The following is a 56,153-nucleotide window of genomic DNA, read 5'->3' on the forward strand; positions in this document are numbered from 1 at the left end:
CACCGGCACCCACGGCTCCGGTGACGCGATCGGCTCCCTCGCGAGCGCCGTGCGCGCCCTCACGATCGTCACGCCCGCAGGCGAGACGCGCGAGCTGCATCGCAGCGACGCCGAGTTCGACGGTGCGGTCGTGAGCCTCGGCGCCCTCGGCGCGATCGTCGACCTCACCCTCGACGTCGAGCCGACCTACGACGTCGCGCAGCACGTCTTCGAGCACCCGTCGTGGGACGCGATCCTCACGGACCTCGAGGCGGTCACCGGCATCGGCACGAGCGTCAGTATCTTCTCGACCTGGCAGCACACCGACGTCGCCGACCAGATCTGGGTCAAGCAGCGCCTCCCCGAGGCGCGTGAGGCCGCCCGCGAGTCCCTGTTCGAGAGCCTGGGCGCCGAAGCCGCAGCGAGCAAGCGGCATCCGATCCTCGGCGTCGACCCCGTCGCCTGCACCGAGCAGCTCGGGGTGCCCGGGCCCTGGTTCGAGCGGCTCGCGCACTTCAAGCTCGAGTTCACCCCCTCGGCCGGTGCCGAGATCCAGAGCGAGTACCTCGTGCCCCGAGCCGACGCCGTCACGGCGATCCAGGCCGTGCGTTCGCTCGCCGGGCAGATCGCTCCGCTCCTGCTGGTGAACGAGATCCGCACGGTGAAGGCCGACGACCTCTGGCTGAGTCCGTCGTACGGCACGGATGCCGTCGGCATCCACTTCACGTGGAGGCCGGACGAGGCCGCCGTGCGCGCGTTCCTGCCGACGCTCGAAGCGGCGCTGCCGCCGACGGCCCGTCCCCACTGGGGCAAGGTGTTCACGCTCGACGCCACCGAGGTGCGCGAGCGGTATCCGCGCTTCGACGACTTCGACGCCCTGGCCGCGCGTTTCGACCCCGAGCGGCGGCTCGTGAACGGGTTCCTGGAGCGGCTCGGCCTCTGACCGACGAGCGGAGCATCCCGGCTCTTGCTTTCCTAAAACTGTTACCGGTAACATCCGAGGCAGACGCCCGCCGCATCCTTTCGGATGCCACGCGGTCGACGACGATCGTCGTCCTGCATCTCGAGGAGGAGAGCGCATGAACAGCTTCGACGGACCCACCCGCACAGACGTCGACCCCGAACGTCAGACGCGCGCCCTGTAGCGCGCCGCCGCGCCTCGCACCTCCGAGGAGCTTCACCCCACGACCCACGAGGAAGCCGGCGTCCGGCTCTGCGGCGATCCGCCGTCGACCCGAACGACGTCGCTGACAGCCCCGCACGAACGCGCCGGCGATCGAACGGATCCGTCCGTCCGACCGTGATCTCGGCGCGCCATCGAGCGACCCCAGAGAAGGAGAACAGCAGTGAAGAGACCACACAGAACCGTCGCCGCACGCGGCCGATCAGGAGCGCGGTTCGCTGCGTTGCTCGGCGTCGCCGCACTCGCGGCGTCATCGTTGACCCTCGGTGCGACGAGCACGGCGTTCGCCGCGCCGACGCAGCTCATCGGGAACGGCACGTTCGAGACGGGCATCAGCGGCTGGTCCGCACCTCTCGGCGGAACCCTCGCCGAGAGCACGGACGCACGTACCGGGGCGAAGTCGCTCCAGATCAGCGCTCGCACCTCGTTCCAGTCCGGCCCGACGGCCACCGTCACCGGCCTGCTCGACACCGGGACCTCGTACGATCTGAGCCTGTCGCTCAAGTTCGCAGAGGGGCGCGAGACGCAGAACTTCAACGTCGTGCTGTGCACATCGACCCGCAGTCGCTGCGATGTCGTCGCCTCGACGACGTCCACGGCCGGCCAGTGGGCGACGGTGCAGAAGACCTTCACGCCGCTCAGCGCCGAGTACGACCTGCTCTTCGTCGAGACGCCCTGGAACACCGATGTGCAGAGCTTCGTCATCGACGACGTGGCGCTCGTCGCGCAGGACGGTTCGGGTGCTGCTGTCGAGCCGCCCGCCGTCCCCGGGAACCTCCTGCCCGACGGTCGCTTCGTGACGGACAGCGCCGGATGGACCACCACCCGCGGTGGAACGCTCGTGCTCAGCGACGATGCGGCATCCGGCGCGCACGCGCTCGCCGTGACGGGGCGTGAGAACACGCAGTCGGGACCGTTCGCCAGCGTCAGCGGCAAGCTGGAACTCGGCGCCTCGTATCGCGTGACCGGCAAGCTCAAGTACGACGAGGGCGCCGACACGCAGCAGTTCAACTTCACCTTCTGCCCCTCGAACTTCAACGGGTGCGCGGACTACGGTCACACGTTCACGAAGGGCGAGTGGGGCACGTTCTCGCAGGAGTTCACGGCCGAGGCGCGCCACGCGTCCGCCGACTGGTTCTTCGTCGAGACGCCCTGGGGCTCGTCCGCGCTGCAGGACTTCGCCGTCGACGAGGTGTCGCTCGTCAAGATCGCGGATGCTCCGGCTCAGCCCGAGTTCACCAGCCTCGAAAAGGTGCAGACGAAGCCCGTCGGCGACCACAACCCCCTCGTCGGCCACAAGTTCGGCGCCGACCCGCACCACCTCGTCTACAACGGCCGCCTGTACATCTACTCGACGGACGACACCCAGCAGTACGAGCTCAACTCCAAGGACGAGAACGGCCTGCCGACGCAGTCGAACGGGTACGGGGGCATCACCCGGCTGAACGTGATGTCGACGAGCGACATGGTGAACTGGGTCGATCACGGCACCGTTCCGGTCGCCCGTGAGGGCGGTGCCGCTCCCTGGGCCCGCAACTCGTGGGCACCCGCCGCGATCGAGAAGGACGGCAAGGTCTACCTCTACTTCTGCGACAGCGGAACGGGGACGGCCGTCGTCGTCGGGGGTTCGCCCCTCGGTCCGTGGGAGGATCCGCTGGGGAAGAAGATCATCCCCGACACCGTCGACCGCGACTACATCGCAGAGGGCGGGTTCCCGGCGGGCATGTGGCTCTTCGACCCCGAGGTCTTCATCGACGACGACGGCCAGGGCTACCTCTACTTCGGCGGCAACTCCCAGATCGGCACCGCACCGAACGTGCAGGGTCCGCAGAACCCGAAGTCGACGCGTGTGGTCAAGCTGAAGGACGACATGGTGACCCTCGACGGCGATCCGGTCGAGATCGACGCCCCGGGCATGTTCGAGGCCTCCAGCCTCTTCAAGCGCGGTGACACGTACTACTACTCGTACTCGTCGAACTTCCAGGTCAACGAGGTGCCGGGGCAGTACCCGTCGCGCGGCGCGATCGCGTACATGATGACCGACGATCCGATGGATCTTTCGGCGTCGACCTATGCGGGGGTGGCCTTCCAGAACCAGAGCACGTTCTTCGGAGCGGGCAACGGCGGCAACAACCACTCCGACATGTTCACCTACAAGGGGGAGACGTACTTCACGTATCACGCGCAGACGCGCGGAGCGGCATGGGCCGCCGCCCTCGGCACCCCGGGGTCGACCCAGGGCTACCGTTCGGTGCACATCGACAAGCTCGAGTTCAACGACGACGGAACCATCAGGCCGGTCACGGGAACCCGGGCCGGTGTGAGCCAGGTGGAGAGCTTCGATCCGTATCGCGCTTTCGAGGCCGAGACGCTCGCGTGGCAGCTGGGTCTCACGACGGTCTCGACGGACGAGGCCTCGGTCGAGTTCCCCGAGCACAACGGCGGTGGCAACATGGTGCTCTCCGGCGTGGATGACGGCGACTTCGCCGGAATCTCGGGCGTGGACTTCGGCGCGGGGGCGACCTCCGTCTCGGCGTCCGTCAAGCCGCTCGTCGAGGGCGCCTCGGTGCAGGTGCGCCTCGATGACGTCGATGGCCCGGTCGTCGCGGAGATCCCCGTCGAAGGCACCCTCGGCGAGTGGACGACGGTGAGCGCCGACGTGACCGGCGCTGCGGGGGAGCACGACGTGTTCTTCGTCTTCGCCGGACCGGAGGGAGTGGATGCCGACACCGATCTGTTCGAGGTCGACAACTGGTCCTTCGACGGTGAGGGAACCGAACCGGGCGAGCAGCTGGTCGCGTCGCTCTCGACGACCGAGGTCGTCGCGGGCGGCTCCGTCACCGTCTCGGCCACCGGAGTCCCGGCCGACGAGGTCGAGATCGGGATCGAGAGCGAGTACCGCGCCCTCGCGACCGCGTCGGTCACCGACGGACGTCTGTCGTCGACCGTCGTGATCCCCGCCGACATCGAACCCGGCGCACACACCATCGTGCTGCGCGACGGCGATGCGGAGCTCGCACGACTCGCGCTCACCGTGGTCGCTGCGGAGGAACCGGGCGGCGGTGGGAACGGCGGTGGAAGCGGCACCGGTGGTGGATCCGACGCCGGTTCAGGGGCAGGGGCCGGCAACGGGCCCCTCGCCGCCACCGGCGGCGACGCGGCGGGGTCGCTGACAGCGGCGGTCGTCGGCGGTCTGCTGCTCGCGGCGGGTTCGGCGCTGTGGCTGGCCCGACGCCGTCGGGCGGGCGTCGCTCCGCACGAGTGACGATGACAGCGGCGGTCGCAGAATCGTGACCGCCGGGATCCGCCCGCTCGGACTCCCTCGGGACTCCGAGCGGGCGTGTCCGTCGATCATTGCGGCTCTGCGGTGTTCTCGGTAACATCGCTCGAGGCGAGGCCGACGGAGGTGCGGATGGTGAACGTCGGCTCGGACAAGCCCGGCATCCGGCAGGTCGCCGAGATCGCCGGCGTGTCGCACATGACCGTGTCGCGGGTGCTCAATGATCACCCGAACATCAAGCCCGACACCCGCCGTCGTGTGCTCGAAGCGATCGAAGAGCTCGACTACCGCCCCAACCTCGTCGCCCGAGCGCTCGCCACGCAGCGTTCGCGACGCATCGGGGTGCTCGTCGAGAGCTCGGTCGCCTTCGGTCCTTCCAGCATCCTGCGCGCCGTCGAGCTCGCCGCTCGCACGGCCGACTACTCGGTCACCCAGATCGCCCTGCACGACGGCGACGGCACCTCTCCCCAGGAGGCCGTCGAGAATCTGATCACCCAGGGCGTCGATGCCCTCTGCGTGATCGCGCCGCGCTCGTCGTCGGTGGCGGCGCTGCGCCGGGTGTCGATCGGGGTGCCGATGCTCGTCGTCAAAGCCGATGCCGATCCGACCTTCCTGACGGTCTCGATCGACCAGCACGCGGGCACGAGCCTCGTCGTCGATCACCTCGTCGCTCTCGGGCATCGCGACATCCTGCACATCTCGGGCCCGCTCGACTGGCTCGACGCCCGCGCCCGCGAGCGCGCGTTCCATACCCGGGCGAAGTCCTGGGGGATCCGAGAGCGGCCCATCGTCGTCGGCGATTGGACGGCCGACTTCGCCTACGACTTCGCGATGGGCTTGAACAGGCTCCCCGACTACACCGCGGTCTTCGCCGCGAACGACGACATGGCGATCGGGCTCATCCACGGCCTGCACGACAAGGGGTTCGAGGTGCCGACCGACCTCAGCGTCGTGGGGTTCGACGACGTTCCGCTCGCGCGGCACTTCCTTCCTCCGCTCACCACCGTCCGCCAGGACTTCCATGCGCTCGGCGGTGCCGTCGTCGAGATGCTGCGCGCCGCGATCGAAGAGCGCGAGATCCCGCCGCTCACCCGCATCCAGACGGAGCTGGTGCCCCGGGCATCCACCGGTCCTCCGCGGGAGGTGCGCTGATGACCGCGCCCGATCAGCGCCCGCTGGTCGAGCTGTCGGGGATCACCGTCGACTTCCCCGGGGTGCGGGCGCTCGACGACGTCGACTTCCGTCTCTTCGCCGGCGAGGTGCACGCCCTGATGGGCGAGAACGGAGCCGGCAAGTCCACCCTGATCGCCGTGCTCACCGGTACGTGCGCACCGGCCGCGGGGACGCTGACGGTGGCGGGAGTGCCGCGCAGGTTCTCGGGTGTCGCCGACAGCCGAGCTGCCGGGATCGCGACGGTGTTCCAGGAGACGCAGTTGAGTCCGAACCTCAGCGTCGGCGAGAACGTGATGCTGGGTCGCGAGCGTCGCGGCCTGCTCGGCATCGACTGGCGCCGCACGCGCATCGACGCCGCCGCCGCGCTCGCGCGACTCGGGCTCGACGACCTCGACCCACGGACGCCCTTGGCGATGCTCTCGCCGGCGCAGAAGCAGTTGGTCGCGCTCGCACGCTCGGTCGTCGACGACCCCGCGGTGCTCGTGCTGGACGAGCCCACGTCGAGTCTCGATCAGGCGGAAGTGGCCACGCTCATGCGGGTCATCCGCGGGCTGCGCGAGCGCGGAGTCGCGATCCTGTTCGTCTCGCACTTCCTCGAGCAGGCCTTCGCCATCAGCGACCGGATGACGGTGCTCCGAGGCGGGCGCCTCGTCGCCGAGAACGCGACGCGGGATCTCGAGCGCGCCGACCTCATCTCGCAGATGCTCGGGAAGGACATCGAGAGCCTGCGGGCGCTGGGGTCCGAGCGCAAGGCGCATCACTACGCCACGGATGGCGATCCGGCGATCCAGGCATCCGATCTCGGGCGTCGTGGCGAGATGGGGTGCACCGACATCGAGGTGCAGCGCGGCGAGATCGTCGGGTTCGCCGGATTGCGGGGATCGGGGCGCACCGAACTCGCCAGTCTCATGGGCGGCATGGTGAGGCCCGACAGCGGCGAGCTGTGGGTCGACGGCCATCGGGTGGACCTGCGCAGCCCGTCCGTCGCGTTGCAGCACCGGATCGCGATGTCGACCGAGAACCGACGCTCCCAGGGGATCATCGGAGAGCTGACCGCGCGAGAGAACATCGTCCTGTCGCTGCAGGCCCTGCGCGGTTGGTCGCGACCGCTGTCGGCGGCGGAATCTGCTGAGCTCGTCGACACGTATGTGGAGGCCCTGCACCTCGATCCCGCCGATATGGATCGTCCCGTCGGACTGCTCTCCGGCGGCACGCAGCAGAAGGTCCTGCTGGCGCGCGCCCTCGCCACTCGGCCGCACGTGCTCATCCTCGACGAGCCCACGCGGGGGATCGACATCGCGGCCAAGCTCGAGATCCAGCGGCGGGTGAGCCAGCTGGCGGCCGGCGGCGTGGCGGTGGTGTTCATCTCATCGGAGCTCGAAGAGGTGGTGCGGCTCAGCGACCGGATCATCGTGCTGAAGGATCGCGAGAAGATCGGCGAGCTGAGCAACGGCCCCGGAGTCACCGTCGACACCGTCGTCGAGATGATCGCTGCCGACTTCGAATCGGACGAAAGTGTGTCCGGTAACACCAGTGGAGGAAACACGAACCGCTGATTTTCCGAACATACGTTGTGTTCCATGAATTGTTCCCGGTAACATCGCCACCAGGACGCCGGACACGACGTCCTGCAATCACCAGGGACCACGACGGTCTCGACGGTTCGCCGGGTCGGTCCCGGCTTCTCGAAGAGGAGAAAACATGTTCGCGAAGAAGCGCATCCGCACCGCGCTGGGTCTGGCCGCAGCAGGAATGCTCGCCATCGGCCTCACGGCGTGCGCCGGAGGATCGGACGGCGGAGACGCCGGCGGCGACTCCGGAGAGCTCACGACCGTCGGCTTCGTCGCCGTCGGCCCCGAGGGTGCCTGGCGAGAGGCCAACGAGGCCAACATCCAGGACACCTTCACCAAGGAAGCCGGCTACGACCTCAAGTACGCGCCCGCGACCAACCTCGACCAGAAATCGCAGATCGACGCCTTCACGTCGTTCGTCGACGCCGGGGTCGACGTCATCCTCCTCTCGGCCACCGAGGCCTCCGGTTGGGAGGACTCGCTCAAGCGCGCGCAGGAGGCGGAGATCCCCGTCATCCTGCTCGATCGCGGTATCGAGCCCGACGACGACAGCCTCTACGTCACCCGCATCGCGCCCGACAACGTCGAGGTCGCGAAGGAGGTCGGCGCGTGGGCCGCGGCGACATTCCCCGATGGCGGCAACTACGTCGTGCTCGAGGGGCCTGCGGGCGTCGGCGTCGTGAACGAGCGGAACGAGGGCTTCGACGAAGGCCTCGGTGACGCCTCGCTGACGAAGCTCGATGCACAGACCGCGAACTGGTCGGCGGAAGAGGGCAAGAGCGTCTTCGAGACGATGCTCAAGGCCAACAACAACGACATCCAGCTCGTGTTCGCGCAGAACGACGAAATGGGCCTGGGCGCTGCGCAGGCGGCGGAGGAAGCCGGACTCGTCGTGGGCGAGGACGTCAAGATCGCGACGATCGACGGAACGAAGAACGCCATGCAGGCGCTCGCGGACGGCGAGCTGAGCTACGTCCACGAATACAACCCGCTGTTCGGCGAGACCGCGCTCGACGTGGTCGAGAAGACGCTCGCCGGAGAGGATGTCGATTCCTACATCGTCGTGCCGAGCGAGGAGTTCGACTCCGCGGACGCGGCGAAGGCCGTGCTCGCCGACCGCAAGTACTGATCGGACGCCGGCACAGCACCGGCCCCGGCCCGGGTGGCGCCGCTCACGCGACGCCACCCGGGCGAACCACACGGAGAGACAGCGATGAACGAACCACAGCCCATCGTCGAGATGCGCGGCATCTCGATCGAGTTCCCGGGCGTCAAGGCGCTCGACGGGGTGGACTTCCGCCTCTTCCCCGGAGAGGTGCACGCCCTCATGGGCGAGAACGGCGCCGGCAAGTCCACGCTGATCAAGGCGCTGACCGGCGTCTACCGGATCGACTCCGGGTCGATCGTGGTGGCGGGCGATGAGCGCAGCTTCTCCGGTACGGGCGACGCCCAGGCGGCGGGGATCTCGACCGTCTACCAGGAGGTCAACCTCGCGCCGAACCTCTCCATCGGCGAGAACGTGATGCTCGGCCACGAGGTGCGCGGCCTCTTCGACATCAACTGGCGAGCGACCCATCGAGCCGCGACGGAGGCGCTCGCCCGACTCGGGCTGGAGCATCTCGACACCCATCGGCCGCTGTCGACCCTGTCGATCGCGATGCAGCAGCTCGTCGCGATCAGTCGGGCGATGGCCATCCGGGCCAAGGTGCTCATCCTCGACGAGCCCACATCGAGCCTCGACGCCGCCGAGGTGGAGAACCTCTTCGCGGTCATCCGCGCACTTCGCGCCGACGGTGTCGCCATCCTCTTCGTCTCGCACTTCCTCGACCAGATCTACGCGATCAGCGACCGCCTCACGGTGCTGCGCAACGGGCGGTACGAAGGCGAGTTCCTGACCGCCGACCTCGATCGGCACGCGCTGATCTCCACCATGATCGGCAAGGACCTCGACGCGTTGAAGTCGCTGGGCGGCAACCGGCGTCGGGATCCCCGCGATCCCGACGAGAAGCCGTACCTCTCGGCATCCGGGATCGGACGACGAGGCGCGGTCGAGGCGACCGACCTCGAGATCCGCCGCGGAGAGGTCGTCGGCTTCGCCGGCCTCCTGGGAGCCGGCCGCACCGAGCTCGCTCGCCTGCTCTACGCGGCCGACCGAGCCGACGAGGGGAACGTCTCCATCGAGGGGCGGCCAGCCGAGCTCAAGTCCCCGGCCGACGCGCTCGCTCGGCGCGTCGCGTTCTCCACCGAGAATCGGCGCGATGAGGGCATCATCGGCGATCTCACCGTGCGCGAGAACATCATCCTCGCCGTCCAGGCGAAGCGGGGATGGGCGCGGCCCATGTCGCGCAAGGAGCAGGACGCGATCGTCGAGAAGTACATCACCGAGCTCAACGTCCGCCCCGCCGACCCCGACCGCATGATCAAGAACCTCTCCGGTGGGAACCAGCAGAAGGTGCTGCTCGGCCGCTGGCTCGCCACCGAGCCCGAACTGCTCATCCTCGACGAACCGACACGCGGCATCGACATCGGGGCCAAGGCCGAGATCCAGGAGACGGTCGCCGCCCTCGCCGAGGACGGTGTCGCCGTCGTCTTCATCTCCTCCGAACTGGAGGAGGTCGTGCGCCTCTCCGAGCGCATCGTCGTCATCAAGGACCACCGCAAGATCGGCGAGATCCAGAACGGCCCCGAGGTCACCGCCCAGGAGATCGTCGACGTGATCGCCGCCCATGGCGTCACCGCCGCCGCCGAGACGCTCGACGACGCGGATGGCGCACAGGCCGAACCCGACATCCTCATCACCGACAAGGAAGACGCGCGATGACCACCGCCTCCGGCACGCCTGTATGGCGCGAGCTGATCCACAAGCCGTTCTTCTGGGGGATCGTCGCGATCCTGGCGCTCCTCGCGCTCAACGTCGTCAAGGATCCGACCTACCTGGCTCTCTCTGTCAACCCCAACAACGGTCATCTGGTCGGCAACGTCATCGACATCCTCCGCCAGGCGGCTCCGGTCATGATGATCGCGATGGGAATGTCCCTCGTCATCGCCACCGGGGGCATCGACCTCTCGGTCGGCTCGCTCATGGCCGTCTCTGGCGCCGTCGCGATGGAGTTCCTGAGCGCTGCCGGCGACTCCGACTCCATCGGGGTCGCGCTCGCCGCGGTCGGACTCGCGCTCCTCGTCACCGCCATCCTCGGTGCCGTCAACGGCATCCTCGTCGCCTACGTCGGGTTGCAACCCTTCATTGCGACACTGGTGCTGATGCTGGCCGGGCGCGGCATTGCAAAGGTGATCACCGGTGGGCAGAACACCTCCGCGTCGAGCACACCCTTCCGCTGGATCTCGAACGGCTACCTCATCGGCATCCCGGTCGTGTTCATCCTCGCGGTCCTGCTGGTGATCGCGGTCGGCCTGATCGTGCGCCGCAGCGCCCTCGGCCTCATGATCGAGGCGATCGGCATCAACCCCCGCGCGAGTCGCATGGCGGGCATCAAGCCGGCCGGACTGCTGCTCACCGCCTACGTCCTCAGCGGCATCCTCGCGGGAATCGCCGGGGTGATGTCCGTCGGCAGCGTCATGACCGTCGACATCTCGCGCACCGGCTACCAGCTCGAGCTCGATGCGATCCTCGCGGTCGTCATCGGCGGGGCCTCGCTCGCCGGCGGCAAGTTCTCGCTGGGCGGCGCCTTCGTGGGCGCACTGCTCATCGCGACGCTCGACAAGACAGTGCTGTTCCTCGGCATCTCGTCCTCGGCGACGCCCGCGTTCAAGGCGATCGTCATCGTCGTGCTCTGCCTGCTGCAGTCCGAGAGGGTTCGGAGCTGGTTCGGCCGACGACGGAGGACACCACTCGCCACCACGGCGCGACAGAACACGAAAGAGGAGGTGGCGGCATGACCGTCCTCACCGCGCCCACCGCCGGCACGTCGACCCCCACCGATATGAAGAGCCGCATCCGCCGCACCATCCTGGCGAACCCCTCGGTGCTGCCCACGGTGGCATCGGTGGTGATCTTCGTCGCGATGGTCATCTACGGCGAGATCGCCTACGGCCGCATCGTGCAGTTCAACACCGTGTCGAACCTCCTGATCAACAACGCGCACCTCGTCGTGCTCGCGGTCGCCCTCACCTTCGTCATCCTCACCGGCGGTATCGATCTGTCGGTCGGCTCGATCATCGCGTTCTCGTCGGTCGCCGGGGTGATGCTCTCCAACGCCGGATGGAACCCGATCGCGGTCGTCGTCACGATGATCGGTGCCGGGGCGGCGTTCGGCGTCGTGTCGGGCGTGCTGATCCGGTACTTCAACGTGCAGCCCTTCATCGCGACACTGGCGATGATGTTCCTCGGGCGGGGGCTCGCCTCCCTCCTGAGCACGACACCCGAGCGGCTCGACGAGGATTCACCCATCCGCTGGCTCGGCGTCCAGCTCAAGGTGATCGACGGTCCCAAGGTCAACGACCTCGTGATCACCCCGGCCGTGATCATCGCCGTGCTCGTGGTCGCCGTGGCGTTCTTCGTGCTGCACCGCACCCGTACGGGCCGCACCGTCTACGCGATCGGTGGCTCCGAGAACTCGGCGCTGCTGATGGGCCTGCCGGTGCGGCGCACCAAGGTCATGGTCTACGTGATCAGCGGCGCCCTCTCGGGCCTCGCGGCGGTGCTCTACACGGCGCGACTCGGCACGGCGCAGAACATCACCGGCATCGGCTGGGAACTCGACGCGATCGCTGCGGCCGTCATCGGCGGCACGGTGCTCACGGGTGCCTACGGGTATGTGCTCGGCTCGGTGGTCGGAGCGCTCGTGCTCGGCCTGATGACGGTGCTCATCACCCGTGATGGGGGAATCCCTCCCGAGATGACGACCATCATCACCGGGGGCATCCTGCTCGTCTTCGTGCTGCTGCAGCGGGCGGTGGTCAGGAAGAAGGAGTAGCTGGGCGGCCTCAGGCCCCGTCGCGCCAGGAGTGCTGCGGGTCGTAGCCCAGCACCCGCCGGGCCTTGTCGATCGACAGCAGCGTCTCGTTCGGTCCGACGTCGCGGGTGACCGGCACGTCGGGGAACACCTCGGCGATCAGTTCGGCGTTCGGCCGCGACATCACCGTGTCGGCGGCGGCGATGATGAACCGGTCGAACCCGGGGCTCGCGACCTCGAGGGCGCGCTGCACGGCCTGGGCGCCGTCGCGGGCATCGATGTAGCCCCACAGGTTCCACTTGCGCAGCGTCGCGTCGGCGTCGAAGGCGGGGAATGCGGCGTAGTCCTCGGGGTCCATGACGTTCGAGAACCGCAGCGCCGTGATCGACACCTCCGGATGCCAGCGCACGAGCTCGGTCGCCAGCTGCTCTTCGAGGGTCTTCACCAGCGAGTACACCGACTCGGGGCGGGCGGGGTAGTCCTCGTCGACCGGGATGTAGGGCGGCGGCACATCGAACGGCAGCCCCAGCACGGTCTCGCTCGACGCGTAGACGATGCGGCGGATGCCGAGGCGCACCGCCGCCCAGAACACGTTGAACGTGGCCGGCATGTTGTTGTGGAAGGTGGCGACGTCGCTGCGGATGCCGGGAGCGGGGATCGCGCCGAGGTGCACGACCGCGTCGATGCCGTCGTGCCGGTCGCCGACTGCGGTGAACGCGTCGACCACCTGCCCGTAGTCGGTCAGATCGACCTGCACGAAGTCCGGACCGCGGGTGCCGGTCACGTCCATCCCGATGACCTCGTACCCGTTCGCGCGGAGTTCCCTCGCGACGACGCGGCCGAGCTTGCCTGATGATCCGGTGAGAGCGATGCGCATGTCACCACAGTGCCACGGCATCCGTTGTCGCGGGGCGCCCTGGACAGTGCGATACCCGGGCGGGCGTCAGCGGGCCACCCCGGAGCGGAGGAGGGTGTCGATCTCGGCGATCGCCGCCGTGAGCGGACCGGGTCGCCGCACCAGGTACAGGGTGTTGATCGGCGGATCATCGGTCTCCCGGAGCACGACGAGGTCGCCCGACGAGATCTCCTCGCGGATCAGATAGGTCGGCAGCACCGTGAAACCCGCTCCGGCGACGGCGGCGGCGGCGAGCGCGCGCAGATCGGGCGCGATCATCGCCGGCGTGCGGTCGAGCCGCGTGCCGAAGACGTGGCGCCAATAGCGGCGTGCGATCGGCACGTCGTGCGCGTACGCGAGGAGCGGGATGCCGTCGAGGGCGCGAACGTCGAGCTCGGGGGAGGGGGTGACGTCGAACCTCGGTGAGGCGACGAGCGCGAACTCCTCGTCGAACAGCGGGGTCGACGGGAGCGAGCGGCCGCGCGGGCGAATGGCGGAGACGACCACGTCCAGACTCCCCGCGGTGAGGGCCGCGAGGAGATCGTCGGCCAGCCCCGGGTGAACCGTCAGCGACAGCCCCTCGGCCACGGCCGGCGCGAGGGCGGGCATGACCATGCGCTCGAGGAACTCCGCGGCGCCCCCGAGTCGTACGGGCGCGGCGTCGGCTCGTCGGGGAGCGCCCAGCGCCTCGGCGAGGGAGTCGAACGGTGCGCCGAGGCGCACGGCGAACTCGTCGGCACGGGCGGTCGGACGGATGCCGCGGGCATGGCGCACGAAGAGCGGCTCGCCGATCGTGCGCTCCAAGGTCTGAAGCTGCGCCGTGACCGACGACTGCGCGACCCCGAGCGAGCGCGCGGCCGCCGACACGGAGCCGGACCGGTATGCGGAGAGGAACGTGCGCCACAGTGCGACGTTGCGCAAGCCATCGGAATTCCGATCGGTCATATCGCCAATCTATCGGAAGGAGATGCGTCGAGGCGCCGTTGAACCCGACAGATCCTTTTCCGCCACACCGTCTGGAGCATCCATGTCCTCTGTCCTCTTCGTCGTCACCGGCGCTCGCGCCTGGACCCTCGCCGACGGCACCGCGCACCCCACGGGGTACTGGGCCGACGAGCTTCTCGTCCCGTATGCCGCGCTCACCGCTGGCGGACACGACGTCCTCTTCGCGACCCCCGGAGGAGTGGCGCCCGTCGCCGACCCGGCCAGCCTGGGCGACGGCGATACCGAGGAGATCGCGCGCATCGCGGCGCTCGCCTCGCCGCTCGTCCTCGCCGACGTCGATGCGGCGTCCTTCGACGCGGTGTACTACCCGGGCGGACACGGCCCCATGGAGGATCTCGCCACCGACGCCGACTCGGCGGCGCTGATCGCCGAGACGACCGCCGCCGGTCGTCCGCTCGCCGCGGTCTGCCACGGACTCGCCGCGCTGCTTCCGGCGCGCGGCGCCGACGGTGCACCGTTCGTTGCCGGACGACGTATCGCGGCGTTCACGGACGCCGAGGAGCGCATCGGCGGCCTCGCCGACCGGGCCCCGTTCCTCTTGGAGACGGTGTTGCGCGAGCGCGGGGCCGAGGTGCTCGTCGCCGAGCCCTGGTCGGATCATTCGGTGGTGGATGGACTCCTCATCACCGGTCAGAACCCCCAGTCCTCGGCATCCGTCGCTGCCGCGCTGATCGCGGCGCTCGGCTGACCCGGTGCCCGGCGATCGGTCGTCCGCGGGCCGGCCGATCGCCCGGGGCGGTTCAGCGCGCCAGCCAGTGGCGCAGGCGCCGGGTCACCCACGGCAGAACGAGGTAGGCCATGATCGGCGTGAGAACCGCGGTGGTCACGAGAACTCGCAGCCAGATCGGCAACGCATCCCATCCCGGCACCGGCGACATCGCGTACGTGAAGGCGAGGTTGACCGGGAAGAACCCGAGCCAGATCGACACCGCCTGCTTCCAGCGCGGCGGCGCTTTCACGACCGCCATCTCGGCCGACCCCTCGGCGGTCTGCACCGTGATCGTGCCCGTCGTCGGCTCGTCGAACCACCCCTCGATTCCGGTGCGTCGCCGCGAGCGCTCGCTGCGCACGAAGCCCTCGCCCATCGACAGCCACCAGCCGCGCTCGCCGGAATCCTCCCACGCGGTGAGCGTCTGCTCGTCGGCGAACCGGTAGAGCATGTGCCACGTGTCGGACTCGTCGCCGGACCGCACCCACCCCGACCCGAGGAATCCCGGGTACTTGTTCGCCAGGTTCACGCCGGTCTGCACCCACGCGGTCGCCTCGGCGATGCGGGTGGGGTCGACTTCGCGACGGATGGACACGGTGATGGGATCACTGGACATGGTGGGGTCCTCGAGAGAGCGGGCGGCCCGGGTCGCGGGCCTGCGTGCGGGTGCGCCGGGGTGGTGGCGCGTCGTCGATTCTATTCGCGACGTGTGACGGGCGGATTACGGCGAGGGCGGAGCGATCGGCGCAGAATGGGGGCATGAGCATGCGCAGCGAAGCCGTTCTGGTCGATGTCGTCCGCACCCCGGTCGGGCGCGGCAAGCCCGGGGGTGCGCTCTCGGGGGTGCACCCGGTCGATCTCGCCGCCGGGGTGCTGCAGGCGCTGCTCGAGCGCAGCGGTCTCGATTCGCGTCAGGTCGACGACGTGCTGCTGGGCTGCGTGAGTCAGGTGGGAGACCAGTCGACGAACATCGCGCGGCAGGCGGTGCTCGCGGCGGGCTTCGACGAGAGCGTTCCGGGGGCGACGATCGATCGGCAGTGCGGGTCGAGCCAGCAGGCGGTGCACATCGCGGCGCAGGGGATCATGGCCGGCGCCTACGACATCGTGATCGCCGGCGGGGTCGAGTCGATGAGCCGGGTGCCCCTCGGGTCGTCGGCGGCCGGCGGCTCCCCGATGTCGCCGCGATTGCGTGCGCGGTATCCCGACGGGCTGGTGAACCAGGGGGTGTCGGCCGAGCTGATCGCGCAGCGCTGGGGGCTCGACCGTGACGCGCTCGACGCCTATGCCGCCGAGTCGCACCGGCGGGCGGCGCATGCGTGGGCGGAGGGCTTCTTCGATCGCACGGTCGTCGGGGTCGACGAGGCACCGGATGCCGTGACCGACGAGACCGTCCGACCGGCCACCACAGCCGAGGGGCTCGCGGGTCTCAAACCCGCCTTCCGCACGGACGCGCTCGCCGCGCGCTTGCCCGACCTCGAGTGGCGGATCACTCCGGGCAACTCCTCGCCGCTGACAGACGGCGCGTCCGCCGCGCTGCTGATGAGCGCCGAGAGGGCCGCATCGCTCGGACTGGCTCCGCGCGTCGGCATCCGCTCGTTCGCCGTCGTCGGCGACGACCCGCTGATGATGCTGACGGGGCCGATCCCGGCGACCCGGCGGATTCTCGACCGCGCCGGACTCACGATCGACGACCTCGATGCCTACGAGGTGAACGAGGCGTTCGCGTCGGTGCCGCTGGCATGGGCGGCCGAACTCGGCGCCGACCCGGCCAAACTCAACCCGCGCGGCGGCGCGATCGCGCTCGGGCATGCGCTCGGGTCGTCGGGCACGCGCCTGCTCGGAACCCTCGTGGATCACCTCGATACGGTCGGTGGCCGGTACGGGCTGCAGACGATGTGCGAGGGCGGCGGCATGGCCAACGCGATGATCGTCGAGCGACTGTAGGGCTAGTCGGCCGTCTTGCGGCGGCGGGGCGCGGCCGATCGCGGCGGGATCCGGCGCATGTGCTCGCGCACCTTCTCGAGCGGTGCGGTGAGCGAGCGGACGTCGTCGGCGTCGAGCGGCGCGAGGAACAGCCGTCGCAGCTCGCCGATGTGCCCGGGGAAGACCGCCGAGAGCACGGCCCGCCCGGCATCGGTGATCGTCAGGGTCACGCCGCGCTCATCGTCGGGCGACGGGGCGCGCGTCACCAGGCCTCTCTTCTCGAGCAGCCCGGCCTGGTGGGTGAGGCCGCTGCGGCTGAGCACGATGCCGTCGGCCAGCGCGGTCATGCGTGCGCTGCCGTTCGGCGAGTCCCCGAGAGTCGCGAGCAACTGGAACTGGACGTAGCTGAGGTCTCCGGTCTCCTTCAGCTGCTGTTCGACAGCATGACGCAGAAGGCTGCTCACCTCGATCAGGGCGAAGTACGCGCCGAGTTCGGCGGGGTCGAGGGGGCGCTCCAGGTGGTGGCCTCGCGTCGCGTGGGGCTCGACGGAGTCGCAGCGGTGCACGCGGCGGCGGCGGCCGGCACCTTGCGTGGCAAGGTCGTCGTCGTCCCGAGTGCCTGAGGGCGGCCATGACTCAGGATGAATCCGCCGGATCGGGGGTGAAGCGGGTCCGAATCGGCCGATCGATGCCGTTGTTCCTGAGTTGGGTACAGCGGACGCGGACGCTAACGCTCTTGCAGACGGAGAAGACCCCCGCCGACCCGATTCGGCGGGGGTCCGGGAGCGCTCGGCGCCCCGTGGCGCGGAAACCTGTGACTTCCCGATCCGGTCTGAGTCTTCCGCGCACCTGCAGTTGTAGTTCGCCGAGGTGACCGGCGGGTGAACGCCGCCTCAACATCCTCAACATCCTCAACGCCCTCAACACCCGGATGCCGCGCCGACCGGTGCGAAATGTCGATTCTGAGGCTCGATACCCGGCATTTCTGACCGATCGGTGCGCTTTTCGGAGAGGGTGGGCGCGAGATAGATGGATGCCCTAGTAAATACATGGGCGCCGAAGTAAACTTGCGATGTGCCAAAGACGGCACGAAGGGACGTCGCACAATGACTCGTACCATCCCGCATCTCGTGGGCGGATCGCACCTCACCCCGGCCGACGGGCGCTTCGCCGATGTCTTCGATCCCAGTACGGGCGCCGTGCAGGCCCGGGTGCCGCTCGCCTCTGCCGACGAGGTGCGCGCGGTGATCGCGAATGCCGAAGAGGCCCAGGCGGAGTGGGCCGCCACGAACCCGCAGAAGCGCGCTCGCGTGCTGCTGCGGTTCCTCGATCTGGTGCAGCGCGAGATGCAGTCTCTCGCCGAGCTGCTCGCGAGCGAGCACGGCAAGTCCGTCGACGACGCCAAGGGCGACATCCAGCGCGGGCTCGAGGTCATCGAGTTCTCGGCCGGAGCCCCGCACCTGCTCAAGGGCGAGTACTCGACGGGGGCCGGCGCGGGCATCGACGTGTACTCGATGCGCCAGCCGCTCGGTGTGGTCGCCGCGATCACCCCGTTCAACTTCCCCGCGATGATCCCGCTCTGGAAAGCGGGGCCGGCGCTCGCCGCAGGCAATGCCGTCGTGCTCAAGCCCAGCGAGCGCGACCCCTCGGTGCCGGTGCGCCTCGCCGAGCTGTTCCTCGAAGCGGGGCTGCCCGCCGGCGTGCTCAACGTCGTGCACGGCGACAAGGAGGCGGTCGACACGCTGCTCGCCGACGACCGCATCCGTGCCGTCGGCTTCGTCGGCTCCACGCCGATCGCCGAGTACATCTACTCCACGGCAGCGGCGCACGGCAAGCGCGCGCAGTGCTTCGGCGGCGCGAAGAACCACATGATCGTGATGCCCGACGCCGACCTCGATCAGGCGGTCGACGCGCTGATCGGCTCGGGATACGGATCGGCCGGTGAGCGGTGCATGGCCATCTCGGTGGCGGTTCCGGTCGGACAGCAGACGGCGGATGCTCTCGCCGCCAAGCTCCTCGAACGCGTCGCGCACCTGCGGGTCGGCCCCTCGCTGGCGCCCGATGTCGACTACGGCCCGCTCGTCACCCGCGCCGCGGTGGAGCGGGTCGAGGGATACATCCGGCAGGGCATCGACGAGGGCGCGACACTGCTCGCCGACGGCCGCGGATTCACCGTCGCGGGTCACGAGGAGGGTTTCTACCTCGGACCGACGCTGTTCGACCACGTCACGACCGACATGGCGATCTACCGTGAGGAGGTCTTCGGGCCGGTGCTCGTGATCGCCCGCGCCGCCGACTACGAAGAGGCGCTGCGCATGGCCTCGGAACACGAGTACGGCAACGGCGTCGCGATCTTCACGCGCGACGGCGACGCCGCCCGCGACTTCGCCGCCCGGGTGGAGGTGGGCATGGTCGGGGTGAACGTGCCGATCCCCGTGCCCATCGCGTACTACACGTTCGGCGGCTGGAAGCGCAGCGGATTCGGCGACCTCAACCAGCACGGCGCCGACGCCTTCCGCTTCTACACGAAGACCAAGACGGTGACGAGCCGGTGGCCCGCGGCGGGCATCCGCGACGGCGCCAGCTTCGTCATCCCCACCATGCACTGACCACATCTTTTGCGGTTCCTGACCCTGTCGAAGGGCAGGAACCCAGGATCAAGGAGTCGACGATGACCATGACCGACGTGACCACCCCTCTCACCGCCGACGAGCGCGACGCGATCCTCGAGGCGGTGCGCGACTTCACCGAGACCGAACTCGCCCCGCACGCGCTCGAGCGCGACGAGCAGCACCTCTTCCCCCGCGCGTCACTGGGCCGCGCCGGCGAGCTGGGCCTCGGCGGCATCTACGTGCGGGAGCAGTCCGGCGGCACGGGGCTCAGCCGCTCCGACACGGTCGCGATCTTCGAGGAGCTCGCGCAGGGCGACCCCGCGGTCGCGGCGTACATCTCGATCCACAACATGGTGGCGTGGATGATCGACACCTACGGCACCGACGCGCAGATCGCCCGGTGGATGCCGGACCTCACCGCCATGGCCGAGTTCGGCGGCTATTGCCTCACCGAGCCGGGTGCCGGGTCGGATGCCGCGAACATCACCACGAGCGCGGTGCGCGACGGTGACGACTACGTGCTCACCGGCGTGAAGCAGTTCATCTCCGGCGCGGGCGAGGCCGCGGTGTACGTCGTGATGGCGCGCACCGGCGGCCCGGGCGCGAGCGGCATCTCGGCCTTCCTGGTCCCCGGCGACGCCGAGGGGCTCGGCTTCGGCGCCCTCGAGAGGAAGATGGGCTGGCACGCCCAGCCCACGCGCCAGGTGATCTTCGACGGGGTGCGGGTACCGGCATCCGCTCTGCTCGGCGAGGAGGGTCGCGGCTTCGCGATCGCGATGTCGGCGCTCAACGGCGGCCGTCTCAACATCGCGGCCTGCTCGCTGGGCGGGGCGCAGTGGGCGCTCGATCGGGCCGTGCAGTATGTGCACGAGCGGGTCGCCTTCGGCGAGCCGCTCGCCGAGAAGCAGTCGATCCTGTTCCAGATCGCCGACATGCGCACCGAGCTGCAGGCCGCTCGCCTCATGGTGCGCGACGGTGCGGCGGCGGTCGACGCGAAGGCGCCGGACGCGACGATGCGCTGCGCGATGGCCAAGCGCTTCGCGACCGACGCCGGCTTCGACGTCGCCAACCGCGCGCTCCAGCTGCACGGCGGCTACGGCTACCTGCAGGACTACGGCATCGAGAAGGTCGTGCGCGACCTGCGGGTGCACCAGATCCTCGAGGGCACGAACGAGATCATGCGCCTCATCGTCGGGCGCGAGATGCTGCGGCCCTCGGGCTCCGCCTCGATGCGGAGCGCATCATGACGAGCATCGCCTTCCTCGGTCTCGGCCACATGGGGTTGCCGATGGCGGTCAACCTCGTGAAGGCGGGGCACGAGGTGCGCGGCTTCGACCCCGTGCCGGCAGCAGTGGAGGCGGCGCGGGCCGCCGGCATCCCGATCGCGGCCGACGGGGCGGATGCCGCAGCCGATGCGGATGCCGTCATCACGATGTTCCCCGCCGGGAAGCACGTGCTCGACGCGTACCGCGGCGGTCTGCTCGCGGCGGCCCGGCCCGGCACGCTGTTCATCGAATCGTCGACGATCGCGGTCGACGAGGCGCGCGCCGCACACGCTCTCGCGCTCGCCGCGGGGCACCGCAACGTCGACGCTCCCGTCTCGGGCGGGGTCGTGGGGGCCGAGAACGGCACGCTCGCGTTCATGGTGGGCGGCAGCGACGAGGACTTCGCCGCGGCCCTTCCGCTGCTCGAGGCGATGGGCAAGCGGATCGTGCACTGCGGCGGCCCCGGGCTCGGCCAGGCGGCGAAGGTGTGCAACAACATGGTGCTCGCCGTGTCGCAGATCGCCGTCGCCGAGGCGTTCGTGCTGGGGGAGCGGTTGGGGCTCGAGCACCAGGCGCTGTTCGACGTGGTGTCGCAGGCATCCGGTCAGTGCTGGTCGATCACGACCAACTGTCCCGTGCCGGGTCCGGTGCCGACGAGCCCCGCGAACCGCGACTATCGGCCGGGCTTCGCCGGCGCCCTCATGGCCAAGGATCTCGGGCTCGCGCTCCAGGCGATCGAGCAGACCTCGACCGATGCGCGCATGGGTCGGCTCGCCCAGCAGCTCTACGCCGCCTACGCCGCGGGCGACGGCGCCGGCCGCGACTTCTCCGGCATCATCACCGACATCCGCGAGCGGTAGACGAGAGACTGGGAGACGACGACGCGACGAAGGAGAGAGATGACCGAGTACGAGACGATCCTGGTCGAGCAGCGCGGACGCGTGGGGTGGATCACCCTGAACCGCCCGCAGGCCCTGAACGCGCTGAACGGCCGGGTGTCGGAGGAGGTCACGGCCGCGGCGCTCGCGCTCGACGCCGACGAGGGCGTGGGGGCGATCGTGGTCACCGGCTCCGAGAAGGCCTTCGCCGCGGGCGCCGACATCAAGGAGATGGAGGGCATGTCGTCGGCGGAGATGCTCGCCACCGACCACTTCGGCGCGTGGAACGACTTCGCCGCCGTGCGTACCCCGGTGATCGCCGCGGTCGCGGGTTTCGCGCTGGGCGGCGGATGCGAGCTGGCGATGATGTGCGACATCATCCTCGCCGCCGACACCGCGAAGTTCGGGCAGCCCGAGATCAACCTCGGCGTGATCCCCGGCATGGGCGGAACGCAGCGGCTCATCCGCGCGGTCGGCTACTACAAGGCCGCCGAGCTCGTGCTCTCGGGCCGGATCATCGGCGCCGAGGAAGCCGAACGCATCGGTCTCGTCTCGCGGGTGGTGCCGGCATCCGATCTGCTCGCCGAGGCGACGACGCTCGCCGAGACGATCTCGTCGAAGTCGCTGCCCTCGCTCTACGCGGCGAAGGCGGCTCTCGACACCGCTATGGAGACCAGCCTCGCCGACGGCCTCGCGCACGAGAAGCAGGCGTTCGCGCTGCTGTTCGACACCGAGGATCAGAAGGAGGGCATGTCGGCGTTCCGTGAGAAGCGGCAGCCCGACTTCCGCAACAGATGATCCCCGTCTGCGCGTCAGCCCCGCAGCGCCTCGACGATCTTGGCGAGGCGACGCTCGCGCGTGGCCTCCTGCTTGGCTTCGGCGACGGAACGCGCGTACTCCTTGCGGGCGGAGTAGGCGAGGGCATCGAACGCGGCGCGCAGCGCGGGGTCGGCGTCGAGCGCCGCGGTGAGTTCGGCGGGCTCGTCGACCGTTCGCTCGGCGGCGTCCAGCCGGATCACGGCGTCGACTTCCTGATCGATCTCGACGCCCAGCTCTGCGCGCACGGCCTTGCTGAAGCCGATCATGTTCTGCCCGCCCATGCGTGCGAGGCGCAGGCGGGCGGTGCGGTCGCCGATCGTGACGGCGACGGGAAAAGCCTTGCCCGCACCGAAGGACTGAACCTGCTCGTCGGTGAGGATGATCGCGGCGGCCGGACCCCGACCGACGAGGACGGTGCGGATGCGCAGTTCGCTCATGCCCAGAGGATACGCCGCACTCAGCGGTGTTCGAGCTCCGCCACGAGTGTGCGGTTCCTCTCGGCGATCACGCCGCGCATGTACTCGCACAGGAACAGTCGGTCGACCAGGCGTCCGATCGGCCCGAAGGGCGAGCGGAACGTCACGACATCGCGCATGAGCGTGCCCCGCGGATGCTGCGTGAACGAGTGCACGTGCAGGAACGATCCGAACGGGCCCGAGATCTGCCGATCGCGGAACCCGCGTGGGGGATCGAGGTCGAACACCCGAGACCGCAGCCGGAACGGGATGCCGAAGTGCCGTGCCCGCCACGTGACCGTCGACCCGTCGGTGAACACCCCGCCGGCGGGGGCTTCGACCATCGTCTCGCCGTGTGCCGACATGGATCGCACGTGCAGTTCGGGATCGAGGGACGCCGCGAACACCGCGTCGACGGGAGCCGCGATCACGGTCTCGAGCACGAGCTGCGCCATGTCAGAGGGGCTCCGGCGTGGGGCGCGGGTCGGTGAAGTCGCCGGCATCCTTGCGCAGGCGTGCGACGATCGCCACGAGCTCTGCTGCGTCGTCGCGGTCGACACCGGGAGACGCGAACACGTCGGCGTTGAGCGCGGCGGTGGCCCGCTCGACCAGGTCGCGACCGGCCACGGTGAGCGCGAGCAGGGCGGCGCGGCCGTCGTGCGGGTGAGGTTCACGCACGATCAGCCCGTCGCGCACGAGGCGCTCGGCGGTGCTGGTCACCGTCGTCGCGTGCACCTGCAGACGGGCGACGACGCTCGACAGGGGCAGACGTCCCTCGCGGCTGAACGCGAGCAGCCGCAGCACTTCGTAGCGGGCGAAGCTCAGTTCGAAGGGTTTGAGGGCCTGATCGACACGGGCGAGCAGCAGCTGCTGGGCCCGCATGACCGAGGTCACGACGGCCATGCCGTCGGCGGCATCCGTCCATCCGTGCGCGAGCCACTGCCGCTTCGCTTCGGCGAGCGGATCCACGGGCAGGGGGCGGGGTCGGACCACGCCTCTACGGTACTCGGCGCGCGCGTCGTGGAGCGGATGCCGTCAGGGCTGGTTCTCAGTTTCATCGAGACTGAGACGCAGTGCCGCAGGGATAGAATCGTCAGAGTCGTGAGGAGCAATCGATGAAGATCTTCGTCCTGGTCAAAGAGGTGCCCGACACCTACGGAGACCGCAAGCTGAACCTGGAGACCGGACTGGCCGATCGGGCCGCCGGAGACGTGGTGCTCGACGAGATCACCGAGCGCGCCCTCGAGGTCGCCCTGAGTCACGCCGATGCGAGCGAGGGAGTCGAGGTCGTCGCCGTCTCGATGGCCCCGGAGGGGTCGACCGCCACGGTGCGGCGCGCGCTGGCGATCGGTGCGGCATCCGCGGTGCACATCGCCGACGAGCAGCTCGTCGGCGCCGACCTCGGGCTCACCGCCGAGGTGCTCGCCGCCGCGATCCGCCGTGGCGCCCCCGACCTGGTGATCTGCGGCAACCTGTCGACCGACGGTTCGGGCGGGGTGATCCCCGCGATGCTCGCCGAGCACCTCGGCTGGGCGCAGGCGACCGCGCTCACGGCGGTCGAGATCGGGGCGGATGCCGTCACCGGAACCCGTGCGACCGACTTCGGGTCGCAGACGGTGACCGCCGCCCTCCCGGCCGTGATCTCGATCACCGAGGCGCTGCCGGATGCCCGCTTCCCGAACTTCAAGGGCATCATGGCCGCGAAGAAGAAGCCGGTCGAGGTCCTCTCGCTCGCCGACCTCGACGTCTCTGCCGATCCCTCCGCGGCCCCGCGCACCATCATGACCGCGGTCGCCGAGAAGCCCCCGCGCGCGGCGGGCGTCAAGATCACCGACGAGGGCGATGCCGCCCAGCAACTCGTCGACTACCTCGTGCAGAACAGGCTGGTGTGACATGGGCTACCCCGAGAACCCGATCCTCGTGCTCGTCGACGTCGACCCCGCCGGCGCTCCGGCGAGCAGCACCGCTGCACTGATCGGTGCCGCGTCGACGATCGGCGCGCCCGTCGCCCTCATCGTGGGCGGCTCGTCCGATGCCGCCGCTCAGGTCGCAGCGCTCGGAGCATCCGTCGTGCTGACCGCCGACGCGGATGCCGCGGTGCTCACCGTGCCCGGGGTCGACGCCCTGCAGGCCGCCTTCGACCGGGTGCGGCCGGATGCCGTGCTCGTGTCGAACTCGATCGCCGGTCGCGACGCCGCGGCCCGCCTCGCGGTGCGCGCACGGCTCGCTCTGTGCGTCGACGCCGTCGGTGTCTCGCGCGACGACGAGGGGGTGGTCGCGCACCACTCCGTCTACGGCGGTGCCTACCTCGTCGATGCGGCGCCGACCTCCGGCGCGCCCGTCATCACGATGCGTCAGGGAGCGGTGGACACCCGGGCCGAGGCCGTCGCATCGCCCGCGGTCGAGGAGCTCGACGTCGCCGGTTCGGGGGCCGCCGCGGCATCCGTCGGCCCGATCGAAACCGTGGAGCAGGCCTCGTCGCGACCCGAACTGCGCGGGGCGACCCGGGTCGTCTCGGGCGGGCGCGGACTCGCCTCGAAGGAGAAGTTCGTGCTCGTCGAGCAGCTCGCCGATGCCCTCGGTGCGGCCGTCGGAGCCTCGCGCGCCGCCGTCGACGCGGGGTACGTCCCGCAGTCGTACCAGGTGGGTCAGACGGGTGTCTCGGTGTCGCCGCAGCTGTACGTCGCGCTCGGGATCTCGGGCGCGATCCAGCACCGTGCCGGAATGCAGACCTCGAAGACCATCGTCGCGATCAACAAAGACGGCGAGGCGCCGATCTTCGACGTCGCCGACTTCGGCATCGTCGGCGACCTGTTCACGATCGTGCCGCAGGTGATCGCCGCCCTCGAGGCCCGGAAGTAGGGGAGCCGATGGTCTCCGAGGCTCAGGACGGGCGGATGCTGCGCCGCGGTCTGCCGCGCACGCCGGGTGGCGAGCCGTGGCCGCCGGCGGGACCTTCGTCTCGTCGCTCCGAGGTTCCGGAGCGAGCGAAGCCAGACGAAGGGCCTCTCACGGGAGTCGCCGAGCCCGGCTGGGTCGCTGAGCCCGGCCTGGTCGCTGAGCCCGGATGGGGCGCCGAGCCCGACTGGGTCGCTGAGCCTGTCGAAGCGCCCATCCGCGAGGCAGCATCCGGCATCCGTCGCGGTCTGCCGCGCGTCCCGGGGGGCGAGCCGTGGCCTCCGGCAGGGGTTTCTGCGGGGCGGGGCCCTTCGACGGGCTCAGGGACCCAGGTGTCGGAGCCCGCCGCCGAGCAGAGCGTGGTCGCTGAGGAGAAGCGGGTCGCTGAGCCCGTCGAAGCGTCCGCCCACGAGACAGCATCCGGCATCCGCCGCGGACTCCCGCGCACGCCGGGCGGAGAGCCTTGGCCGCCCGCCGGGGTTCTTGCGCGGCGCGGCCCGTCGACAGGCTCAGGGACCCAGGTGTCGGAGCCTGCCGCTGAGCAGAGCGTGGCCGCAGAGCAGAGCGTGGCCGCTGAGCAGAGCGTGGCCGTAGAGCAGAGCGTGGCCGCTGAGCAGAGCGTGGCCGCCGAGCAGAGCATGGTCGCGGAGCAGGAGTGGGTCGCTGAGCCTGTCGAAGCGTCCCCCCACAAGGCACTCGTCGTCACCACGACCGCGCCGCCCCGCCCTCCCACGGCTTGGAACGGAACCGCCCCGCGCCGCATCACGAGCCCGGCCGCGGCATCCGCTCGTCCCCGCCCGACCTGGACGCAGGGAATCGCCGTGCTGTTCGGCGCGGCGGCTCTCGGCGTGCTGGCGGCGGCCGCGGTCGCCCTCGTACGCGCGCTGCTGAGCCTGCCGTTCATGCAGGACTTCCTCGCGACGTTCCCCGGCGAGTACACCTCGCCGATCGCCGTCGAACCGGGCTTCGCACCGTGGGTCAACTGGGCGCACTTCTTCAACGCGTTCCTGATCGTGCTCATCATCCGCTCGGGTCTGCGCGTGCGCACCGAGAAGCGGCCGACCGTGTTCTGGGCGCCGCGGGGGAATCCCAAGGGCAAGATCAGCCTGGCGCTGTGGTTCCATCAGGCGCTCGACATCCTGTGGCTCGTGAACGGCGTCGTGTTCGTGGTGCTGTTGATCGTCACCGGGCACTGGGTGCGGATCGTCCCGACGAGCTGGGAGGTGTTCCCGAACGCACTGTCGGCGGCGCTGCAGTACGTCTCGTTCGACTGGCCGCACGAGAACGGCTGGAACAACTACAACAGCCTGCAGCAGCTCGCCTACTTCGCGACCGTTTTCATCGCGGCCCCGCTGGCGGCTATCACCGGATTCCGGATGTCGGGGCTGTGGCCCAAGAAGGCCGAGAAGCTCTCGAAGGCGTACCCGGTGGAGTGGGCGCGCGCGCTGCACTTCCCGGTCATGCTGTACTTCGTGGCGTTCATCATCGCGCACGTGGCGCTGGTGATGCTGACCGGGTTCCTGCGCAACCTCAACCACATGTACGCGTCTCAGGATGCCGTGACGTGGACCGGCTTCTGGGTGTTCGTCGTGTCGCTCGTGGTGATCGCGGGTGCGTGGGTGGCAGCTCGCCCCCTGGTGCTCGCGCCGATCGCGAAGGTCTTCGGCAACGTGTCCGGGCGCTGAGCGGCTCGCGGGGTCGGTAGCGAGGCCCCGCGGACCCGATGCGGATGCCTCAGCGGGTGAAGCGCACCTCGGTCAGCGTCTCGCCGAGGAACGGCTCCGTGTGGCTGGCGCCGTCGAGCGTGAAGCCGTTGCGCTGATAGAAGCGGTGCGCGCGGGGGTTGTCCTCCGCGACCCAGAGGTAGAGCGGGGCGTCCTTCTCGACGGTCGCGTCGAAGAGCTTCTGACCGATGCCGGTGGAGTGGTATGCGTCGAGCAGGTAGATGAAGTACAGCTCGCGCAGCGCCGGGGCGTCCTTGTCGCGGGCGGGACCGGAACCGGCGAAACCGACGATCTCGCCGTCGACGAGGGCGGCGCTCATCGTGAAGTCGGGGCCCTGCGAGGCCCAGTGAGTCCACAGCTCGGCCATGCGGCGCGGCGACACCTTCTCGAGCGCTGCCTTGCTGATCAGGTGGTCGTAGGTCTCGTGCCAGCACTGGGCGTGCACGCGACCGAGGGCTTCCGCGTCCACATCACGGACCGGACGGACGATGACTTCGGGCTGGGCTTCGGCGCTCATGGTCGTGACTCTACGCGCGGCATCCGCTATCCGGAAATCGAGCGGATGCCGTCGATGACCGCCCGCGAGGGCATGGAGGATCTCGACAACGATCTTCGCGGATCGTGCGTGGATGAATACGATCATTCCTCGTGAACGTGATCTGGCGCACCCTCCTGGTGATCTTCCGTGCCCGCTCCCGCGTGCGGCGGGGCAAGACCCTCGACGCGACGGCGGTGGGCAGCATCCGTCTGACGACGCTGCCCACCGACCTCGACATCCTGCGCCACATGAACAATGGCCGGTACCTGTCGCTCTTCGATCTCGGGCGGTGGGACCTGCTGATCCGTTCCGGGCTGTTCGACGCCATGAAGGAGAACGGCTGGTACGCCGTGGTGTCGAGCGAGACGATCACGTTCCGTCGCTCGCTCGTGCCGTGGAAGCGGTTCGAGGTGCAGTCGCGGTTCATCGGGCACGACGACAAGGCGCTGTTCCTCGAGCATCGAGCGGTCGTGAAGGGCCAGATCTACGCCCGGGCGATCATCCGGGCGCGGATGCTGCGCCGCACCGGCGGCACGGTCGCCAACGAGGAGCTGTTCGCCGCCGTCGGCAAGCCCGAGGGTGTGCCCGAGATCGATGCCTGGGTGCACGAGTGGGCTGCGGCATCCGCCCTGCCGCCCGTGCGTGCGGAGGCTCCGAGCGACTGGAGCTGACGGCCTTCCTGTTTCGAGCTTTCCCCTGTTCCCGGCGCATATCGGTACGCCTGGCACAACTTCGGAGTTTCGCCTCGACACGCCGTCATGACGCGGCCTAGCCTGGCGTGTCGCCCGCATTCTCCGAAGTGGTGCGGGCAGAAGGCGAGGGGGAGCATGAGCGAGTTCGAGGTGCACGACCGGCCTCCGTCGCGGCAGACGAACGACGATCTCCCCGCGGCCATGTTGCTCGCGATCGTGTGCGGCGTGGGCGTGGCCCTTCTGTGGGTGGTCGCCGCGCTGATGCTCATCGCGCTCGTGCAGGGCTTCGGCAACTCCGCTTCTCCCTGGCTGCTCGGGTGCCTGTTCGGTGTCGCGGGAGGTATCGCCGGCGTCGTCGGATGCGCCCGCGGCTGGGTCTGGGTGCGCTGGGCCGCGCTCCTGCAGGCGCTCGTCGTGACGGTGGTGCTGTGCACGTTCGTCGGGTGGATGCCGTTCGTCCCGTGGGTCGTCGCACTGTTCATCACCTACGCGGGGCTGCAATTCCTGCCGTCGTCGCACCGTTGGTACCACCCGGTGCCCTTATGGAAGCAACAGGAAGCGGCGGGCCTCGACTCATGACGGCGGCCCCAGCGCCCGACGAAGTGGGCGAGCGCGAGGCCGACGAGATGCCCCCGGCGATGGTGTTCGCGGTGGTCGCCGGGGTGGGCGTGGTGTTCGTGTGGGGGCTCGGGGCGCTCCTCCTCGTCGGATTCCTCGGCGTCTCGAATGCGATGAGCGTCGGATGGCTGCTCGCGTGCGTCGGCGCCGCGGGGGCCGGCGTGATCGGCGTCATCGGATGCCGGCGTCGGTGGGTCTGGGTGCGGTGGGCTGCACTCGTGCAGGCCTTGGCATTCACGGCGGTATTCATCTCGTCCTGGCTCGATGCGCCGCAGAGCACGGGGTTCATCGCCGTATTCGTCGCGTACGCCGGCCTGTAGTTCCTGCCGTCGTCACACCGGTGGTACCACCCTCTCCCGAGGCGGAGGTGACCTCTCTCTCACCCCTCACCCGCGGAATCACGGGCGAGCCAGCCCGCTCCCGCGGCACCGCCGCTCTAGTGTGAGACACATGGCAGAGTCGTCTCCCGCATCGGATGCCGCGGCATCCGCCTCGATCGCCGATCAGGCCGTCGAGCTCGCCCGTCGCTGGGTCGTCGAGGCCGCCGCGGCCGACGTCGATCCCGCTGCCGCGCGTCTCGCCGGTGTGCTGCGCGATGAGAACGGCCTGCCGTTCACGCTCGGTTTCGTCGACGGCGTCATGCGGCCCGAAAGCCTGGGTGCTGCGGCATCGCGCCTCCGCCGAATCGCTCCGCTCGTGCCGGAATTCCTGCCCTGGTACTTGCGCGGTGCGGTCAAGCTCGGCGGCGGCATCGCTCCCGTGCTCCCCGCTCCCACCGTGCCGATCGCCCGCCGCGTGCTGCGGGAGATGGTCGGGCACCTCGTGGTCGACGCGCGCCCCGCCAAACTGGGGCCGGCGATCGAGCGCATCAAGGGATCCGGTGCCCGGCTCAACCTCAACTTGCTCGGCGAGGCCGTGCTCGGCGAGGGTGAGGCGCAGCGCCGACTCGACGGCATCCATGATCTGATCCGCCGGCCCGACGTCGATTACGTGTCGGTCAAGGTGTCGGCCGTCGTCAGCCACATCTCGATGTGGGCGTTCGACGAGGTGGTCGAGCGGGTGGTCGAACGGTTGCTGCCGCTGTACCTGACGGCGTCGGGCCCTTCGACAGGCTCAGGGACCCAGGGGGCGACAGGCTCGGGGACCCAGACCTTCATCAATCTCGACATGGAGGAGTACCGCGACCTCGACCTGACGATCGCGGTGTTCACGCGCATCCTCGAGGACCCGCGCCTGGCGAATCTGCACGCCGGCATCGTGCTGCAGGCCTACCTGCCCGACGCCCTGCCCGCGCTGCAGGAGCTCACCGCCTGGGCGCAGGACCGCGTCGCCCACGGCGGCGCCCCTATCAAGATCCGCCTCGTCAAGGGCGCGAATCTCGCGATGGAGCGCGTCGAAGCGACCATGCACGGGTGGACGCCGGCGACGTACGACACCAAGCTCGACACGGATGCCAACTACCTCCGCTGCCTCGACTGGGCCCTGCAGCCCGAACGCACCGCCGCCGTGCACCTCGGTATCGCCGGGCACAACCTCTTCGGCATCGCGTACGCCTGGCTGCTCGCGGGCGAGCGCGGGGTGCGCGAGCAGGTCGAGTTCGAGATGCTGCTCGGCATGGCCCAGGGGCAGGTGCAGGCGGTCTCGCGCGAGGTCGGCCCTGTGCTGCTCTACGTGCCGGTGGTCGCACCCGCCGAGTTCGACGTCGCGATCAGCTACCTCGTCCGCCGGCTCGAGGAGAACGCCTCGAGCGACAACTTCCTGTCCGCGGCCTTCCAGCTCGGCGAGGACGAGTCCCTGTTCGTGCGCGAGCAGGACCGCTTCCTCGACGCCCTCGATCGCTCGAGCGACCCGAACCTGCGCACGGGGCCGCGCCGGCGACAGGATCGCCTCGCCCCGATGCACGAGTCCGTGCGTCCGGTGCTCATCGACCCGGTGCCCGAAGCCGACCTGACCAAGGCCGTGCTCGGCATCTCGCGCGGATCGTCCGACGACGACGGCTTCGACGCCGAGCAGTTCCTCGAGACCGCGGTGTATGCGCCCCGAGAGCTCGCCGATGCCTCGGCCGGTGCGCCCGGCTTCACGAACGCGGTCGACAGCGACCCGGCCCTGCCCGCCAACCGCGAGTGGGCACGCGGCATCCGCGAACGCATCGCGACATCGACCGCCGGCGACGATACCCTCGCGTCGGCGCTGGTCGAGGATCCCGCGGCCCTCGAGGACATCGTCACGACTGTGCGCGATGCCGCGCCCTCGTGGGGGTCCCGCCCCGCCGCCGACCGATCCGAGGTACTGCTGCGCGCGGCCGCCGCGCTCGAATCCCGTCGTGGCGAGCTGATCGAGGTCGCGGCATCCGAGACCGGAAAGGTGTTCGCCGAGGCCGACGTCGAGGTCAGCGAGGCCGTCGACTTCGCCCGCTACTACGCGGCGACCGCGCGCGAGCTCGATGCGATCGCGGGGGCCGCGTTCGTTCCGGCATCCGTCACGGTCGTCACCCCGCCCTGGAACTTCCCCGTCGCGATCCCCGCCGGGGGAGTGCTGGCCGCGCTCGCCGCGGGATCGGGTGTGATCTTCAAACCGGCGCCGCAGGCGCGCCGCTGCGCCGCGGTGATCGCCGAGGCGCTCTGGCAGGCGGGTGTGCCGCGCGACGTGCTCGCGCTCGTCGACATCGAGGAGGGCGCGCTCGGGCAGCAGCTCGTCACGCACGGAGCCGTCGACCGCGTCATCCTGACCGGGTCGTGGGACACGGCGGCGCTGTTCCGCTCGTGGCGCGCCGACCTGCCGCTGCTCGCCGAGACCAGCGGCAAGAACGCGATGATCATCACCCCGTCCGCCGATCTCGACCTCGCGGTGGCCGACCTCGTGAAGAGTGCTTTCGGTCACGCGGGGCAGAAGTGCTCGGCCGCGTCGCTCGCCATCCTCGTCGGGCCGGTCGGACGCTCGCAGCGCTTCGCCCGGCAACTGGCGGATGCCGTGCGCTCCCTGCACGTGGGCTGGCCCACCGACCCGCTCGCCGAGGTCGGGCCCGTGATCGAGAAGCCGCAGGGCAAACTCGCCTGGGCGCTGTCGCAGCTCGAGGGCGACGAGAAGTGGCTCATCGAGCCGTCGCTCTCGACCGAGGACGACGGCAGCGGGCGACTGTGGAACCCGGGTGTGCGCGTGGGCGTGCGGGCCGGGTCGCGGTTCCACCTCGAGGAGTTCTTCGGGCCGGTGCTGGGCGTGATGTACGCGCCGACCCTGTCGGCCGCGATCGAGATGCAGAACGCCGTCGCCTACGGGCTGACCGCAGGGCTCCACACGCAGGATCCGGGCGATCTCGCGAACTGGCTCGACACCGTGCAGGCCGGCAACCTCTACGTGAACCGCGGCATCACCGGTGCGATCGTGCAGCGCCAGCCGTTCGGCGGATGGAAGCGCTCCTCGGTCGGTCCCGGCACGAAGGCCGGCGGCCCGAACTACCTCATCGGCCTCGGGTCGTGGCGGTCGCGGCCCGGTTCGACCCCGTCGAGCACACTGCACCTGCGCGGCCTCGACTCGCGCATCACCGCCCTGATCGAGTCGGCCCAGCCCTCGCTCGACTTCGAGTCGTTCGAATGGCTGCGCAAGTCGGCCCTGTCGGACGCCCTCGCCTGGGACCGCGAGTTCGGCCAGGTGCGCGACGTCTCGCGGCTGGGTGTCGAGCGCAACCTCTTCCGGTACCGCCCGCTGCCCGTCGAGCTGCGGGCGACGGAGGATGCTCCGCTGCAGGAAGTGCTGCGCACCGTTCTCGCCGCGGTGCGGGCCGGTGCGCGATTCACACTGTCGGTGTCGGTCGGGCTGCCCGCGGCGGTACGCCATGCGCTCGGCGACCTCGATGCGGCGGTGTTCCTCGAGACGGATGACGAGTGGGTGGCGCGGGTGCGCGGACGCGACGAATCGGATGCTGAGGGCGAAGCGGTGTCCGCGCCCCGGGCATCGCGCATCCGCCTGATCGGTTCGCGTGCCGCGGTGGCGGCGGCGCACGCATCGCTCGCCCGAGCGGTCGACGGCGATCCCGACCCCGCGGTCTACGACGGCGAGGTGACCTCGGCCGGGCGCATCGAACTGCTGCCCTTCGTGCACGAGCAAGCGATCTCGATCACGGCGCACCGCTTCGGCAATCCCGATCCGGTCTTCGCCGAGGTCATCTGAGGCCTGCGGGGCTGATCTCGCAGATATGCACTGTTCTCGCAGAGATTCCCCGGAATCGATGCGAGATAACCGCGGATCTGCGAGATTATGTGCTGCGGATGGGCGAGCGCCGTGCGAACGGCGGAAGAGGAGACCGGATGGATGACTCTCGCGTCACGCTGCCTGTCCGAGAGCCCGATGAACCGCCGCGCGCGCGGGTGTTCTGGGACTGGCAACAACATGCGCTATGGATCTCGGGTCGCTACGGAATGAACTACATCGAGGGACACGAGATCGGGTTGAGCCCGAAGCTCGTCCGCGACCTCGCCGAATGGTCCCGTGTTGCCGATGCCGGCTTCAACGAGGACTACCCGCCCGACAGCGAGGTGCCTCCGGGGTGGGCGGCAGAGGGTCTTGCGCTCGCCCGGCGCGTGCGCGCGGAACTGCCCGCCGAGTGGATCGTGACCGCACGCGACCCGACCTCGGGGAGGCACTTCGTGCTTCCGGCCCGATTTCGAGAGACGAAGGCGCCGACGTGAGTCCGATCACTCCCGAGCAACTCGCTCACATCGCAAGCCAGTGCGAGGATCGTGACCTCCACAGCATATGGTCCGCCTTCGACACCCCCGGCGGTGATCCCGAGTTCCCTCATTCGCTGATGACCTTCACGGAGCGCCGCGAGGGGTTCCTGTGGACGGTCAGACAGCTCTTCGATCACGGCTACGAGCTGCTCCGTGACGGAGTTATTCCCTTCCCCGGGCCGATCGACGACAAGATTGACGCGCTCCGTCAGGCGTTTCCCGCGGACGACGACGGCATGGACGAGGGGATGTGGTTCTTCCTCCCCGAGTGCCCGATGGGGGCGAACTGGAAATGGCCGAATCGGGCTGAGCCGATCCCGTTTCTCGCGGGTGGGGAGTCGATGGTGGTGCTGACGGACGGGCATCTCGTTCGAAGAAGCCTGAAAGCTCCGGGAGTCGGCGCGGTCACGCAGGGTTCGTCCCAGATCCTCGCCCCCGCGCACGTGCGCTATATCGCGGCGGCTCTGCAACATCGCGTTCCCAAGAATGATCAGCCGACTCTCGATGAGCTGGTCGCGGAGCTTCGCGCTTCGATGCCGCAAGACGTGAACGAGTTCACGAGCGCTGACTATTCGCACTTCTTCCATCACCTGTGCCCGATCGAGATCACGTGGGCGCGGCGCCAGCTCGAGGAGTGAGCGTCGAGGCTCCGGCCTCCACTCCAAACATGATGTAAAGAATCCTTGACACCGCGCGCCGGCCGGACGTACTCTCATGTCAAGAATCCTTTACATGGAGGGGCGTCGTGGTTTACGAAGAGCGCAATGCCTGGGCAGGGCTCATCATCAGCCTGATCGTCATCCCGGCGTACGTCGTCATCGTGCTGCAGCAGGCCGCGACGCGTCCGATCGAGAGCGTCGACTGGTTTCCCCTCATGCTCTGGACGATCGGTCTCGGCATCGTCGGAACGATCGTGCTCGGCATCCTCTGGGGCCTGATCGCCCACCGCGGAGATCCTGACGGCACCGGCCGCAGCGACATCCGTGACCGCGACATCAGCCGCCTGGGCGGTCGTGTCGAGCAGGCGTTCGTCGTGCTCGCCGGGCTCGGGGTCATCGGGCTCTGCGCGGTCGGCGCCGACGTCTTCTGGATCGCGAACACGATGTTCGCCGGCTTCGCGGTCTCGGCCATCGTGGGCGGCATCGCCCGGGTCATCGCTTACCGCCGAGGGCTCGTGTGATGGTCAAGCCCACACTCGTCTCGAACAGCATCCGCACCCACCGCGAGGCCGCGGGCCTCACCCAGGCCGAACTCGCCCGCACGATCGGCGTCACCCGGCAGACCCTCATCGCGATCGAGCAGCAGAAGTACTCGCCCACACTCGAACTCGCGTTCCAGATCGCTCGCGCCTTCGGCGTCGGGCTCGACGACCTCTTCACCTACCCGGAGGCGTGACATGAACGAGACGATGATGGCCTGGAGCAATGCGGCGTACGGTCCGGCGTCGGGCCAACGGGGAGAGCGAATGCCGGTGCCCGAGACCGGCCCCGGCGAGGTGCTGCTGCGCATTCGCGCCACCGCGCTCAACGCCGGCGACGTGCGCCTCATGCTCGGCGACCCCCTGCTCGTGCGACCGATCTTCGGACTGACGCGACCGAAGCAGCCGGTTCGCGGCCTGGACGTGGCCGGCACCGTCGTCGCCGTCGGTGACGGGGTCACGGATGCTGCGCCCGGCGACGAGGTCGTCGTGGAGCTGTCCGGCGGGGGAGGGCTGGCGGAGTACGCCGTCGCGCCGGCGGGTCGGCTCGCGCTGCGTCCGGCATCCGTCGATCCGATCTCCGCCGCGTGCGTCCCGATCGCGGGAGGGACGGCCTGGCAGGCGTTGGACGCCGCGGGGATCACGCCCGGAGGCGCGGCGGCTCCCGGGCGCCGAGTGCTGGTGATCGGCGCATCCGGGGGAGTGGGCACGTTCGCCGTGCAGCTCGCCGCGATCCGCGGGGCGGAGGTCTGGGCGACGTGCGGCGAACGCAACAGCGCGCTCGTCGAGGAGCTCGGCGCGGTGCGGGTGCTCGACCACCGCACGTCGCCCGTGAGCGACCTGCCGGCGGAGCACTTCGACGCGGTGATCGACGTCGTCGGCGGGATGCCGCTGCGTCCGTTGCAGCGCCTCGTGCGCGACGGCGGCGCGGTCGTGCTCGTCAGCGGCGACGGCGGGCACGTGCTCGGCCCGATCCCGCGGATGCTGAAAGCCCTCGTGCTGTCGATCGGCTCGCGCCGTCGCATCCGTTCCCTGGCGGCGGCGCCGAAACCCGAGATCGTGCGCGAACTCCTGGCGCTCATCGAGGCCGGCGCTCTGCGCCCGGTGATCGAACGCGAGTACCCCTTCGCCGAAGCATCCGCCGCCCTGTCCCACGTCGCCGCCGGCCACACCGTCGGCAAAGTCGTCGTCACGGCACTATCTGACGGCCCCTAGGCTTCGAATCGCTCACTCCGCAGATTCCGCGCCCCGAGAGCCTCGCCAAACTCGCTCGCCTCAAGTTCCGAGTCCGCGACCGAATGTTTCGTTGCTGGGTATGGGGTCACGCAGTCAACGTTGGTGACAACGGTGAGGGGCGACGCATCGGTGCGGCATGATGACAAGCATGCTGAAAGGTCTCGCGTTCCGCGGTTTCCGTAGCTTCCCGTCGTCCCACCTGGCTGTGCTCGTACCGCTGAGTCGAATCAACCTCATTGTGGGTAAGAACAACTCCGGGAAGTCGAACATCCTGCGCATCCTGCATCAGCAGTTGGGTGAGGGAGTGGCGGTCGGGCGCAACGATCGCCCTCTCGGCGATGGAACCCATGATCCGCTCGTGCTTTTCGGCCAGGAGCACAAGCTGCCGACCGCTGCGATGAGAGAGCGACTCGCGAGCAGCACATTCGGGATGATCGAGGAGTTCGTGTCGCACAACACCGTTTCCCGGGGGTACCCAGGGCTCATCTGGTCCACCAAGAACGGTGGCGTTCACCTTGAGGGAGAAGTCCCGCCTCACACTGAGCACCTCGTGAGGACTCTGTCAGGCTCGTGGTCCTCCAACGACGCCGCGAACGCGACCCGAGTGGCAGGGCTCATCAGCCAGCAGGTCGACAGCCTTCCAAGAGCGGTCTATGTCGAGGGAACTCGAGTCATTACCGACGACAACGAGGAGTCGCCGGACTTGAATGGTAGGAACATCAAGCAACGGCTCTTAGAGCTTCAAAATCCAACCACCGAACGTCTCGCGGAGAGGGCGAAGTTCTTCGAGATTCAAGAGTTCGTGCGCACTGTCTTGGATGACCCCGAAGTCACGATCGACATAGCACACGATCTTTCCACCATTCACGTGACGCAGCACGGCCGCACGTTACCGATCGAGAATCTAGGAACGGGGGTTCACGAGGTCGTGATTCTCGCTGCCGCTGCCACCCTGACGACCGATTCGATTGTGTGCGTCGAAGAACCCGAAGTGCACATGCACCCGCTACTCCAACGCCAGCTCCTGCGCTACCTCGCTAAGAGGACAACCAACCAGTACTTCATCGCAACCCACTCAGCGCACTTATTGGATTCCGACATTGGGACGATCTTCCACGTTCAGCACGATCCTGTCTTGGGATCAAGCGTTCAACGTGCTGGAACCAGCAAGGAACATGCGCGCATTGCGAGCGACCTCGGCTACCGCCCGTCGGATTTAGTTCAGTCGAACGCAGTCATCTGGGTAGAAGGCCCGTCAGACCGCATCTACGTCAAGAGCTGGCTGGATGCGCTTGCCCCCGGACGATTCCTTGAGGGGCTGCACTACTCGATCATGTTCTACGGCGGAAGCTTGCTCAATCAGCTGTCGCCGCTCGACGAGGAAGAGGTCAACGAGTTCATCTCTTTGAGGCGGTTGAACCGCTACATGGCGATCGTGATCGACTCCGACCGTAAGTATGGTCGCGCGCGGCTCAACGACACCAAGATCCGTGTCAAAGAGGCGGTCGAAGAGGGCGACGAGGACGGACTCGTATGGGTTACTGCGGGATACACGATCGAGAACTACGTGCCTGAGGAACGTCTCAACGCTGCGATCCGTGAGGCTCATCCCGGGCGTGCGCGCGCGGATTCCCGAGTGTTTGGCCCGATGGAGCGGTACTCAAATCCGTTGTCCGAAACTCGAACGCAAGTGAAGCACCCGAGCAAGGTGGCAATCGCGAAGGTCGCAACCCGCGAATTGCCTCTCGAGTGGCCCTTCGACCTTAAGAAGCGGATGCTCGCACTGATCTCTCTGATTGAAGCCGCCAACTCTCACCTCTAGCGAACGATTAGGGCCGCTCCCGCCGGAAACGAGTTCGATGCGGGAGGCCACCTTTCGCTGCTGGGTATGGGCAGGCGGCCTTCCTCCTGGGCGCCTTTTCGAGTGATTCTGAGCGCAATATGCCTTCGCTATGACTGACTTCGCTGAGTTCGTTCAGATCGAGAAAGCCCGGGAAGCCAGCGGATCGCCGAGATGCGATCACTCTCGTGCGGCAGAGGAGTTATATCGCGGCTCTCGCACCGGTGATCCAGGCTGTCTGACTGCGGAGACACCTGGCCGAAGGGCGCCGTCCCGCAGCCGCGGGGCAACAACTGATGCAGACCTACATGTCGCGTTCCGAGCTCGCCGAACGGATCGGCGTGAAGCAAAACTCCCTCGGACAGTACAAGCGACCCAACCCGACGCGATGCTTCGGCACCGCCCGCGGATGGTTCCCCGAATCGTGGACGCAGGGCACGCGGCACGGCCAGAGCGAGGGGTGAGCGCTACTCGACGGTAGCGCGTTTGGTCATTAGTTATCGTCGAACTCGATACGTTCCGAACCAAGCTCCAACGCCCACGTTTCGATGCTTGTCTCGAGGTCATGCCCTACGCACGCGAAACCCGCGCGCTTGAACAGCTTCTTGCTCGGATGGTTGCGCCAGTGAATCTCGCATGACACATCGCGATACCCCTGCTCGACATACTCTGGATCTCGCGTGATCTGGTCGATCAGCACAGCCACCAGTTCGTCTGCAACGCGCTGGTGAGCAAGTCGCTGGGCGCGGGCCACCGCGCGAATGTAGAAGGAGTCGTCGACAGAGCGCGGCTCGTACATTCCGACCGCAGCCAGGCCCTCGTCGGAATACCCGACGAACATGCGCTGCCCCCTGAGTGGTGGCCTTTGGGCGCGTAGCCCCGTCTGGACGCGAAACTGCCAAGGCTGAGGGTGCGCCGGCTTGTGCGTCACAGGATCTCGCGGCATTCTCGCCGGGTAGGCGCAGACGAAGGACTGCAGATGCTCGCGATCAGAGTGCGAAGCTTCTCGCCAATTAAGCGGCACGCTTGCGATCGCGCCACGCAGCCAAGTGAGACCGAGATGCAGCGCTGGGGGCGCGCATGAAATCATTCACCAGGGAAGCGCGTTCGCTGTCAGTCAGTCCATCATCGCCGAAGCGGGAGCGACCGATCGCCGACTCCTGTGTGTAGATGGGGGCTGTAAAGGGCATGACGTCAGAGTAACCCCGACGAGGGACACGCTCAAGGGCGTATGCAGACTCATTCGTCTCGGCCGGAGAGAGAGGTTCCTATGCCTTCCGCCGGCCTATCTCCCACCAGAATCTCGTCAGCCCTGCGCGAATAGGACGTTGAGCAGACCAGCGAGGGCGGCAACGAAGATGATGCCCCATCCACTCGCTTTCAACGCTTCCCGGGAATCCTTCGCGGCGATGAACTTCTTCCCGCCGCGTCCTGAGAGCTCGACCAATATTTGCGCGACCGTCCCGGCGACGAGCATCGCAGCGGCATAACCCTCCAGGAAACTTCGGCCCATCGAGAGGGCGTGCGCACCGGCAATGAGAGACAGGACAGGAGAGAGGAGCACGAATCCGAAGTAGAGCTTGGTGGCCGCGGCGCTTCGCTTCTTGTATGCCAGGACGACAACGCATATGAGTGCGACGACGATGACGGTGACCATTGCCCAACCGATTGCTTGCATAATCCGAAGCTATCTGAATGTCGCGGGCCGGTCGGTCGTTCGTTCACCTTGACGTCTCGGATGTCCCTGTCATAATCGGATGCAGTATGGGGGACAAATTGAATCACGACGACGCGGTCGATGTCCTTCGGCAGGCCGATGAACGTAGAACGAGCCAGACTAACGGGAGCGGTCCGTGGACCGTCGTGTACGACAGTTGGCACGACTCTGGTGATCGGAACGGTGGACGCTTCGCGGCGTTTGCTGCGCCGGATTACCGCGATCGCGCTATGCAGAGCGGCAGCTGGGACATGTCCGTGGGCGGTGGCTTTCCGGGGTTCTCGCAGCATCACGAGGATGGCGAGTGGGTCAGCACGTACCACCGCAACATCGACGGACCAGATCTTGAACCGCTTGTCCTCCTCCAGGAGATGCACGGTGCCGTTGCTGATGCCTATCTCATCTCCGAAGAGTTTCGGCTTTTGCTGCACCTGTGGGAAGACAAGGCCACGGGGAACTACTACAGCGTCGGCGATGATGGCTCCAGGGAGCTCGCAATCGCTTTCACAGGCCACCAGATTCGCGTTCGGACGCCATTCCTGCGTCGGTACCAGGCCGCCCGCCAGCTCGACCTCCTTCTCTTCTCGGACACTCGTGGGTTTGTAGACACAGATGAGAAGCCGGAAGCGTTCGAGGAGCTGAACGAGGAAGACCATGTCGAGAAGGATTCGGTTGTCTTCATGGGTGTCGGTGATATTGGTTTCGGGCGGAGCCAGGTCTTCTCTCGGCTGCTTGTCAAGCGCGTCCTTCCACCTCCTCCACGAGAGCAGAGCGGAATCTGGCCGTGGGATCGCGACGATGAGGAGTACCCCGAGTTCATCATCGGCGAGGACGAGAACGGGCGCCCGGTCAAGTTCACCTGCGAGGAGGACAAACTCGCAAACTACTTCGGGAAGAACTCTGACGCTCCGCACTATCTGACACCCGTCTTCTTCAAGCCCGAGGTGCTTAAGCGCTACTACGACGACCCCAGCCTATATTCGGTCTCTGACGGCCGACTCAACTGTGGACATGTCTGGGGTGTCCAGATCGACAACGGCAACCCCGCTGCTGTCATGGTGTTCCTGGGCGACATCGGTCGAGACATTCCGAACAGTCACCGTGACCATTGGCGTGCGTACAACATTCCGCCGGTCTCGAAGATGAGCGAATCCACTTTCCGTCGCTCCTTCCTCGCACAGTTCGCTGAGACGGAGAACCCGGAACACCTGTTCAAGAACGCCTATCTCGCTATCCAGCGCGCATGGATCGAGAACTGGGGATGGGGCCTGTACCGCGAGGCCGAAGGAAGTGACGCCGAGTTGATCCAGCGCGTTCGCATCCCTCTCAACAGCACCGACACTGAGTTCGAAGCGCAATTGCTCAGCCTCGCGAAGCTCCTCGTCGACCTGTTGAACGAGTCCGCGATCGCGGCGGATCTCCCTCCGATCAAGGACGAGAAAGGCATCTCAAAACTCAAGCGCTTCCTAGAGGCTCGCAACTACAAGCACGTCGGTCGCGACATCGGACTGCTACGCCGCATCCAAAGCCTTCGATCGCGTATCGCCGCGCACACGTCCGGTTCGAGTGGGCAGGCTTTCCTCGCCGAAGAGCTCGACGGCCTGAGTAAGCCCGACTTCGTCGAGAAGCTCATGCGCGAAGGCACTCAAATGTTTGCAGACCTATCAGAACTGGACCCTGGTGAGTAGCTCAGACTGGGGTGAGCTTCGTGCCTGAGGTCTGGGCCGGCTCTCGCTCCCCGGGGGGGGGGGGGGGGACTCGCTCGGGAGCGCGCGATTTCAAAGGTCGCGGAGCCTCCCCAACTCTGTTGAGAGCTAAGTAGCGTCCTAGTAGACGCAGATTAAGCGATTCGAAAGCAGCGGCAAATGTGCGCGAGTCGTTTCATGCACCACCCGTCGCGACGGAGGATCGACTCGGTGGTGGCCGAGCGACCCCGCCAACCACTCACGAAGGAGACGGGCATGGCGGATGGTGGCGGTGTCGAGCGGATCTCGGAGATCCAGGACGAGATCTCGCGGTTCACGTGAGAGCCGGTGGCCGATCGGGCCGACCGCGCTTACGTGCGGGGCACGGTTTGGGATGACGAGCTCGGGCAAATGCTGATGGTGAGCGAGAAAATGCTGGGCGCCGTTCGAGGTAAGACGCTCCTCAAGAACTCGGACGTGCCAACGACAAGGAATACGACCGGAGGTCGGAGTTCGTCCGCCCACGGATAGAGGAACTCCACGACCTCCTCTTCACGCTGAAGGGCAAATCACCCGTGCATTTCGATGGGTGGTCGACACACATTCGGCCAGGTTGATAGCGACTGGACGTATGACGACGACCTCACACCCCTGGAGGAGAAGGACGACTTCTGGAACACCGGAAGGGCGACTTCGCCTGGTGGCCGAGATTGAGGCATCCCTGACCGCGGACCGATCCGCACCTCCACCTTTCGAATCGCTCACTTTGACGCTTCCCGGCCTCCGAAACGACGAAGTGAGCGATTCGAAACGCGAATCAACCGAACCGACCCCGCTCTGGCACCCCACAGCCCGCGGATGGCACAATGAAACCGGCGTGCCCGAGTCGCATCTTCCCCGCCGCCTCGCAAAATGAGCGAGCGAGCGGGTCGAACTTCCGCCGGGCCCCTGGACAGCGTCCGCCGCACCCGTTCATTCGAGGAGCATCCATGTCGACGCCCGAGACCGCCGTGGCATCCGCCCCCGTGCGCACCGCGCACCACCGCCGCTACCTGATGTGCAAGCCCGAGCACTTCACGGTCAACTACTCCATCAACCCGTGGATGGAACCGTCGAAGCCGACCGACACCGCCAACGCGGTCGCGCAGTGGCAGAAGCTCTACGACCTCTACGTCGAACTGGGCCACGAGGTCGAGCTCATCGAACCGCTCGCCGGCTACCCCGACATGGTCTACACGGCCAACGGCGGATTCCTCATCGACGGCCGCGCGTACGTGCCCGAGTTCCGCTTCGTCGAGCGCCAGGGCGAGGCGCCCGCGTTCGCCGAGTGGTTCCGCCAGGCCGGCTACGACACGGTCATGCCCCAGGAGGTCAATGAGGGCGAGGGCGACTTCCTCCTCGTCGGCGACGTGATCCTTGCCGGCACCGGCTTCCGCTCGACCGGCGACAGCCACCGCGAGGTCGGTGAGGTGTTCGGCCGCGAGGTCGTCTCCCTCAACCTCACCGACCCGCGCTTCTACCACCTCGACACCGCCATCGCGGTGCTCGACCCGGTGCAGGGCATCGAGAACGGCGGCCCCGAGCGCGCCAACATCGCCTACCTGCCGGGTGCCTTCGACGACGAGAGCCGCGCGATCCTCGAGGAGCGCTTCCCCGACGCGATCCTCGTGTCGGACGAGGACGGCGCCGTCTTCGGCCTCAACTCGGCGAGCGACGGATACAACGTCATCATCTCGCCGCGCGCGAAGGGCTTCGAGAAGCAGCTGCGCGAGCGCGGCTACAACCCCATCACCGTCGACCTCTCGGAGCTGCTGCTCGGCGGCGGCGGCATCAAGTGCTGCACGCTCGAACTGCGGGGTGCGAAGTGACGTCGGGCGCTTCCGCCACGTCGGTTCCTGAGCGAGCGAAGCGAGACGACGGGCACGTCGCCCACAACTACCACCCGCTGCCGGTGAACATCGCGCGCGGCGACGGCGCCTGGGTGACGGATGTCGAGGGCAAGCGCTACCTCGACCTGCTCGCCGCTTACTCGGCCGTGAACTTCGGCCACCGGCATCCGGCTCTCGTCGCGGCGCTCACCGAGCAGCTCGGTCGGGTGACGCTCATCAGCCGCGCGTTCCAGAGCGACCGTCTCGAGCCGTTCGCGGCCGCCCTGGCGAAGCTCGCGGGCAAGGACCTGGTGCTGCCGATGAACACGGGCGCCGAGGCGGTCGAGACCGGCATCAAGGTCGCGCGCGCCTGGGGTTACCGCGTCAAGGGCATCGCCGACGGCAAGGCCCGCATCATCGTCGCGGCCGGCAACTTCCACGGCCGCACGACGACGATCGTCAGCTTCAGCGACGACGAGCAGGCGCGCGACGGCTTCGGTCCGTTCACGCCCGGCTTCGACATCGTGCCCTACGGCGATGCGGATGCCGTGGCCGCCGCGATCACCGACGACACCGCCGCCGTGCTGATCGAGCCCATCCAGGGCGAGGGTGGCGTGATCATCCCGCCCGAGGGCTATCTGCGCCGGATCCGCGAGATCTGCGACGAGAAGAACGTGCTCTTCATCGCCGACGAGATCCAGTCGGGACTCGGCCGCGTGGGCGAGACGTTCGCCAGCGACCGCGAGGGCGTCGTGCCCGACCTCTACCTGCTGGGCAAGGCCCTCGGCGGCGGACTGCTGCCGGTGTCGGCGGTCGTCGGGAACGACGACGTGCTGGGCGTGATCCGTCCGGGCGAGCACGGCTCGACCTTCGGCGGCAACCCGCTCGCGGCGGCCGTCGGTCTGCGCGTGGTCGAGATGCTCGAGACGGGCGAGTTCCAGGAGCGCGCCCGCGCCCTCGGCGCGCACCTCGCCGCGGCACTCGAACCGCTCATCGGGCACGGTGTCACTGCGGTGCGCATCGCCGGTCTCTGGGCGGGCGTCGACATCGACCCCGCGAAGGGCACCGGTCGGGAGATCGCCGAGAAGCTGCTCGAGCGCGGTGTGCTCGTGAAGGACACGCACGGCCAGACGATCCGCATCGCCCCGCCGCTCGTGATCCGCGCGACCGAACTCGACTGGGCGGTCGAGCAGCTCAGGGTCGTGCTGGGCGCGTAGCGCCGCGGCATCCACCCTTCGTCCCTCCGTCGACACCGACATCGTTAGGCTGTCGGCGGAGGGGGAACCGATGGCATATCAGAATCCTGACGCCGTGGCGGCCGGAGCGCCGCCCTGGCACCTGCCCGCGCCGCAGCCGCGCCCGACATCGGGCGGCATCCGCGGATTCGTCTGGGCTCTGTGGCCGGTGATGAGCTGGCTGCTGCCGGTGTTCTTCAGCTTCCACGGGTTTCTCGGCGGAGGCGGGTGGGGCACGCTGATCCTGATGTTCGTGTCGCCGATCTTCATCCCGGCGATGGGACTGCTCGGCATGCTGCCGCGGTTCATTCTGCGCAAGCGCGGGCACCGCACCACCCCCGGGCCGATCATCTGGCTGCTGTTCGCGAACTGGTGGGCATGGGTCGCGTTCACGATCACGATGCAGGATGCCGGCGACTCAGGCCCGATGGAGACGATGCTCGACGGCATGCTGCCCGCGCGTCTCTCGTCGGACTTCGAGCAGGGGATCTTCCTCGGAGCGGTCGCGGTCGCGTGCCTGTCGTGGCTGGCGGTCCTGTTCGTCGCGATCGCCCAGCCGCCGCCGCGTCCGGGTGCGCCGACCCGCGGCGGAACCTGGGATGCGGTGTCCTGGAACGCCGCTTTCCTCGTGCCCGCCCTGCTCGTGGGCACGGTGGCGCTGGGCGTGCAGGTGACGGCGTTGCAGACGGATGCCGCGGGCGACACGGTCGCACAGGTCGAGGCGTTGCCGATCGCCGCGCAGGCCGACCGTGCGGAGGCGAACTACGGCCTCACGCAGCAGAAGCTCTCGGAGGTGCGGGAGCTGATCGCCGACGACGGCTGGAGCGTGCGCGACGAGAACGGCGGCTGGGTTCGAGGGCCGGCCTTCGCCTCGTCGTACGGCTCCTGCGGGGGATCGGATGCCGAGTGCTACGTCTTCGAGGTCGGATTCGCCCTCGCGAAGGCGCCCGCCGGCTTCGACTCGTACGACGAGGCGTGGGATTCCCGGCTGAGCGAGCTCGGCTGGACGGCATCGGAGCGCGGCTACGGGTGGACCGACGCCGACGGCTTCACCCTCGAGATCGACCAGCGCCAGAACGTCGACCGCCTGGTCGTCGCGATCGAGAGCCCGTCGTGGTGGGGTGACACCTACGACATCCGTCAGGAGCTGGGAGAGGCCGACGAGGACCTCGGACTCGGACTCACGTATCGCTTCGACGAGTGGCCGCCGCTGCGCTGAGCCCGTACCCGCCCACAGCGCGAACCACCCCCTCCGGGGCCTCCCGCATGCGGGTGGCTCGCGCTCGAGGGGGTGGTTCGTGCGTCACGGGGGATGACGCGCGCCGGCGAAGCTGGGGACTACGCGGGCGGGCTATCGGGGTCGAGGAGCTTCAGGGTGTCCTCTTCCGCTTCGTTGTCGGCCTGGAGCTGTCGCTCCGTGGTCTGGTCGCCTCCGAGAGGTGCATCGCGATCGGGCCCGGCGTCGCCCTGGATGGCGCCGCGGGGCGAGTCGCCGTGCGAGCTGTCGCCCTGGATGGCGCCGCCCTGGGCCGCACCCTGGTTGCCGTGCTCATCACCGGGGGCGTCTTCGTCGGCGTCGCCCTGGAGCGCGCCGCGGGGGGAGTCCCCGTGCGAGCTGTCGCCCTGGATGGCGCCGCCCTGTCCGGACTCCGAAACGTCGACGCCCTCCGCGCCCTCGGCCGGATCTTCCGCGTGCGGGGTGTGTTCCGTGTTCTCGTCCATGCGCGCGACGCTACGCGCGGGGCACGGCATCCGCAGACCCCATTGACAAGCCTCCCCTCACTGCACTCACCGCGCCCCGTTCCGCTATCCCCGCACCGATCGGTGCGAAACGCCGTAATGAACGCCCAGAGTCGACATTCGGCACCGATCCGTGCGGTTCGGCGCACGATGCCGCGACGGATGCCGAAGGCTACGGGTTCTCGGGGTCTTTCGGGCGGCGGATGGGCGTGGTCACCGCTGCCTCGTCGCTGAACTCCACGGGGTCGACCTCGTCGATCACGCTGAGCGGTCGGGTCTCGTCGAGGGTGAGCAGGAAGCGGCGGTTCTCGTGGCGATGCAGGCGTCCGGACGTGAACACCCAGATCGCCCCGATCGCGCAGGCGATGAGCCCCGCCGTGCCGCCGAGCATGATCGCGGTGCGGGGTCCGAAGGCATCCGCCACCCACCCGGCGATCGGCGCGCCCACCGGGGTCGATCCCATGATGACGGCCATGTAGAGAGCGAGCACCCGGCCGCGCAGAGCGGGGTCGGTCGTCATCTGCACGTAGCCGTTCGCGGTCGTCAGCAGCGTCACGATCATGAAACCCGTGAACATCAGCGTGATGCCGTAGGTGAGATAGGTGGGCATGGCGGCCGACACGAACGCGGCGACGCCGAACCCCCCGGCCGCGAGGATCACTACACGAACGCGTGCCCGGTCGCGGCGAGCGGCGAGCAACGCGCCGGCGAGCGAACCGATCGCGAGGACCGACGAGAGCACGCCGTAGCCGTCTGCCCCGGCGCCGAATTCGAGGGCCATGGTCGAGGCGAAGATCGGGAAGTTCATGCCGAACGCGCCGATCAGGAACACCGTCACGAACACGACCCGCAGGTCGCTGCGCCCCCAGACGTAGCGGAAGCCCGCCGCGAGTCCGCCCCGCCCGCGGTTCTTGGGGCGCTTCGCGAGCAGGCTCGTGCGCAACAGGCCGAGCGCGAGGATCATCGCCAGGAACGTCGCCGCGTTGACGATGAACACCCAGCCCGACCCGATCGCCACGATCAGCAGACCGCCGACGGCGGGGCCGATCATGCGCGCGAGGTTGAACGAGGCCGAGTTGAGGGCGACGGCGTTCGAAGTGTCGGATGCCGACACCATGTCGGACACGAAGGCCTGTCGCGCCGGGGCGTCGAAGGCGTTCACGATCCCGAACCCGAGGGCGAACCCGAACATCATCGGCAGGGTCATGAGGCCGTTCAGCAGCAGTACGCCCACGGCGATCGCGAGCAGCAGCAGCGCACTCTGCGTCGCGAGCAGGATGCGGCGGCGCTCGAACCGGTCGGCCACCCAGCCGGTGAGGCTCACGAGCACGAGCGGAGGGCCGAACTGCAGAGCCATCGTGAAGCCCATGGCCGCGGCGTCGTTGTCGGTGAGCTCGGTGAGCACGACCCAGTCCTGGGCGGTGGCCTGCATCCAGCCGCCGACGTTCGAGACGAGGGCGCCGGCGAACCAGATGCGGTAGTTGATGTTCGCGAACGAACGGAACATCGCGCTCATCGGTCGGTCACCCGTCGCATCAGGACGCTCGCCTCGCGCAGCGTCGTGAGCTCGTCCTCCGTGAAGTCGAGGTCGGCGAGCATGTCGGCCAGCAGCACGTCGCGGCGGCGGACGGTCTCGACGACGAGTTCGGCGCCGGCATCCGTGATCTCGACCTGCACGCGGCGGCGGTCGTCCTCGTCGACGGATCGGGTGACATAGCCCTGCTCCTCGAGGCCGTTGATGGTGTTGGTCATCGAGGGAGCGGTCACGCGCTCGCGCTCGGCGAGAGTCGAGATGGTGCGACGACCGTTCATGCGCAGGTCGGCGAGCACGGCGAGCTGCGCATCGCTCATGGAGTCGGCGGCGCGGGCGCAGCGCAGGCGTCGCGCCAGCCGGAAGGTGGCCATGCGCAACTCGGTGGCGGTGAGCTGGAGGGAGTCGTCGGGCGAAATCATTACTTAGTTAGTCTATCTAAGTAATCGACGCCCGGGGCGAGAACGGCAGAATGGAGCGCGTGACCCGAACCCCCGCTCTCGAAATCGCCGTGCAGGATCCCGCCGGAGTGCGCATCGCCGGTGAGGTCGGCGCCGCGCGCGTCGAACTCGCGACCGCGCTGGCGCTCGGGGGCCTCACCCCGTCGCCCGCCACGCTCGAGCTGTCGGTCGAGGCGGCGCGTGACGCCGGCGTCGAGGTGCACGTGCTCGTGCGCCCGCGCGGCGGCGACTTCCACTACACCGACGACGAGATCGCGATCTGCGAGCGTGACGTGCGCCGCGCGCTCGAGGCCGGAGCCGACGGCGTCGTGATCGGCGCCCTCGATGCGCACGGCGTGCTCGACCTCGAGGTCATGACCCGGCTGCGCGAGGCGGCCGATGGAGCGTCCGTCACGCTGCACCGCGCGATCGACGTCAGCCCCGACCCGCTCTCGACCCTCGACGCGGCGATCGCGCTCGGGCTGCGGCGCGTGCTCACCTCGGGCGGAGCATCCGCCGCGATCGACGGCATCGACACGCTTCGCGCCCTGATCGCCCGGGCCGACGGGCGCATCCAGATCATGGCGGGCAGCGGCGTCGATGCTGCGAACGCCGCAGAGCTCGCCTCCACCGGCGTCGATGCCCTGCACTTCTCGGCCAAGCGCACGGTCACCGCCGAGGGCGGCGTGCGCATGGGATCGGCCTCCGACGGCGTCGGCGGGTACGAGGTCACCGACCTCGACACCGCCCTCGCCGTGCGCACCGCCCTGGGGCTGTGAGGCGCGCCCCCGATCGGTAGGCTCGCAGCGTGACGGATACCCGAGAGTTCACGGATGCCGACGGCATCGCCATCGTCTACGACGTGCACCCGTCAGCCACGACGCCCCGCGGTGTCGTGCAGCTGCTGCACGGGGTCGGCGAGCACGCGGGTCGCTACGGTGCGCTGATCGCCGCGTTGACCGCGGCGGGCTTCACCGTCTACGCCGACGACCACCGCGGCCACGGCCGCACCGGCATCCGCCAGCACGGGGGTCCCGCGCGATTGGGCCGGCTCGGCAAGGGAGGGCTGCGCGCCGCGAAGGAGGCCGTGTGGCAGCTGACGGGCATCATTCGCGACGAGAACCCCGACCTGCCCCTCGTGCTGCTCGGGCATTCGTGGGGATCGTTTCTCGCGCAGATGCTGCTGAACGAGCATCCCGAGGCGTTCGACGCCGTGATCCTGTCGGGGTCGGCCTTGCGGATGCCGGGGTCGCTCAGCGCCGCGCCCCTCAATGCCCGCTGGGCCGGGCCGGACGCCACCGGCTACGAGTGGCTCAGCCGTGACCCCGAGGTGTGGACGGCGTTCGAGATCGACCCGCTCACCACGGGTGAGCCGCTGCTGAAGCTGTTCGGGCCGATCGAAGCCGCGAAGCTCTTCGGGCGCCCACGCCGCGGCCTGCGTGCGACGGCCGGCCGCGACATCCCCCTTCTGCTGCTGGTCGGTCGTGACGACCCGGTCGGCGGCCCCCGCAGCGTCCACAAGCTCGCCGACGAGTACCGTGCGCGTTCGGGCTTCAGCGATGTGACGACCCTCGTCTACCCCGATGCGCGGCACGAGATCTTCGCCGAGCTGCAGCAGGACGAGGTGCGCGCCGACACCCTCGCCTGGCTCGACACGCACATCCCCGCGCGCTGACGTTCGGTCACGGTGGGGCCCTTCTCTGCGCCGTGCGACCGCGGCCAACGGTTGCTCCTCGTCGGCCGCACAACTTCGGAGATCGCATCCGACACTCCGCCAGGGCGGACGGCGGCGCGGCGTGTCGCGGCGGATCTCCGAAACTGTGCGCGGTCGGCGACGCCCACGAGTGCCGGTATGACGCCGGATGACGTCGGGTGAAGGCGCATGACACCCGCCCCACGGATGCTTCGCCCCCGCCGTAGATTCAGGGCAACATTCCGCGGTGACGGGAGGAGGCCCGATGAGCTTCGAGAGCGACTGGCGTGCGTGGCACGACGAACGCGAACGCGTGGCGGGTGCCGAGTACGGACCGTCGGCCCTGGAGTCGACGAACTGGCTGATCTCCGAACCCGCCGCGGTCGAGAACGTGCCGGGGCTCTGGGCGGTCGGCGGTGAGGGCGAGATCCGCGGCATCGAGCTCGGGGTCGCCGGAGCCACCGTCACCCTTCGTCGGGGCGAGGCGCTGCGCTTCGGGCGGCGCGAACTGCGGGTGTTCCCGCGGCGCCAGACCGTGGCGCTGCGGGTGTTCAACCCGGCCCGCCCGCAGCGCGAGCGGTTCAGCGCGATCGACGCCTATCGTCCCGATCCGGTGTGGCGGCTCCCGGCGACGTTCGCGCCCGCCACCGACGAGTCGATCACGATCGTCGCGATCGACGGTGACCGGCACGAGGCGCCGATCGCCGGTCGGCTGCGGTTCGAGATCCGCGGGGTCGCGCACGAACTGACCGTGACGCGCAACGTGCGCGGCGGCCTCGGCGCGGTGTTCGCCGACGGGACCACCGGCATCGAGACGTTCCCCTTCCGCTTCCTCGCGATCGACGAGCCGGATGACGACGGCGCCGCGGTCGTCGACTTCAACCGGGCCCACCTGCCGCCGTGCGCGTTCTCAGACCAGTTCGTGTGCCCGCTCCCGCCGGCGGGCAACCGCATCACCTCGTACATCCGCGCCGGCGAGCGCGCCGTCGTCCTCGGTCGCTGACCCCTCCCCACAAGGTCGACCGCGACCATCGACCCCCGTCGGTCGTAGGCTGGGGAGGTGCACGGTGAATACAAGGTCCCAGGGGGAAAGCTCGTCGTCGTCGACCTCGAGGTCGACGACGGGAGGATCGCGCAGTTCCGGCTCGCGGGCGACTTCTTCCTCGAGCCCGACACCGCGCTCGAGGCGATCAACGACGCCGTGAACGGCCTGCCGGTCGAATCGGATGCCTCGGTGATCGCCACCGCCGTGCGCGAGGCTCTTCCCGAGGGCGCCCAGCTGCTCGGCTTCACGCCCGAGGCCGTGGGCACCGTCGTGCGCCGCGCCCTCGTCACCGCGCCGGGCTGGCGCGACTTCGACTGGGAGATCGTGCACGACAAGGCGGTCTCGCCGGCCATGAACCTCGCACTCGACGAGGTTCTCACCTCGCGCGTCGGCGAGGGGCGGCGTCGCCCGACCCTGCGCATCTGGGAGTGGGACGGCTCGGCGGTCGTCATCGGATCGTTCCAGTCGTATCGCAACGAGGTCGATCCCGAGGGCGCCGCGCGTCACGGCTTCGACGTCGTGCGCCGCATCTCGGGCGGTGGCGCGATGCTCATCCCCGAGGGGCAGATCATCACCTACTCGCTGTACGTGCCGGCATCCCTCGTCGCGGGTATGACGTTCGCCGACTCGTACGCGTTCCTCGACGACTTCGCCCTGCAGGCGCTGCGCTCTCTCGGCATCGACGCCGTCTACCGCCCCCTCAACGACATCGCGAGTTCGACCGGCAAGATCGGGGGCGCCGCGCAGAAGCGTCTCGCCAACGGAGGGGTGCTGCACCACGCCTCGCTGTCGTACGACCTCGACGGCCAGGTCATGACCGAGGTGCTGCGCATCGGACGCGAGAAGCTGAGCGACAAGGGCACCACCTCGGCGGCCAAGCGCGTCGACCCGCTGCGCAGCCAGACCGGGCTCAGCCGCGAGGAGATCATCGACCGCTTCATCGAGACCTTCCGCTCGCTCACCGCGGCCGAGGACGGCACGGTCGCCGACGACGAGTACGCCGCGGCCGAGGAGCTGGTCGAGACGAAGTTCTCGACCGACGCGTGGCTGCACCGGGTGCCGTGACGACGCCGGAGTATCCGGAGTCCCCGGCCGCGACGGATATCTCCATCGATCCGGTCTCGGTCGGCCAGGTCGCGATCCTCGAGGGTGACAATCTCGCTGCTGCGCGCACGTTGCCGAGCGCATCGTTCACGCTCGTGTACCTCGATCCGCCCTTCAACACGGGCCGCGCGCGCGAACGTCAGATCGTCACCGCGACGCGGGCGTCCATGACTCCGGAAGAATCGCCGGCAGAGGGCCCGAGCGGGCCCGAATCGGCTTCTTCCGAAGCATCCGTCCGGAGTTATGGACAGCCGGATGCCGAGACGGTTCCCGACGCCGCGGTTCCCGAGACCGCTCCCGCCGGCACCCGGCCCCCCGAGACCGCGCCCGCCGAGATCCGCCACGGCTTCCACGGCCACCGCTATGAGCGGGTGCGCGGGATGCTGCGCACCTACGACGACCGCTTCGACGACTACGGCGACTTCCTCATGCCCCGTCTCGAGGAGGCCTGGCGGCTGCTCGCCGACGACGGCACGCTCTACCTGCACCTCGACTACCGCGAGGCGCACTACGCGAAGGTGATGCTCGACGCGGTGTTCGGCCGCGACTCGTTCCTCAACGAGCTGATCTGGGCCTACGACTACGGCGCCAAGTCGCGCAGCCGCTGGCCCACCAAGCACGACACGATCCTCGTGTACGTGAAGAATCCGCGGACGTACTTCTTCGACTCCGACGAGGTCGACCGCGAGCCCTATATGGCGCCCGGCCTCGTCACCCCCGAGAAGGCGGCGAGGGGGAAGCTGCCGACCGACGTGTGGTGGCACACGATCGTGCCGACGACGGGTCGCGAGAAGACGGGGTATCCGACGCAGAAGCCCGAAGGCATCCTGCGCCGCATCATCCGGGCCTCGAGCCGCCCCGGAGACCGCGTGCTCGACCTCTTCGCCGGCAGCGGTACGACCGGCGCGGTCGCATCGGCCCTGGGGCGCGACAGCGTGCTGGTCGACGACAACCCCGAGGCGATCCGGGTGATGCGCGAGCGGATGCCGCACGCCGAGGTCACCCGCGTCGGCTGAGCCCGAGCCCGGCTCGCCTCAGGCGATGTAGACCTTGCGCAGGGTCTCGGTGACGGTCCAGACCGTGCGCTGGCCCTCGGCCAGGCGAACGACCGACCCCGGTCCGACCTCGAGGTCGGCGATCGCGGGGTCGTCGAAGGCGATGCGCGCGCGTCCGGCGAGCACGACGAACACCTCGTCGGTCTCGACGTCCGAGGCCGTACCCGGCGTCATCTCCCAGATGCCGACCTCGGTGCCGCCGATGAGCGACAGCGGGTGGACGGCGGTCGTCGGGGTTCCCGCCCGCACCTCGGATGCCGGGAGCGGTTCGTGCGCGAGAGCGAGGGCAGCGGCATCCGCCATCGTCCCGGGCAGGAGTCCGGTGGCCGGCACCGGGGAGAGACCTGGCTCGCGCTCGACGTCGCTCACGAGTCGAAACCCATGCCGAGGGCGTCGAGCGTCTTGAGGAAGAGGTTGCGCCTGCCCCCGTTGTGATCGGCGCGATCCATCGCGGCGCGCACGAGGTTGATGCCCACCGCGGCGGCCGGTTCCGGCGGGAACGGCACGGGACGCTGGCGCACCATCTGCAGGGCGGTGCGTTCGGTCTCCTCGCCCGCGAGCTCGTCGAGCATGACGTCGGCGGCGAACCGTGCCGCGCCCACGCCGAGCCCGGTGAACCCGCTGGCGTAGGTCACCCGGCCCTTGCGCGCGGTGCCGAAGAATGCGCAGAAGCGGCTCGACGAGTCGATCGCTCCGGCCCAGCGGTGCGTGAATCGCAGGCCTTCGAGTTGCGGGAAGGTCGTGAAGAAGTGCGAGGCGAGGCGTCGGTGGCTCTCCATCCGGTCCTCGTATTCGGGGCGCACCTTGCCCCCGTAGTGGTAGACCGCGTCGTAGCCGCCGAAGAGGATGCGGTCGTCGGCGGTGAGCCGGTAGTAGTGGAACTGGTTGGCGCTGTCGGCGAGGCCCTGCCGGTTCCGCCAACCGATCGACGCGAGCTGCTCGGTGCTCAGAGGTTCGGTCATCAGCACGTAGTCGTACACGGGCACCGTCATCAGCCGGTTGCGCTTGAGCAGTGAGGGGAAGACGTTCGTGGCCAGCGCCACGGCATCCGCCACGACCCGGCCGTCGCGGGCTTCGACCGTGATCGGGCCCGATCCGTCGCCGAGGATGTCCTGCACGAGGGTGTGCTCGTAGATCTCCACACCGAGGTCGGTCGCGACGCGGGCGAGCTCGAGCCCGAGCTTGGCGGGGTGCACGAGGGCGGTGGTGTCGCGCTCCCACGCGCCCGCGAGGAACGTGGGCGAGTGCACCTCGGCCTGCACGGCCTCGCGGTCGAGGAAGCCCTCCTCCTCGCGCAGCCACTCGACCTGGTGCGGTTCGACGGCGACGGCGAGCTGCCCCGTGCGTTCGAACTCGGCATCCATGGCGTAGCGCTCGACGGTCCGGGCGATGCCGTCGAGGTTCTCGAGGCCGAGGCGTTCGAGCTCATCGATCTCATCGGGCCAGCGGTTCACGCCGTTCTCGTGACCGTGGGTGATGCTGGCCTCGCAGAATCCGCCGTTGCGGCCGGATGCCGCCCACGCGACGCGCGACGCCTCGATCAGCACGACCCGCCGGTCGGGGTCGCGCTCCTTGGCGCGGATCGCGGTCCAGAGCCCCGCGTACCCGCCGCCGACGATCGCGAGGTCGGCCTCGATCGCACCGGTCAGCGTCGGATACTCGGTGCGCTGCACGTCATCGAGCCAGAACACGGCGAAGGAGGTGTCGCGCAGGGACTCGTCGATCACGGAGTCCTGCGGGCGGCGGCGTTCGAAGACGGTGGTTCCCATGCGCGCTCCCTGGTGTTCTCAGCGGGTGGGGTGCGCGGTCAGCGCGTTCCCCAGTTGTAGAGGTCTTTGTAGAGCCCGGCGTAGAGCAGGCTCTCGGTGTGCACGACGCCGGGGATCGTGCGGATGCGCGTCGCGATGAGGTCGAGCAGGTCGGCGTCGCTCTCGCAGACGGCTTCGACGAGGATGTCGAAGCTGCCGAGGGTGACGACGACGTAGGCGAGTTCGGTGATCTCGGTGAGCTGCTCGGCGACGGCGCGCGGGTCGCCGGTGACGCGGATGCCGATCATCGACATCCGGTGGAATCCGAGTTGCAGGGGGTCGGTGACCGCGACGATCTGGATCGTTCCCGCATCGGTCATCCGCTGCACGCGCTGGCGGGTGGCGGCCTCGCTGAGCCCCACCTCCCGGCCGATCTCGGCGTAGGGGCGCCGGCCGTCCTCCTGGAGCAGCTCGATGATCCGCTTCGAGATGTCGTCCAGCGCCGGCTGCGTCTTCGTGCCCATGCGTCGATATTGACAGGCGGATGCCGGTGGTGCAACCGATTCAGTCGTCTGTGGCTTTCGGGCCTTCCGATTCCGAAAGTGCCGCGCTACTGTGGGCCGCATGCGCACAGACACCCTGCAGAACTTCATCGGCGGTCGGTTCGTCCCCGTGTCGGGCGCAGGCGACCTTCCGCTTATCGACCCCGCCACAGAGGAGGAGTACGGTCGCCTCCCGGTGTCGGATGCCGGTGACGTCGATGCCGCCTACGCCGCGGCATCCGCTGCCTTCCCGCTGTGGCGCGACACGACGCCGGCCGATCGGCAGCTCGCCCTCTTCCGCATCGCCGACGACATGGCCGCTCGGGCCGAGGAGTTCGCCGATCTCGAGTCGCGCGACACCGGCAAGCCGCGCGCGAGCCTCGTCGAGGACGAGATCATGCAGTCGGTCGATCAGCTGCGGTTCTTCGCCGGTGCCGCGCGGTCGCTCGAGGGGCGCGCGGCGGGGGAGTACCTCGCCGGGCACACGTCGTTCGTGCGGCGGGAGCCGATCGGCGTGATCGGGCAGGTCACCCCCTGGAACTACCCGCTGAACATGGCGGTGTGGAAGATCGCCCCGGCGCTCGCCGCCGGCAACGCCGTCGTGCTCAAGCCCGCCGAG

General features: G+C 68.8%; 55 protein-coding genes (2 of these 55 only partly in view). 39 read left to right on the forward strand and 16 right to left on the reverse strand.

The genetic code is table 11. From position 1 onward, the window contains the following. The 8 genes from ACIPVN_RS12240 to ACIPVN_RS12275 form a co-directional block, all read left to right on the forward strand. Positions 1-922, forward strand: the 3' portion of a protein-coding gene (locus ACIPVN_RS12240) for a D-arabinono-1,4-lactone oxidase (protein WP_400443065.1). 338 nt of this gene lie to the left of the window's left edge; 922 of the gene's 1,260 nt are visible here — the last part of the coding sequence; the start codon falls outside the window, past its left edge; it ends in the stop codon at positions 920-922. A gap of 403 nt (positions 923-1,325) precedes the next feature. Continuing rightward, positions 1,326-4,427: a carbohydrate binding domain-containing protein gene (locus tag ACIPVN_RS12245; protein WP_400443067.1), complete on the forward strand. Its 3,102-nt coding sequence runs from the start codon at positions 1,326-1,328 to the stop codon at positions 4,425-4,427. 147 nt (positions 4,428-4,574) lie between these two features. Next, positions 4,575-5,594, forward strand: a complete 1,020-nt coding sequence (locus ACIPVN_RS12250) for a LacI family DNA-binding transcriptional regulator (protein ID WP_400443069.1) — start codon at positions 4,575-4,577, stop codon at positions 5,592-5,594. Further along, positions 5,594-7,171, forward strand: a complete 1,578-nt coding sequence (locus ACIPVN_RS12255; protein ID WP_400443071.1) for a sugar ABC transporter ATP-binding protein — start codon at positions 5,594-5,596, stop codon at positions 7,169-7,171. The genes ACIPVN_RS12250 and ACIPVN_RS12255 overlap by 1 nt, the downstream gene beginning before the upstream one ends. A 145-nt stretch (positions 7,172-7,316) precedes the next feature. Next, on the forward strand, positions 7,317-8,315 hold the full coding sequence (locus tag ACIPVN_RS12260; RefSeq protein ID WP_400443072.1) for a substrate-binding domain-containing protein: 999 nt from the start codon (positions 7,317-7,319) through the stop codon (positions 8,313-8,315). An 84-nt stretch (positions 8,316-8,399) separates the two neighbouring features. Next, a complete protein-coding gene (locus tag ACIPVN_RS12265) occupies positions 8,400-10,007 on the forward strand; it encodes a sugar ABC transporter ATP-binding protein (RefSeq protein WP_400443074.1) in 1,608 nt (535 codons plus the stop codon). After that, on the forward strand, positions 10,004-11,083 hold the full coding sequence (locus tag ACIPVN_RS12270; protein ID WP_400443076.1) for an ABC transporter permease: 1,080 nt from the start codon (positions 10,004-10,006) through the stop codon (positions 11,081-11,083). Before ACIPVN_RS12265 ends, ACIPVN_RS12270 begins: the two co-directional genes overlap by 4 nt. Further along, complete coding sequence (locus tag ACIPVN_RS12275) at positions 11,080-12,120, forward strand: ABC transporter permease (RefSeq protein WP_400443077.1); 1,041 nt, start codon at positions 11,080-11,082, stop codon at positions 12,118-12,120. The genes ACIPVN_RS12270 and ACIPVN_RS12275 overlap by 4 nt, the downstream gene beginning before the upstream one ends. A gap of 10 nt (positions 12,121-12,130) precedes the next feature. On the opposite strand, the gene ACIPVN_RS12280 is transcribed toward ACIPVN_RS12275, so the two are convergent. Beyond that, positions 12,131-12,976 carry an NAD-dependent epimerase/dehydratase family protein gene (locus tag ACIPVN_RS12280; protein ID WP_400443079.1) on the reverse strand — a complete coding sequence of 282 codons (846 nt, stop codon included), beginning with the start codon at positions 12,974-12,976 and terminating at the stop codon, positions 12,131-12,133. A gap of 66 nt (positions 12,977-13,042) precedes the next feature. Then, positions 13,043-13,939: a LysR family transcriptional regulator gene (locus ACIPVN_RS12285; protein ID WP_400443081.1), complete on the reverse strand. Its 897-nt coding sequence runs from the start codon at positions 13,937-13,939 to the stop codon at positions 13,043-13,045. 82 nt (positions 13,940-14,021) lie between these two features. Here ACIPVN_RS12285 and ACIPVN_RS12290 point away from each other — a divergent pair, with 82 nt between their 5' ends. Further along, positions 14,022-14,687: a type 1 glutamine amidotransferase domain-containing protein gene (locus ACIPVN_RS12290; protein WP_400443082.1), complete on the forward strand. Its 666-nt coding sequence runs from the start codon at positions 14,022-14,024 to the stop codon at positions 14,685-14,687. Positions 14,688-14,739: 52 nt separating this feature from the next. On the opposite strand, the gene ACIPVN_RS12295 is transcribed toward ACIPVN_RS12290, so the two are convergent. Further along, positions 14,740-15,324, reverse strand: a complete 585-nt coding sequence (locus ACIPVN_RS12295) for an antibiotic biosynthesis monooxygenase (RefSeq protein ID WP_400443084.1) — start codon at positions 15,322-15,324, stop codon at positions 14,740-14,742. 149 nt (positions 15,325-15,473) lie between these two features. On the opposite strand from ACIPVN_RS12295, the gene ACIPVN_RS12300 reads away from it, so the two are divergent. Continuing rightward, positions 15,474-16,652: a thiolase family protein gene (locus ACIPVN_RS12300; protein ID WP_400443364.1), complete on the forward strand. Its 1,179-nt coding sequence runs from the start codon at positions 15,474-15,476 to the stop codon at positions 16,650-16,652. A gap of 2 nt (positions 16,653-16,654) precedes the next feature. On the opposite strand, the gene ACIPVN_RS12305 is transcribed toward ACIPVN_RS12300, so the two are convergent. Continuing rightward, complete coding sequence (locus ACIPVN_RS12305; RefSeq protein WP_400443086.1) at positions 16,655-17,095, reverse strand: MarR family winged helix-turn-helix transcriptional regulator; 441 nt, start codon at positions 17,093-17,095, stop codon at positions 16,655-16,657. Between ACIPVN_RS12305 and ACIPVN_RS12310 the strand changes: the two genes are divergently transcribed. The 5 genes from ACIPVN_RS12310 (at position 17,075) to ACIPVN_RS12330 (ending at position 22,184) form a co-directional block, all read left to right on the forward strand. After that, complete coding sequence (locus ACIPVN_RS12310) at positions 17,075-17,254, forward strand: hypothetical protein (RefSeq protein WP_400443087.1); 180 nt, start codon at positions 17,075-17,077, stop codon at positions 17,252-17,254. The genes ACIPVN_RS12305 and ACIPVN_RS12310 overlap by 21 nt on opposite strands. Before the next feature lie 483 nt (positions 17,255-17,737). Then, positions 17,738-19,240: a CoA-acylating methylmalonate-semialdehyde dehydrogenase gene (locus tag ACIPVN_RS12315; protein ID WP_400443088.1), complete on the forward strand. Its 1,503-nt coding sequence runs from the start codon at positions 17,738-17,740 to the stop codon at positions 19,238-19,240. Positions 19,241-19,302: 62 nt separating this feature from the next. After that, positions 19,303-20,490: an acyl-CoA dehydrogenase family protein gene (locus ACIPVN_RS12320; protein WP_400443090.1), complete on the forward strand. Its 1,188-nt coding sequence runs from the start codon at positions 19,303-19,305 to the stop codon at positions 20,488-20,490. Next, positions 20,487-21,368 carry a 3-hydroxyisobutyrate dehydrogenase gene (mmsB, locus tag ACIPVN_RS12325; protein WP_400443092.1) on the forward strand — a complete coding sequence of 294 codons (882 nt, stop codon included), beginning with the start codon at positions 20,487-20,489 and terminating at the stop codon, positions 21,366-21,368. The genes ACIPVN_RS12320 and mmsB overlap by 4 nt, the downstream gene beginning before the upstream one ends. A 39-nt stretch (positions 21,369-21,407) precedes the next feature. Further along, positions 21,408-22,184 (forward strand): enoyl-CoA hydratase-related protein, encoded by a 777-nt coding sequence (locus ACIPVN_RS12330; RefSeq protein ID WP_400443094.1) that lies wholly within the window; start codon positions 21,408-21,410, stop codon positions 22,182-22,184. A 14-nt stretch (positions 22,185-22,198) separates the two neighbouring features. Here ACIPVN_RS12330 and ACIPVN_RS12335 read toward each other — a convergent pair whose 3' ends face one another. Genes ACIPVN_RS12335 through ACIPVN_RS12345 form a run of 3 tightly spaced genes read right to left on the reverse strand, consistent with a single transcriptional unit; the run spans position 22,199 to position 23,653 of the window. Continuing rightward, on the reverse strand, positions 22,199-22,642 hold the full coding sequence (locus tag ACIPVN_RS12335) for a YdeI/OmpD-associated family protein (protein ID WP_400443096.1): 444 nt from the start codon (positions 22,640-22,642) through the stop codon (positions 22,199-22,201). A 20-nt stretch (positions 22,643-22,662) separates the two neighbouring features. Next, on the reverse strand, positions 22,663-23,115 hold the full coding sequence (locus ACIPVN_RS12340) for an SRPBCC family protein (RefSeq protein WP_400443098.1): 453 nt from the start codon (positions 23,113-23,115) through the stop codon (positions 22,663-22,665). A 1-nt stretch (position 23,116) separates the two neighbouring features. Continuing rightward, positions 23,117-23,653, reverse strand: a complete 537-nt coding sequence (locus ACIPVN_RS12345) for a MarR family winged helix-turn-helix transcriptional regulator (RefSeq protein WP_400443100.1) — start codon at positions 23,651-23,653, stop codon at positions 23,117-23,119. A 122-nt stretch (positions 23,654-23,775) separates the two neighbouring features. Here ACIPVN_RS12345 and ACIPVN_RS12350 point away from each other — a divergent pair, with 122 nt between their 5' ends. The 3 genes from ACIPVN_RS12350 (at position 23,776) to ACIPVN_RS12360 (ending at position 27,243) form a co-directional block, all read left to right on the forward strand. After that, positions 23,776-24,552 (forward strand): electron transfer flavoprotein subunit beta/FixA family protein, encoded by a 777-nt coding sequence (locus ACIPVN_RS12350; protein WP_400443102.1) that lies wholly within the window; start codon positions 23,776-23,778, stop codon positions 24,550-24,552. Between the two features lies 1 nt (position 24,553). Beyond that, on the forward strand, positions 24,554-25,522 hold the full coding sequence (locus ACIPVN_RS12355) for an electron transfer flavoprotein subunit alpha/FixB family protein (protein ID WP_400443103.1): 969 nt from the start codon (positions 24,554-24,556) through the stop codon (positions 25,520-25,522). 368 nt (positions 25,523-25,890) lie between these two features. Continuing rightward, a complete protein-coding gene (locus tag ACIPVN_RS12360; protein ID WP_400443105.1) occupies positions 25,891-27,243 on the forward strand; it encodes a cytochrome b/b6 domain-containing protein in 1,353 nt (450 codons plus the stop codon). Positions 27,244-27,292: 49 nt separating this feature from the next. Here the strand turns inward: ACIPVN_RS12360 and ACIPVN_RS12365 are convergent, their stop codons facing one another. Then, positions 27,293-27,799: a GNAT family N-acetyltransferase gene (locus ACIPVN_RS12365; RefSeq protein ID WP_400443107.1), complete on the reverse strand. Its 507-nt coding sequence runs from the start codon at positions 27,797-27,799 to the stop codon at positions 27,293-27,295. Between the two features lie 131 nt (positions 27,800-27,930). Here ACIPVN_RS12365 and ACIPVN_RS12370 point away from each other — a divergent pair, with 131 nt between their 5' ends. The 11 genes from ACIPVN_RS12370 (at position 27,931) to ACIPVN_RS12420 (ending at position 38,595) form a co-directional block, all read left to right on the forward strand. Next, complete coding sequence (locus ACIPVN_RS12370) at positions 27,931-28,491, forward strand: acyl-CoA thioesterase (protein ID WP_400443109.1); 561 nt, start codon at positions 27,931-27,933, stop codon at positions 28,489-28,491. A gap of 156 nt (positions 28,492-28,647) precedes the next feature. Then, positions 28,648-29,091, forward strand: coding sequence for a hypothetical protein (locus tag ACIPVN_RS12375; protein WP_400443111.1), 444 nt, complete (start codon positions 28,648-28,650; stop codon positions 29,089-29,091). Further along, entirely contained in the window at positions 29,088-29,450 is a 363-nt protein-coding gene (locus ACIPVN_RS12380) for a hypothetical protein (RefSeq protein ID WP_400443113.1), read from the forward strand. Before ACIPVN_RS12375 ends, ACIPVN_RS12380 begins: the two co-directional genes overlap by 4 nt. A 130-nt stretch (positions 29,451-29,580) precedes the next feature. Further along, positions 29,581-33,297 carry a proline dehydrogenase family protein gene (locus ACIPVN_RS12385; protein WP_400443115.1) on the forward strand — a complete coding sequence of 1,239 codons (3,717 nt, stop codon included), beginning with the start codon at positions 29,581-29,583 and terminating at the stop codon, positions 33,295-33,297. Positions 33,298-33,434: 137 nt separating this feature from the next. After that, a complete protein-coding gene (locus ACIPVN_RS12390) occupies positions 33,435-33,815 on the forward strand; it encodes a hypothetical protein (RefSeq protein WP_400443117.1) in 381 nt (126 codons plus the stop codon). Further along, the gene (locus tag ACIPVN_RS12395; protein WP_400443119.1) at positions 33,731-34,495 is read left to right on the forward strand and encodes a hypothetical protein; all 765 of its coding nucleotides are present in this window, start codon (positions 33,731-33,733) and stop codon (positions 34,493-34,495) included. Before ACIPVN_RS12390 ends, ACIPVN_RS12395 begins: the two co-directional genes overlap by 85 nt. A gap of 107 nt (positions 34,496-34,602) precedes the next feature. Next, complete coding sequence (locus tag ACIPVN_RS12400; RefSeq protein ID WP_400443121.1) at positions 34,603-35,037, forward strand: hypothetical protein; 435 nt, start codon at positions 34,603-34,605, stop codon at positions 35,035-35,037. Next, entirely contained in the window at positions 35,037-35,252 is a 216-nt protein-coding gene (locus ACIPVN_RS12405) for a helix-turn-helix transcriptional regulator (RefSeq protein WP_400443122.1), read from the forward strand. Before ACIPVN_RS12400 ends, ACIPVN_RS12405 begins: the two co-directional genes overlap by 1 nt. A 1-nt stretch (position 35,253) precedes the next feature. Then, positions 35,254-36,270: an NAD(P)-dependent alcohol dehydrogenase gene (locus ACIPVN_RS12410; RefSeq protein WP_400443124.1), complete on the forward strand. Its 1,017-nt coding sequence runs from the start codon at positions 35,254-35,256 to the stop codon at positions 36,268-36,270. Positions 36,271-36,439: 169 nt separating this feature from the next. After that, positions 36,440-38,113: an ATP-dependent nuclease gene (locus tag ACIPVN_RS12415; protein ID WP_400443125.1), complete on the forward strand. Its 1,674-nt coding sequence runs from the start codon at positions 36,440-36,442 to the stop codon at positions 38,111-38,113. 326 nt (positions 38,114-38,439) lie between these two features. Further along, positions 38,440-38,595 carry a hypothetical protein gene (locus ACIPVN_RS12420; protein ID WP_400443127.1) on the forward strand — a complete coding sequence of 52 codons (156 nt, stop codon included), beginning with the start codon at positions 38,440-38,442 and terminating at the stop codon, positions 38,593-38,595. A gap of 29 nt (positions 38,596-38,624) precedes the next feature. On the opposite strand, the gene ACIPVN_RS12425 is transcribed toward ACIPVN_RS12420, so the two are convergent. Continuing rightward, positions 38,625-38,972, reverse strand: coding sequence for a hypothetical protein (locus tag ACIPVN_RS12425; RefSeq protein WP_400443129.1), 348 nt, complete (start codon positions 38,970-38,972; stop codon positions 38,625-38,627). Between the two features lie 465 nt (positions 38,973-39,437). After that, positions 39,438-39,788: a hypothetical protein gene (locus ACIPVN_RS12430; protein ID WP_400443131.1), complete on the reverse strand. Its 351-nt coding sequence runs from the start codon at positions 39,786-39,788 to the stop codon at positions 39,438-39,440. Positions 39,789-39,994: 206 nt separating this feature from the next. On the opposite strand from ACIPVN_RS12430, the gene ACIPVN_RS12435 reads away from it, so the two are divergent. From ACIPVN_RS12435 to ACIPVN_RS12450, 4 genes are all read left to right on the forward strand, one after another. Next, positions 39,995-41,536 carry a hypothetical protein gene (locus ACIPVN_RS12435; protein ID WP_400443132.1) on the forward strand — a complete coding sequence of 514 codons (1,542 nt, stop codon included), beginning with the start codon at positions 39,995-39,997 and terminating at the stop codon, positions 41,534-41,536. Positions 41,537-42,522: 986 nt separating this feature from the next. Beyond that, the gene (ddaH, locus tag ACIPVN_RS12440) at positions 42,523-43,401 is read left to right on the forward strand and encodes a dimethylargininase (RefSeq protein WP_400443134.1); all 879 of its coding nucleotides are present in this window, start codon (positions 42,523-42,525) and stop codon (positions 43,399-43,401) included. Further along, the gene (gene rocD, locus ACIPVN_RS12445) at positions 43,398-44,618 is read left to right on the forward strand and encodes an ornithine--oxo-acid transaminase (protein WP_400443136.1); all 1,221 of its coding nucleotides are present in this window, start codon (positions 43,398-43,400) and stop codon (positions 44,616-44,618) included. Before ddaH ends, rocD begins: the two co-directional genes overlap by 4 nt. 70 nt (positions 44,619-44,688) lie before the next feature. Continuing rightward, positions 44,689-45,855: a hypothetical protein gene (locus tag ACIPVN_RS12450; protein WP_400443138.1), complete on the forward strand. Its 1,167-nt coding sequence runs from the start codon at positions 44,689-44,691 to the stop codon at positions 45,853-45,855. 119 nt (positions 45,856-45,974) lie between these two features. On the opposite strand, the gene ACIPVN_RS12455 is transcribed toward ACIPVN_RS12450, so the two are convergent. From ACIPVN_RS12455 to ACIPVN_RS12465, 3 genes are all read right to left on the reverse strand, one after another. Continuing rightward, on the reverse strand, positions 45,975-46,358 hold the full coding sequence (locus ACIPVN_RS12455) for a hypothetical protein (protein ID WP_400443139.1): 384 nt from the start codon (positions 46,356-46,358) through the stop codon (positions 45,975-45,977). 190 nt (positions 46,359-46,548) lie between these two features. Then, on the reverse strand, positions 46,549-47,883 hold the full coding sequence (locus ACIPVN_RS12460) for an MFS transporter (RefSeq protein ID WP_400443366.1): 1,335 nt from the start codon (positions 47,881-47,883) through the stop codon (positions 46,549-46,551). A 5-nt stretch (positions 47,884-47,888) separates the two neighbouring features. Continuing rightward, the gene (locus tag ACIPVN_RS12465) at positions 47,889-48,329 is read right to left on the reverse strand and encodes a MarR family winged helix-turn-helix transcriptional regulator (RefSeq protein ID WP_400443141.1); all 441 of its coding nucleotides are present in this window, start codon (positions 48,327-48,329) and stop codon (positions 47,889-47,891) included. A gap of 59 nt (positions 48,330-48,388) precedes the next feature. On the opposite strand from ACIPVN_RS12465, the gene ACIPVN_RS12470 reads away from it, so the two are divergent. The 5 genes from ACIPVN_RS12470 (at position 48,389) to ACIPVN_RS12490 (ending at position 53,205) form a co-directional block, all read left to right on the forward strand. Then, entirely contained in the window at positions 48,389-49,126 is a 738-nt protein-coding gene (locus ACIPVN_RS12470; protein WP_400443142.1) for a copper homeostasis protein CutC, read from the forward strand. Between the two features lie 29 nt (positions 49,127-49,155). Continuing rightward, positions 49,156-50,022 (forward strand): alpha/beta fold hydrolase, encoded by an 867-nt coding sequence (locus tag ACIPVN_RS12475; RefSeq protein ID WP_400443144.1) that lies wholly within the window; start codon positions 49,156-49,158, stop codon positions 50,020-50,022. Between the two features lie 283 nt (positions 50,023-50,305). Then, entirely contained in the window at positions 50,306-51,043 is a 738-nt protein-coding gene (locus ACIPVN_RS12480; protein ID WP_400443145.1) for a DUF1684 domain-containing protein, read from the forward strand. Between the two features lie 57 nt (positions 51,044-51,100). Beyond that, a complete protein-coding gene (locus ACIPVN_RS12485) occupies positions 51,101-52,150 on the forward strand; it encodes a lipoyl protein ligase domain-containing protein (protein ID WP_336641719.1) in 1,050 nt (349 codons plus the stop codon). Next, positions 52,129-53,205: a DNA methyltransferase gene (locus tag ACIPVN_RS12490; RefSeq protein ID WP_400443148.1), complete on the forward strand. Its 1,077-nt coding sequence runs from the start codon at positions 52,129-52,131 to the stop codon at positions 53,203-53,205. The genes ACIPVN_RS12485 and ACIPVN_RS12490 overlap by 22 nt, the downstream gene beginning before the upstream one ends. An 18-nt stretch (positions 53,206-53,223) precedes the next feature. Here the strand turns inward: ACIPVN_RS12490 and ACIPVN_RS12495 are convergent, their stop codons facing one another. From ACIPVN_RS12495 to ACIPVN_RS12505, 3 genes are read right to left on the reverse strand one after another with little or no spacing between them, the layout of a single operon-like run. Further along, a complete protein-coding gene (locus ACIPVN_RS12495; protein ID WP_400443150.1) occupies positions 53,224-53,613 on the reverse strand; it encodes a cupin domain-containing protein in 390 nt (129 codons plus the stop codon). Further along, positions 53,610-55,013: an NAD(P)/FAD-dependent oxidoreductase gene (locus ACIPVN_RS12500; protein ID WP_400443152.1), complete on the reverse strand. Its 1,404-nt coding sequence runs from the start codon at positions 55,011-55,013 to the stop codon at positions 53,610-53,612. The genes ACIPVN_RS12495 and ACIPVN_RS12500 overlap by 4 nt, the downstream gene beginning before the upstream one ends. A gap of 38 nt (positions 55,014-55,051) precedes the next feature. After that, on the reverse strand, positions 55,052-55,516 hold the full coding sequence (locus ACIPVN_RS12505) for an Lrp/AsnC family transcriptional regulator (protein ID WP_400443153.1): 465 nt from the start codon (positions 55,514-55,516) through the stop codon (positions 55,052-55,054). A 100-nt stretch (positions 55,517-55,616) separates the two neighbouring features. Here ACIPVN_RS12505 and ACIPVN_RS12510 point away from each other — a divergent pair, with 100 nt between their 5' ends. Beyond that, positions 55,617-56,153, forward strand: partial view of a gamma-aminobutyraldehyde dehydrogenase gene (locus tag ACIPVN_RS12510; RefSeq protein ID WP_400443155.1) — the beginning only. Its footprint extends 897 nt past the window's final position; 537 of the gene's 1,434 nt are visible here — the first part of the coding sequence; it begins with the start codon at positions 55,617-55,619; its stop codon lies off the right edge, out of view.

It is taken from the genome of Microbacterium sp. NPDC090003 (genome assembly GCF_044748385.1).
Lineage (GTDB): Bacteria > Actinomycetota > Actinomycetes > Actinomycetales > Microbacteriaceae > Microbacterium.

Bases quoted from the DNA above. Each gene is read 5' to 3' on its own strand.
- ACIPVN_RS12425 (WP_400443129.1), bottom strand. From the start codon at position 38,972: ATGTTCGTCGGGTATTCCGACGAGGGCCTGGCTGCGGTCGGAATGTAC.
- ACIPVN_RS12365 (WP_400443107.1), bottom strand. From the start codon at position 27,799: ATGAGCGCCGAAGCCCAGCCCGAAGTCATCGTCCGTCCGGTCCGTGAT.
- mmsB (WP_400443092.1), top strand. From the start codon at position 20,487: ATGACGAGCATCGCCTTCCTCGGTCTCGGCCACATGGGGTTGCCGATG.
- ACIPVN_RS12380 (WP_400443113.1), top strand. From the start codon at position 29,088: ATGACGGCGGCCCCAGCGCCCGACGAAGTGGGCGAGCGCGAGGCCGAC.
- ACIPVN_RS12300 (WP_400443364.1), top strand. From the start codon at position 15,474: ATGCGCAGCGAAGCCGTTCTGGTCGATGTCGTCCGCACCCCGGTCGGG.
- ACIPVN_RS12270 (WP_400443076.1), top strand. From the start codon at position 10,004: ATGACCACCGCCTCCGGCACGCCTGTATGGCGCGAGCTGATCCACAAG.
- ACIPVN_RS12480 (WP_400443145.1), top strand. From the start codon at position 50,306: ATGAGCTTCGAGAGCGACTGGCGTGCGTGGCACGACGAACGCGAACGC.
- ACIPVN_RS12420 (WP_400443127.1), top strand. From the start codon at position 38,440: ATGTCGCGTTCCGAGCTCGCCGAACGGATCGGCGTGAAGCAAAACTCC.
- ddaH (WP_400443134.1), top strand. From the start codon at position 42,523: ATGTCGACGCCCGAGACCGCCGTGGCATCCGCCCCCGTGCGCACCGCG.
- ACIPVN_RS12350 (WP_400443102.1), top strand. From the start codon at position 23,776: ATGAAGATCTTCGTCCTGGTCAAAGAGGTGCCCGACACCTACGGAGAC.
- ACIPVN_RS12330 (WP_400443094.1), top strand. From the start codon at position 21,408: ATGACCGAGTACGAGACGATCCTGGTCGAGCAGCGCGGACGCGTGGGG.
- ACIPVN_RS12340 (WP_400443098.1), bottom strand. From the start codon at position 23,115: ATGGCGCAGCTCGTGCTCGAGACCGTGATCGCGGCTCCCGTCGACGCG.
- ACIPVN_RS12320 (WP_400443090.1), top strand. From the start codon at position 19,303: ATGACCATGACCGACGTGACCACCCCTCTCACCGCCGACGAGCGCGAC.
- ACIPVN_RS12310 (WP_400443087.1), top strand. From the start codon at position 17,075: ATGACGCAGAAGGCTGCTCACCTCGATCAGGGCGAAGTACGCGCCGAG.
- ACIPVN_RS12505 (WP_400443153.1), bottom strand. From the start codon at position 55,516: ATGGGCACGAAGACGCAGCCGGCGCTGGACGACATCTCGAAGCGGATC.
- ACIPVN_RS12405 (WP_400443122.1), top strand. From the start codon at position 35,037: ATGGTCAAGCCCACACTCGTCTCGAACAGCATCCGCACCCACCGCGAG.
- ACIPVN_RS12430 (WP_400443131.1), bottom strand. From the start codon at position 39,788: ATGGTCACCGTCATCGTCGTCGCACTCATATGCGTTGTCGTCCTGGCA.
- ACIPVN_RS12355 (WP_400443103.1), top strand. From the start codon at position 24,554: ATGGGCTACCCCGAGAACCCGATCCTCGTGCTCGTCGACGTCGACCCC.
- ACIPVN_RS12415 (WP_400443125.1), top strand. From the start codon at position 36,440: ATGCTGAAAGGTCTCGCGTTCCGCGGTTTCCGTAGCTTCCCGTCGTCC.
- ACIPVN_RS12265 (WP_400443074.1), top strand. From the start codon at position 8,400: ATGAACGAACCACAGCCCATCGTCGAGATGCGCGGCATCTCGATCGAG.
- ACIPVN_RS12450 (WP_400443138.1), top strand. From the start codon at position 44,689: ATGGCATATCAGAATCCTGACGCCGTGGCGGCCGGAGCGCCGCCCTGG.
- ACIPVN_RS12385 (WP_400443115.1), top strand. From the start codon at position 29,581: ATGGCAGAGTCGTCTCCCGCATCGGATGCCGCGGCATCCGCCTCGATC.
- ACIPVN_RS12335 (WP_400443096.1), bottom strand. From the start codon at position 22,642: ATGAGCGAACTGCGCATCCGCACCGTCCTCGTCGGTCGGGGTCCGGCC.
- ACIPVN_RS12455 (WP_400443139.1), bottom strand. From the start codon at position 46,358: ATGGACGAGAACACGGAACACACCCCGCACGCGGAAGATCCGGCCGAG.
- ACIPVN_RS12460 (WP_400443366.1), bottom strand. From the start codon at position 47,883: ATGTTCCGTTCGTTCGCGAACATCAACTACCGCATCTGGTTCGCCGGC.
- ACIPVN_RS12275 (WP_400443077.1), top strand. From the start codon at position 11,080: ATGACCGTCCTCACCGCGCCCACCGCCGGCACGTCGACCCCCACCGAT.
- ACIPVN_RS12465 (WP_400443141.1), bottom strand. From the start codon at position 48,329: ATGATTTCGCCCGACGACTCCCTCCAGCTCACCGCCACCGAGTTGCGC.
- ACIPVN_RS12295 (WP_400443084.1), bottom strand. From the start codon at position 15,324: ATGTCCAGTGATCCCATCACCGTGTCCATCCGTCGCGAAGTCGACCCC.
- ACIPVN_RS12390 (WP_400443117.1), top strand. From the start codon at position 33,435: ATGGATGACTCTCGCGTCACGCTGCCTGTCCGAGAGCCCGATGAACCG.
- ACIPVN_RS12290 (WP_400443082.1), top strand. From the start codon at position 14,022: ATGTCCTCTGTCCTCTTCGTCGTCACCGGCGCTCGCGCCTGGACCCTC.
- ACIPVN_RS12375 (WP_400443111.1), top strand. From the start codon at position 28,648: ATGAGCGAGTTCGAGGTGCACGACCGGCCTCCGTCGCGGCAGACGAAC.
- ACIPVN_RS12280 (WP_400443079.1), bottom strand. From the start codon at position 12,976: ATGCGCATCGCTCTCACCGGATCATCAGGCAAGCTCGGCCGCGTCGTC.
- ACIPVN_RS12500 (WP_400443152.1), bottom strand. From the start codon at position 55,013: ATGGGAACCACCGTCTTCGAACGCCGCCGCCCGCAGGACTCCGTGATC.
- ACIPVN_RS12315 (WP_400443088.1), top strand. From the start codon at position 17,738: ATGACTCGTACCATCCCGCATCTCGTGGGCGGATCGCACCTCACCCCG.
- ACIPVN_RS12285 (WP_400443081.1), bottom strand. From the start codon at position 13,939: ATGACCGATCGGAATTCCGATGGCTTGCGCAACGTCGCACTGTGGCGC.
- ACIPVN_RS12410 (WP_400443124.1), top strand. From the start codon at position 35,254: ATGAACGAGACGATGATGGCCTGGAGCAATGCGGCGTACGGTCCGGCG.
- ACIPVN_RS12260 (WP_400443072.1), top strand. From the start codon at position 7,317: ATGTTCGCGAAGAAGCGCATCCGCACCGCGCTGGGTCTGGCCGCAGCA.
- ACIPVN_RS12255 (WP_400443071.1), top strand. From the start codon at position 5,594: ATGACCGCGCCCGATCAGCGCCCGCTGGTCGAGCTGTCGGGGATCACC.
- ACIPVN_RS12250 (WP_400443069.1), top strand. From the start codon at position 4,575: ATGGTGAACGTCGGCTCGGACAAGCCCGGCATCCGGCAGGTCGCCGAG.